At 39.5% G+C, this 55717-nt stretch carries 41 protein-coding genes and 2 pseudogenes; 10 read left to right on the forward strand and 33 right to left on the reverse strand.

Annotation, left to right across the window (positions count from 1 at the left end; genetic code table 11):
* The 7 genes from IQ246_RS08645 to IQ246_RS08675 form a co-directional block, all read right to left on the reverse strand.
* The coding region (locus tag IQ246_RS08645; RefSeq protein WP_194002023.1) for a hypothetical protein at positions 1–494 on the reverse strand (494 nt) is incomplete at its 3' end.
* Between the two features lie 138 nt (positions 495–632).
* On the reverse strand, positions 633–1670 hold the full coding sequence (locus tag IQ246_RS08650) for a methyltransferase (protein WP_194002026.1): 1038 nt from the start codon (positions 1668–1670) through the stop codon (positions 633–635).
* Between the two features lie 188 nt (positions 1671–1858).
* Positions 1859–3250, reverse strand: a complete 1392-nt coding sequence (locus IQ246_RS08655; protein WP_194002027.1) for an NAD(P)/FAD-dependent oxidoreductase — start codon at positions 3248–3250, stop codon at positions 1859–1861.
* 131 nt (positions 3251–3381) lie between these two features.
* On the reverse strand, positions 3382–5019 hold the full coding sequence (locus IQ246_RS08660) for a tryptophan halogenase family protein (protein WP_194002028.1): 1638 nt from the start codon (positions 5017–5019) through the stop codon (positions 3382–3384).
* A gap of 199 nt (positions 5020–5218) precedes the next feature.
* Complete coding sequence (locus IQ246_RS08665) at positions 5219–6286, reverse strand: aminotransferase class I/II-fold pyridoxal phosphate-dependent enzyme (RefSeq protein ID WP_194002030.1); 1068 nt, start codon at positions 6284–6286, stop codon at positions 5219–5221.
* A gap of 1 nt (position 6287) precedes the next feature.
* Positions 6288–7412, reverse strand: a complete 1125-nt coding sequence (locus tag IQ246_RS08670; RefSeq protein WP_194002032.1) for a cupin domain-containing protein — start codon at positions 7410–7412, stop codon at positions 6288–6290.
* Between the two features lie 914 nt (positions 7413–8326).
* Entirely contained in the window at positions 8327–10282 is a 1956-nt protein-coding gene (locus IQ246_RS08675; RefSeq protein WP_194002034.1) for an ATP-binding protein, read from the reverse strand.
* 212 nt (positions 10283–10494) lie between these two features.
* Between IQ246_RS08675 and IQ246_RS08680 the strand changes: the two are divergent.
* A pseudogene (locus IQ246_RS08680) lies at positions 10495–10749 on the forward strand (IS4 family transposase); the annotation flags it as partial.
* Positions 10750–10775: 26 nt separating this feature from the next.
* On the opposite strand, the gene IQ246_RS08685 reads toward IQ246_RS08680, so the two are convergent.
* The 5 genes from IQ246_RS08685 to IQ246_RS08705 are packed head-to-tail and all read right to left on the reverse strand — an operon-like array spanning position 10776 to position 13790.
* Positions 10776–11201, reverse strand: a complete 426-nt coding sequence (locus IQ246_RS08685; RefSeq protein WP_194002036.1) for a hypothetical protein — start codon at positions 11199–11201, stop codon at positions 10776–10778.
* Positions 11141–11458 carry a hypothetical protein gene (locus IQ246_RS08690; protein ID WP_194002038.1) on the reverse strand — a complete coding sequence of 106 codons (318 nt, stop codon included), beginning with the start codon at positions 11456–11458 and terminating at the stop codon, positions 11141–11143. The genes IQ246_RS08685 and IQ246_RS08690 overlap by 61 nt, the downstream gene beginning before the upstream one ends.
* 2 nt (positions 11459–11460) lie before the next feature.
* A complete protein-coding gene (locus tag IQ246_RS08695; RefSeq protein WP_194002040.1) occupies positions 11461–12255 on the reverse strand; it encodes a hypothetical protein in 795 nt (264 codons plus the stop codon).
* A gap of 9 nt (positions 12256–12264) precedes the next feature.
* The gene (locus IQ246_RS08700) at positions 12265–12642 is read right to left on the reverse strand and encodes a hypothetical protein (protein WP_194002042.1); all 378 of its coding nucleotides are present in this window, start codon (positions 12640–12642) and stop codon (positions 12265–12267) included.
* The gene (locus tag IQ246_RS08705; RefSeq protein ID WP_194002044.1) at positions 12639–13790 is read right to left on the reverse strand and encodes a ParM/StbA family protein; all 1152 of its coding nucleotides are present in this window, start codon (positions 13788–13790) and stop codon (positions 12639–12641) included. The genes IQ246_RS08700 and IQ246_RS08705 overlap by 4 nt, the downstream gene beginning before the upstream one ends.
* A gap of 317 nt (positions 13791–14107) precedes the next feature.
* Here IQ246_RS08705 and mobF point away from each other — a divergent pair, with 317 nt between their 5' ends.
* On the forward strand, positions 14108–18670 hold the full coding sequence (gene mobF / locus IQ246_RS08710; RefSeq protein WP_194002046.1) for a MobF family relaxase: 4563 nt from the start codon (positions 14108–14110) through the stop codon (positions 18668–18670).
* A 106-nt stretch (positions 18671–18776) separates the two neighbouring features.
* On the opposite strand, the gene IQ246_RS08715 is transcribed toward mobF, so the two are convergent.
* On the reverse strand, positions 18777–19607 hold the full coding sequence (locus IQ246_RS08715; protein WP_194002048.1) for a TraX family protein: 831 nt from the start codon (positions 19605–19607) through the stop codon (positions 18777–18779).
* Between the two features lie 29 nt (positions 19608–19636).
* Here IQ246_RS08715 and IQ246_RS08720 point away from each other — a divergent pair, with 29 nt between their 5' ends.
* Complete coding sequence (locus tag IQ246_RS08720) at positions 19637–20005, forward strand: hypothetical protein (RefSeq protein ID WP_194002050.1); 369 nt, start codon at positions 19637–19639, stop codon at positions 20003–20005.
* A gap of 1 nt (position 20006) precedes the next feature.
* On the opposite strand, the gene IQ246_RS08725 is transcribed toward IQ246_RS08720, so the two are convergent.
* The 13 genes from IQ246_RS08725 to IQ246_RS08785 all read right to left on the reverse strand — a co-directional run bounded on the left by IQ246_RS08725 (position 20007) and on the right by IQ246_RS08785 (position 33932).
* Positions 20007–20735 carry a hypothetical protein gene (locus IQ246_RS08725; protein ID WP_194002052.1) on the reverse strand — a complete coding sequence of 243 codons (729 nt, stop codon included), beginning with the start codon at positions 20733–20735 and terminating at the stop codon, positions 20007–20009.
* A gap of 76 nt (positions 20736–20811) precedes the next feature.
* Complete coding sequence (locus IQ246_RS08730; RefSeq protein ID WP_194002054.1) at positions 20812–21972, reverse strand: hypothetical protein; 1161 nt, start codon at positions 21970–21972, stop codon at positions 20812–20814.
* Complete coding sequence (locus tag IQ246_RS08735; protein ID WP_194002056.1) at positions 21965–22309, reverse strand: hypothetical protein; 345 nt, start codon at positions 22307–22309, stop codon at positions 21965–21967. Before IQ246_RS08735 ends, IQ246_RS08730 begins: the two co-directional genes overlap by 8 nt.
* 11 nt (positions 22310–22320) lie before the next feature.
* Positions 22321–24066: a type IV secretory system conjugative DNA transfer family protein gene (locus IQ246_RS08740; protein ID WP_194002058.1), complete on the reverse strand. Its 1746-nt coding sequence runs from the start codon at positions 24064–24066 to the stop codon at positions 22321–22323.
* 29 nt (positions 24067–24095) lie between these two features.
* The gene (locus tag IQ246_RS08745; RefSeq protein ID WP_194002060.1) at positions 24096–25241 is read right to left on the reverse strand and encodes a hypothetical protein; all 1146 of its coding nucleotides are present in this window, start codon (positions 25239–25241) and stop codon (positions 24096–24098) included.
* 38 nt (positions 25242–25279) lie between these two features.
* Entirely contained in the window at positions 25280–26077 is a 798-nt protein-coding gene (locus IQ246_RS08750; protein WP_194002062.1) for a hypothetical protein, read from the reverse strand.
* A 137-nt stretch (positions 26078–26214) separates the two neighbouring features.
* Positions 26215–27615 carry a hypothetical protein gene (locus IQ246_RS08755; RefSeq protein WP_194002064.1) on the reverse strand — a complete coding sequence of 467 codons (1401 nt, stop codon included), beginning with the start codon at positions 27613–27615 and terminating at the stop codon, positions 26215–26217.
* Between the two features lie 4 nt (positions 27616–27619).
* Positions 27620–28348: a hypothetical protein gene (locus IQ246_RS08760; protein ID WP_194002066.1), complete on the reverse strand. Its 729-nt coding sequence runs from the start codon at positions 28346–28348 to the stop codon at positions 27620–27622.
* Positions 28349–28352: 4 nt separating this feature from the next.
* On the reverse strand, positions 28353–29438 hold the full coding sequence (locus tag IQ246_RS08765; RefSeq protein WP_194002068.1) for a hypothetical protein: 1086 nt from the start codon (positions 29436–29438) through the stop codon (positions 28353–28355).
* Positions 29439–29446: 8 nt separating this feature from the next.
* Complete coding sequence (locus IQ246_RS08770; protein WP_194002070.1) at positions 29447–30202, reverse strand: hypothetical protein; 756 nt, start codon at positions 30200–30202, stop codon at positions 29447–29449.
* A gap of 6 nt (positions 30203–30208) precedes the next feature.
* Positions 30209–30418, reverse strand: coding sequence for a hypothetical protein (locus tag IQ246_RS08775; RefSeq protein WP_194002072.1), 210 nt, complete (start codon positions 30416–30418; stop codon positions 30209–30211).
* Entirely contained in the window at positions 30415–33480 is a 3066-nt protein-coding gene (locus IQ246_RS08780) for a hypothetical protein (RefSeq protein WP_194002074.1), read from the reverse strand. The genes IQ246_RS08775 and IQ246_RS08780 overlap by 4 nt, the downstream gene beginning before the upstream one ends.
* A gap of 47 nt (positions 33481–33527) precedes the next feature.
* Positions 33528–33932 (reverse strand): hypothetical protein, encoded by a 405-nt coding sequence (locus IQ246_RS08785; RefSeq protein ID WP_194002076.1) that lies wholly within the window; start codon positions 33930–33932, stop codon positions 33528–33530.
* Positions 33933–34606: 674 nt separating this feature from the next.
* Here IQ246_RS08785 and IQ246_RS08790 point away from each other — a divergent pair.
* The 3 genes from IQ246_RS08790 (at position 34607) to IQ246_RS08800 (ending at position 36063) form a co-directional block, all read left to right on the forward strand.
* Positions 34607–34819 carry a hypothetical protein gene (locus tag IQ246_RS08790; protein WP_194002078.1) on the forward strand — a complete coding sequence of 71 codons (213 nt, stop codon included), beginning with the start codon at positions 34607–34609 and terminating at the stop codon, positions 34817–34819.
* A gap of 294 nt (positions 34820–35113) precedes the next feature.
* On the forward strand, positions 35114–35254 hold the full coding sequence (locus IQ246_RS08795) for a hypothetical protein (RefSeq protein WP_194002080.1): 141 nt from the start codon (positions 35114–35116) through the stop codon (positions 35252–35254).
* A 161-nt stretch (positions 35255–35415) separates the two neighbouring features.
* Positions 35416–36063, forward strand: a complete 648-nt coding sequence (locus IQ246_RS08800) for a site-specific integrase (RefSeq protein ID WP_194002082.1) — start codon at positions 35416–35418, stop codon at positions 36061–36063.
* Positions 36064–36143: 80 nt separating this feature from the next.
* Here the strand turns inward: IQ246_RS08800 and IQ246_RS08805 are convergent, their stop codons facing one another.
* Positions 36144–39623 (reverse strand): plasmid replication protein, CyRepA1 family, encoded by a 3480-nt coding sequence (locus tag IQ246_RS08805; protein WP_194002084.1) that lies wholly within the window; start codon positions 39621–39623, stop codon positions 36144–36146.
* Positions 39623–39772: a hypothetical protein gene (locus tag IQ246_RS08810; protein WP_194002086.1), complete on the reverse strand. Its 150-nt coding sequence runs from the start codon at positions 39770–39772 to the stop codon at positions 39623–39625. The genes IQ246_RS08805 and IQ246_RS08810 overlap by 1 nt, the downstream gene beginning before the upstream one ends.
* Before the next feature lie 1264 nt (positions 39773–41036).
* On the opposite strand from IQ246_RS08810, the gene IQ246_RS08815 reads away from it, so the two are divergent.
* The 3 genes from IQ246_RS08815 to IQ246_RS08825 all read left to right on the forward strand — a co-directional run bounded on the left by IQ246_RS08815 (position 41037) and on the right by IQ246_RS08825 (position 45279).
* On the forward strand, positions 41037–42470 hold the full coding sequence (locus IQ246_RS08815; protein ID WP_194002089.1) for an NB-ARC domain-containing protein: 1434 nt from the start codon (positions 41037–41039) through the stop codon (positions 42468–42470).
* Between the two features lie 86 nt (positions 42471–42556).
* Positions 42557–44206, forward strand: a complete 1650-nt coding sequence (locus tag IQ246_RS08820) for a serine/threonine-protein kinase (RefSeq protein WP_244141966.1) — start codon at positions 42557–42559, stop codon at positions 44204–44206.
* Between the two features lie 59 nt (positions 44207–44265).
* The gene (locus IQ246_RS08825) at positions 44266–45279 is read left to right on the forward strand and encodes a M48 family metallopeptidase (protein WP_194002091.1); all 1014 of its coding nucleotides are present in this window, start codon (positions 44266–44268) and stop codon (positions 45277–45279) included.
* 293 nt (positions 45280–45572) lie between these two features.
* Here IQ246_RS08825 and IQ246_RS08830 read toward each other — a convergent pair whose 3' ends face one another.
* From IQ246_RS08830 to IQ246_RS08850, 5 genes are all read right to left on the reverse strand, one after another.
* Entirely contained in the window at positions 45573–48104 is a 2532-nt protein-coding gene (locus IQ246_RS08830) for a CHAT domain-containing protein (protein WP_194002093.1), read from the reverse strand.
* Positions 48059–49801 carry a ShlB/FhaC/HecB family hemolysin secretion/activation protein gene (locus IQ246_RS08835; RefSeq protein WP_194002095.1) on the reverse strand — a complete coding sequence of 581 codons (1743 nt, stop codon included), beginning with the start codon at positions 49799–49801 and terminating at the stop codon, positions 48059–48061. The genes IQ246_RS08830 and IQ246_RS08835 overlap by 46 nt, the downstream gene beginning before the upstream one ends.
* Before the next feature lie 102 nt (positions 49802–49903).
* A complete protein-coding gene (locus IQ246_RS08840; RefSeq protein WP_194002097.1) occupies positions 49904–52378 on the reverse strand; it encodes a filamentous hemagglutinin N-terminal domain-containing protein in 2475 nt (824 codons plus the stop codon).
* A gap of 716 nt (positions 52379–53094) precedes the next feature.
* Positions 53095–53241 (reverse strand): hypothetical protein, encoded by a 147-nt coding sequence (locus IQ246_RS08845; protein ID WP_194002099.1) that lies wholly within the window; start codon positions 53239–53241, stop codon positions 53095–53097.
* Between the two features lie 16 nt (positions 53242–53257).
* Entirely contained in the window at positions 53258–53845 is a 588-nt protein-coding gene (locus IQ246_RS08850) for an Hpt domain-containing protein (protein WP_194002101.1), read from the reverse strand.
* Positions 53846–54426: 581 nt separating this feature from the next.
* Between IQ246_RS08850 and IQ246_RS08855 the strand changes: the two are divergent.
* Positions 54427–55717 (forward strand): annotated as a pseudogene (locus IQ246_RS08855) (linolenate 9R-lipoxygenase); the annotation flags it as partial.

Here is a 55717-nt window from a genome sequence, read left to right on the forward strand (position 1 = left end):
GCAAGAATTTGATTGATGGTATAAAACTCAAGTTCATAGTCTCTTTCTGCCATTCTGATTAACCGCAGAATTTCCCGTAATCGTTTACCTCCTAGTTGCGATCGCAGGTCTTCATCTACTCCATTATTAATCTCATAAATTGCTTCAATAAACCAAGGAATTTTCTGAAATCCATGAGATTCTATAACTTTTGTATCAGCATTATTACGAACTGTGGGAATTATAAATTGATGTACACCTTTTTGATGTCCCATCTCCAGATATTCAGTAATTTTTGATGCAGTTGGTACAGGAGTTGATGTGTTGTAGAAAAATCCTTCTAAGACGAGAGTGGGGGAATTGTCAAGGTTGGGGGTCTCAACTCCAAAACGTCGAACCCAATGCATAATATGGTTTAGCTGGATGATTGGCTCTTGAATACTATAGAGTTCAAGGAAAAGTTTCTGGAAGATATTTCTTGCTTCAGGGGTTTCAACAAGTGGGCCAAAGTTCATTGTGTAATACCGCGTTTCAATTTTAGATGGGGAATTGTAGAGACGCAACTGCTACCTTTAAAAAGGCAGAAAATAATCCAAAAATGGATTATTAATTACATCTCTATAAGGCATTTTAAACTTCCTAAAGCCAAAACTTTAAACAGGCAGTCCTTCAATGACGCTAAATCCAGAAGAAGTTGGAATAATATTTGTTAGTTGGAAGCCACTTGCATTGAACAGTTGTTGATATTCTAGTGCGGTACGCTCACAGCCACCTGCTACTACTAACATTACCAGATCATTAATCTTAGCAACAGAGGGTTTGTTGCCATCTGGTAAAACACGCTCGATTAGTAGCAGTTTGCCATTTTTAGCGATCGCCTGATGGCAATTTTTGAGGATTGTACGGGAGCGTTCATCATCCCAGTCGTGAATTACGCTCTTGAGAAGATAGGCATCTCCTCCTTTTGGCACTTCTGACTCAAAGAAATTACCAGTGACAACTTCGCAGCGTTCTGCAACACCTTCTGCCTCTAGAAGGCGTTGTGCTCCCTCAATTGCGAACGGCAACTCAAACAAGATCCCTGTCATGTGTGGATTGGCTTTCAAAATTGACGCAATTAGTAAGCCGTGCCCTCCACCCACATCCACGATGCGATTGATACCAGAGAAGTCGTAGGCATGGACAACGGCAGTATGGACTTGGGTTGTCAATTGAGTCATAGCTTGGTTGAAAGTCTCGCCGGCTTCAGGGTTTTGAGAAAGGTACTCAAAATGTCCCATTTTATACATATTGTCAAAGGCTGTTTTGCCTGTCATGACGCTGTAATGAAGGTCAGCACAGGCGCGATAAGGCTCTTCACCAAACAATATTGCCGCTGTGCGTAATGAACTTGGAGCATCTGACCGGAGGAGTTCTCCCATAGCCGTTAAGGTGAATTGGTTGTCGGCAATTTCATTGAATATTCCTACACTGACGAGGACGCGCATCAGCCGATAAAGAGAACGGGGGTGTGCTCCAGTAGACTGCGCTAGTTCATCACAGTTTTTCGCGCCGTCTTTAAGCAAGTCAGCAATGCCAAGCTTGGCTGCAACATAAATCGATTGCGAAGCAAAATATCCAGTTATTAACTGACGTAGTACGACAGGAGTTGATTCTTGTTCAGAAATTGTTTGATTTTGGATTTGTAACATCTATTTTTATCCGTATTTAAGGTTAGTTGAATTTTGTTCAGCTAAGTAGTTGGAAAAAATTAATTACACAAAAATTTGGACTGAAATCCTTTGTTAGCAAAGGATTCGTAAATAAATAATATGTAATTAATTCTGTCCAGATACTGATATTTCCTCAAAGGAAATTTGGGGCTATGATGTGAAAGGCTTTATCTGGCAAATTCAAGTAAATTGGCAGATATTTTTGGTAACTCAACATCCCTAGAACGCATCAATTTATGAATAATGCTTTCTATCTCTGGGTTGTCAATTCTTGGTTCAATTTCCTTAATTTTGAGTAATTCATCGACAATTTGCCTTTGTTGCTTTTCGATTTCTAAAGCTTCCACATAAGGAATGGGGGTAAAGGCAATCAATGAATATAATGGGATATATCTTGTAGGATATAAGCGGTTAATTTTTCTTTCTAATTTCTTCCGCAGTTGAAATTCATGACTTCCTACTAAATCCCGAATTTCAACGAAATGTTGTTCGGATAACATTCCCATCACATCTGCATTTGGTCGGCGTTGCTGTTCGTATTCACGAAAAGTTGCTATCCAATTTCCCCTATATTTCCCTACACATTGGTCGAAGATAGCGCAATCTTCAAAACCTGAATTTGCACCTTGTCCGTATGAAGGCCACATAGCATGAGCAGCATCACCAATTAATGCAATTTTATCTTGAAATGTCCAATGGGAGCAGCAAACAGTCACCATTGGAATAACAGGATTGGTAAAATAATCTTGCACAAGTTCTGGCATTTCTTGCATGGCATCAGGAAACATAGTTGCAAACAAATGTTGCAAATCTTGTTTATTTTTAATGGAGTCAAAGGAAGATTCACCCTCGAAAGGTAGGTGCAGAGTACAGGTAATACTCCCATCAACATTAGGAAAGGATATCAGCATATATTGACCTCTAGGCCAAATATGTAATACGTTTTTTTCGAGTGTCCATGCTCCTTGAGCAGATGCAGGAATCAGCAATTCCTTATTAGCGTGTGCTGCATAATGCTGTGAGTAGTCGAAGCGAGACCTTTGTTGCAATCTTTGGCGTACTGCTGAATATGCACCATCTGCTCCGATGATCCGATTAGCCTGGCGATGCAATATATTCCCCGTTACAGAATTTTTGAAGGTGATTGTTGTTGATGACAAATCAAGCCCTATACATTCTTCATTAAAGTGAAAATTGATTGGAAAATTCTTTTGGGCATAATCTAATAATACCCGATTAAGTTCATTACGTGAAACTGAATATAAAGCTTCTTGATTATTGCCGTAAGGCTGATATTCCAGTTGTTGATTTTCTTGATGAATCAACCTGCCATATACTGGCACAGATATATTACGAACAATATGACCGACACCAGCGCCATCAAGAGCTTTTAACCCTCTATCACACAATGTTATATTAATAGATCTGCCACGTTTTGGAGTGACCTTTCGTAGGTCACAGTTTCGCTCAAAAACTTCAACTGTATAACCCCTTTTGGCTAGATAAATTGCTAATAAAGAACCAATTAATCCAGCACCAACAATGGTAATATCCTTCATGTTGCTAGTCCTGATTTTTTAATTTTTCCGGAACTCAGAGGTGGTAAGATAATCCATAAATTTTAATAATTTGAACTTACCTCTTCTAGTGCCAAAACTCAGTAAGGAAAATAAGATAAGTTATTTTTCATTTACGCGCTTTTAGCTTGCGCGTAAGTGTTAAATTTCTGTTCAGCAAGATATTCCGACTGCTCTTGAGACTTGATAACATACGTTAAGTAATCATACTGGGATGGCAACGTAACACTCAAGTATTCGGCTCTCTCTTTAATTGCATTGAATACAGACAAGGCATTTTGGTCATTGATTAAATCCAGAATTGGTAGATTGCTGTTAGGCATATAATTTAAACCTAGCAACATCACAGAATAAGAGTAAGACTCGAAACCATGATAATTCTGATTGATGTTTTTGTTGTTTGGCAGTCTACTCTTCCATAGTCTCAACTTTTCATGCAGTTCTTCTGGGACTACAATATCTTGCTTGCTAGCTTTCCAAAATGGTGTATCACATCGATCACTAGCACAGTAATGAAGTGTCAAAAATTCCCGCACACCATCTATGCAATTAGCAACAGCTTTGTTATAGCTGCGGATCAAATCTTCGTTGAAAGATTTGTCTGGGAAGTGGCTGACTAATTCCTCAATTCCATGTTGAATAAAGAAGATACCGGTAGATTCTAGAGGTTCAACAAAACCACTAGAAAGTCCAATTGCTACGCAGTTTTTCACCCATGAATTTCGGTTACGTCCAATCCTCATTTTGATGTGAGTGGCTTTGCGATCGTCAGAAGCTGCTCCTAGGTGCTGGCGAAATTCCTGCTCTGCTTCCTCTGGAGAAATAAAGGCGCTGGAGTAAACATACCCCGTGCCGACTCTGCCGTAAAGAGGTATATTCCAAACCCAGCCAGAGCTCAGTGCAGTTGCCGTTGTGTAAGGGTTGATGCCATCTTTCTTGATATCGGTGGGTATTTGCATAGCGATCGCACTATCACAGAGCAACGACTCTGAAAAAGAAATGAATGGCTCACCCAGAGCTTTGTTAATCAATAGTCCACGAAAACCAGTACAGTCTACAAACAAGTCTCCACTGATAGTGGAATGTTTTTCGGTATGGATGCAATCTATGCTTCCTTTTTCTGTTATATCTACTTTTACTACATCATCAACAATCTGCTTTACACCTCTCTGCATTGCATAATCTTTCAAGAATCTGGCAAGCAGGTTAGCATCAAAGTGATAGGCGTATGGATACTGAACCTTTAAGTTAGCCAGGATATTTTTTTCACCGTTATTATCTTCGGAAAAAATATCTTTGACTTTATCATCAAAGACTTTCCCGTTCACATATTTTGGTGATTTTTTGTTGTCACATAGCATTGGGATTAAAAAGCAAGAATAATCGAATGCCTCCCGGTCTTTTTTCATTTTTAACCACCATTCGGAGACATCAAACCCATCTACACTGTCATATCTCTGGAAAGGATGATAAAAATGTCGTCCCGCTGCATTCCAATTCACAAACTTGATTGCCATTTTATATGTGGCATTACATTTTTGCATCCATTCCCGCTCTTGCAAACCAAGGAAATCGAAGAATACTTTGATAGTGCTAAATGTCGCTTCGCCGACTCCAATTGTTGTGACGTTAGATGACTCAATTAGCGTAATCTGAACATTTTTACTGAGAGCTTTGCCGAGATACGCTGCTGTCATCCAGCCTGCTGTACCACCACCAACGATAACGATATTCTGTACATTATGTGACATGGTAAAAATTCCTCCAAAAGGTTTTTATGGTTGATTTTAAAGTTCGATAAATATTGCAGACATACAATAAAAGTTGCTTGCATCTACACTTATTTCTTGATTTTTTTGTTTGATTACTTCTCTTACTACCTACAAGTCTCGTGGTGCTTTTTACGGAATCGCTCTTGACTTTTGTAGATAATATGTAAATTTTAATTATTTAATAAACGATTTTTTTTAATATGCCAAGAATTCTTTCATTCTCTTCGCGCACAGAAATTGAAATTCTGAGAGAGTTTTTGATCTGAAAAGAGGTATCAGAGACGAGTGCATTTGCTTTGACAAGACTTTCATATACTATGCTTGAGTTAAAAAACTCAACCAGAATGAAATTTGTTTGGCTGGGATAAACTCGCTTGACAATAGATATCTGCTCAAGTTCTAAATATAGGCGTTCACGTTCTGACTTAATTCTCTTGACATTGCTTTGAACCAGATCAAGATTATCAAGTACATCAGCGACAGCCTTTTGTGCAGGTAAAGTAAAAGAAAAAGGATCGAGCAGCAATCTCAAAGTATATAAAATTGAGGGTTCTCCGATTACAACACCAATTCTTAAACCTGCAAGTCCCCAAGCTTTAGAGAATGTACGCAACACTACAAGATTGGGATATTCTGTGATGAGTTTAATACTTGAGTCTTGTTCAGAAAAGTCTATGTATGCTTCATCAACAATCACCAGTCCAGAGGATTGTTTTAGTACATCAATCAGCTGCTCTTGACTGAGAATGGAACTAACAGGATTATTAGGATTACAAATAAACGTTAATTTTGCTTTTGCAGCAGCTATAGCATCCGTATTCAGAGCATTCAAGTAATCACCAATCAAGGGAACATCAACAACTTCAATATCATATCCTAGTGCATAATTTCTATATGCTGGAAACGTTGGATTCTGAATGCATATCTGGTCTATTAGAGGTTCACAAAAAGCTCTAGTTAGCAAATCAATGGCAACGATAGAGCCAGGAGTAAACAAGATATTCTCGGCAGAAAAAGATACTTTTCCATGCTGTATTTTGAGTTCCTCTATCAAATATTTTGCATATTTTGCCTGAACTTCAATCGGATTGGGACATGGATAAATTCCATATTCACTAGCATAAGGATTGGTATTGATGCGTTCTGTTGTCGCCTTTCGATACCGTGCTATTGGTTCAGGTAGGGTGAGTTTTTTCAGGCTGCGCCTCGCCAGAGGATGCAGCGTTGTACTTGCAGAAATTTTCATTTTAGTAACTCTCTACGAGTTCGGCGATTCTTGCACACATCACATTCAGCATGTCCCACCCTTCTTGTTGAATCTGTATCAGCCTGTCGTAGCTTCTCTGCTCAAGGTTCGTAAGTAATTCCAGCCCCATTACCTGATGTTCATCGTCTGCTTCATCATGAACAGCAAAGTATTTTGTCTGTTCAAAGGATGACATGTTAAGATTAGCAACCTTACTGAAAACACTCGATCCTACTTCCAGTACAAGGTGTACCAGTACAGTTTTTTCTGTGCTGTCTAGGGTTAGCATTTTCCAGGCAAACCAGTTAGAAGTTGCCTCTAATATAGGATCCCATATAACCTTTAGCGCATCTCCTCTCTCGGCTGCCAGATTGTTGTTATGTCCGTATTCTTCATCTAAATGTTTGTTGAACAAAAGAGCAAACTCCCGTTCTTCTGTGAAAGCAGATCTAGCAAAAAGGATTTTTTGGAAAAAATTTGACCATACCTGAACACAATCAAAAAATCTATTTCTCAGGCGTTCATCTGCAAGCCGTCCACTTGTAACCAACGCAAACATTGGATTTTGCTTATGGTCTTCACTAAACTGCTTGTTCCTTTGCAATAGTTTTGTGAAACCGGGATTGTACTCTTTTTTATGTAGTCTTCCATCAGCGAATTCTACCTGTGCTTCATTAGGATTTTCGTATAATCCTCTACCTTCAAATTGAACAGAAAGCGCCCAAAAACCCTCATTTCCAGCACCTACAAAACCGTGTAGAGATCCGTTAGGGATGATCACAACATCACCGTCAGAAAATTCAGCATCAATCTCTCCCTGTATGCGTCCATGTCCATCACACATGATAATCATTGTTTTAATTGGATGGACATGACATGCAAGTTTTTCTAAAGGTTTAAGATGCACCCAAGCAAGAGAAACTCTACCTTCATTTGGCAGGAAGTCTAATAAATCTGAGTGTTTTCTAAAATCTTTGAGTATGCCAAGATTCTGCTCTATATTATCAATCAATACATGAGTGAGACTAGGTATTTCATCTCGACGAATGATTTTTATCTTTTCCCTTTGCTCTATTGGATAATTATTTTTTGTCATGCTTTTACTTGTTTCCATGCTATTAGCCATTTACTTATATTCTAGTAGAGCCAAGTACAAGGCTTTCATCTTTCCTTCGTGACATTCAATAGTCTTATCAGCTGATTTTTAGATATTTATGCAAATTTTAGAAAAATCATTGTCTTGTTTGCACTTTCATGTTCCATGTTGACAGTTCGCTAGTAGGTATTGAGCCGAAACACGTGTAAAAACCTGCAAAATTGGATAGAAACCGTTGCTATATATGCAAACGCACGTAAAACCTGAAACCAATGCTGCGTGAGGATATTGATCAAAAAGTCGCTTTAATCATGAAACGCTCAAACCCCTGCTGTTAAAGGATTATTGTACTTTAGATGCGTTCGCCCTGATAAAGCTACTAATTATTCACTCATTGAAAATCATCTCTATACATCTTTTTAAGACTTTCAATTAAAGTCTGTCCCACAAAATCTCCGTACAAAAGATCTTTTGATGTTAGCAAAACTTCGTCTTTGGTAAAACAAATAAATCCTTCTAACTCAAGCGATTTAAGAGTTGCAGAGCAACTTTTTCCACCCGTATTTGCACTCCTGACATAGGTTTGCCAACAGTTTTGGTACTAAAACTTGTGGAGCTTGTTACTTGCTTGAGCACCATCATATCTGCGAAGCCTTGATGATATTAGAGATGATATTAAATGCTTGGTCGCTGTTTGTTAACTAGATAGTAACTTACTATTCACTAATAATTTTAAAAATAATTAGCAAATATCATTCGATTCTCCGATATAACAAAGATACAACTACTTATAGAGCTTTATGCATTTATCTCATCAAAGATAGTTGACAAAAAATTAATTATATGTAAATTTATTAAAAATACTTCGCAGATCTTCATTCCTTCCGCTTTAATGGGGCTACTATGCCATAAATTTCAGGCGGTAAATGGAGGTATATGTTACGTTAGCTACTTTTTCCCGATGTTGGTGGCATAATCCATTCACAATCAAAAGTTTTATTTAATAATTGCCTTAAACTAATTACCTTAATAGTTGCATTGTGAATTTCACCCGTTCTACTTTGGATATTAACAACTTCATAACCAATATCTTTTAATTCATCTGTTAAAGATACATAGCCAAAATAGTCATAAACATCCTCAATTTGTTCTTCATTCTCTGGGATAAACATATCCCAACAAACTATAAAATTCGTTACAATAAAAGGATGGTTATATTGATCAATAGGAGAAAAATTATATTTATATTCTAAGCCTCTTTGAACTATGTCTTTTAAGCTATTTTCTTCTAAAGGAACTGCTATACTGTCAAGCCCAACACCAGAAAAAGTTAGTGGACGTACCCATAAGTTTGCATAAGGTGAATCAACAGTCACTAAATGAGAAAACATTGTATATAATGCCCCTACCCAATGTTCTTCACCAATTTCTGGTTGTATAATCCATTTATCTTTTAGTTGTTCTATATTTTTGACCTTAAATCTATTCCTATTTTGAACACCTTTTTTTAATACTCCTAATTTTTTGGTATATGCTTCCAACTTTTCTTCTTGATTTTCTTTATTTAATCTTTCAATCAGTTCACGAAAAACAGGAAGTTGTCTTTTAGCTTCATCAAAAAATTTTTTAATATTATCCAGAAATATCGAATCTTTTAAAATTTGTCTGGAAGCATCCGTAATAGCATTTCTATTTGTAACAACATCAAAACTACCATTAATAATTAGAATATAGTGTGATTGAGCTTTAGCTTCATCTAGTAAACAGTATTCTTTTAATGAACTATTTTCAAAAATTTCATTATAAGGGCAAATTCTAACACCTTCACATGAGATAAATACCCCTCTTTGATCTGCTAATCTGATGCCTGAGCGTTTTTGACCTTTTCTACTTAATTCTTCATATTTATTTAATGCTCTGCGATGCCCATCTATTGCTAAAACTATACAAAATGTTGTTTCTTCGTGTAAAAAGGTAGAACAATAACGGGCTGAAAAATTACCATTATTAAGTGATGATATTTGAGAAGGAGTTTTGATTTTAATTTCTTCAGTTTGATCTGGTTTATCTAAATAAGGATATCCTGCTTTTATTTTTTGTAAACTATATACACTCTTTTTTTTAGACCATAGGAATAAGTTACATTGATCGTTATATCCTAGAGTTTGAGTAAAAGAAATTGACCTCCTCTCAGGAAATCCTGTATTAGCAGGTCTAAGTATTCTCATGTCACCATGTCTTGTATTAAAGCGTATATAATGCTTTAAATATGACCATATTTGTGAGCCATAGTCGTCAGAAGAATAATATGCTGAAAAATTATCAACCTCTAATTCTTCAACAATAATCATCGTACCTTGAGCATTAAATTTGGATTTAAAGAAATCTTTATTTAATTGGTCAATTACATTTCTGGTTTGATTTTTTGGTCTTTTAAAAAGTTCATTTATAATTTCCCAAGGTTGATCGTGATATTGAGAAGAAATATTAAATTTTTCATTAAGATTATTTTTAGGATTATCTATGGATTTATATCTCCACCAGAGTTCACCTTGGCATCTAGTAATAACAGTTATTTTTTTAGAAGCAAAACAAAGTTTGGAGCCTTGACATTTATAACCGATATATTCTCCTTGAACTTTTGTTGATTTTCCAATAGAAAAAAAGGCAACATAAGGAGTAATTCCGTTAATTTCTTGGCTTTCATCTAAACCAATACCATCATCAAAATATATAAACCCTTTTTCCTGCAAAAGTGGATATATTTCAATATTATTAGCCCTGGCATCATAAGAATTAGATATTAATTCCCGAATAACTTCACATGGATCTTTACGATTAACAGAGAGTTCAGAAAGAATATGACTATAAGAAATAACAGGATATTTTGGGTTGTCCATATTTAGTTTTTACGAATAAGCTAGCCTAAGTTCTAATTTTGATTTATAAGTAAGAGGAATTTAGTTTTTCATAATTTTTACTCAAATATTGATTATCTAATACAAAATTCTGAAAAACAAGTCTTCACTAAAATGCCATTAGCGATGAGCGGCCGAGTCACAATGTTGGGAATCTCTCGATGGACAGGCGTTGGTGGTAGTTATCGGACGATGCGGTGACTAATGCTGCTAATCTAGCATTCTTTATGGTTAATTTATCTCATCATCTTCTCGCTGATTTCCGCATCCTTAATCCTGACTCCGGCATTATTGACCTTAAGGCTCATTATCGTGGCTTTCGATATGTCCATGAAGTCTTAAAAATGCTTCCAGAAATTCCTGAGCCTATTTTATTAAACCAGATTTTTGCCAAGCTTACTGCTTTAGGACGTATTCATAACGTTTCTAAAGGTGTTGAACCCTCGTGAATTGGCAAAGGTATTGACTAATATAGTCATTTTTTTGATTGAGGCAATAAAAATCGAGGAATTGCCGTAACCTGTTCTTTAACATAAAGTGCAAAGACTCTCAAATTATGGCAGATACCATTGGGTTCACGACAAGCAACCGCATCTGGCATACCCATAAAAAAAATTGCACAGTAAAAGATTACTAAGGAAGTCCAAAGTAAATAAAAAAAAGTGTTTCTGTTGGATGCACGGTGCAAGTTACCAAAAGTCCAATTTAACCATTTCTGCCATTGCTCCCGGCGAACTTCATCAGAACGCTTTGCAAGAGCGATCGCTTTGACACGCTCTTGCAATAATCGCCTATCTTCTGTGACAATAACAGCTATACGTTGATGAATGCATTCATCAATTAGCCAGGCAAACTCTTCAGGTTGGGGCTGCTGCTCAATACTAGAGCCAGCGGCCCCCACAAGTTTCCCGATCTAATCAAAGCGTTACTAGAAACAAGCCTAATTTCTGCTTCCAGTTCACCAGACTCAACGTACTGACGTAGCCGTTGAGATGTCATGCGCCAGAATAATGCCTTAATTTCCTGCAACTGCTCAATTGCTAATTGAGGCAGCATTGCTCTTATTTGTTCTATTTGGATCAAAGACGCTTGGTTGAGTAAACTATTAATTTCTTCAACCAAAATTTTGTTTTCATCTAGATCGTCAGTTTTAGACATACTTAATTCCCCGGTAAAATTTTTTGCTTGGGGTCGCCAACAGGTGTTAAAGTTAGCGATCGCTCGTTCACCACTATGTCAGCAGCTGCTCTAATTTCTACTTCCATTTGCCCAGAATCGACATACTCGCGTAATTTTAATGCCGTGCTTCGCCAAAATTTCGCCTTGATTTCTCGCAGTTGAGCTAGGCTCATTTTTGGCAATACCTGCCTAATTTGTTCAGCCTGAACGCTCGAAAGCTGTGCGATCGCCAAATCCATCATTTGCTCAACTTCTGCTAGCAAAACATCTCCTTGTTCATCACTATCTGCTGTATCAACTCCAAACTCTGCTGCTATTTCCTCGTAAGACTTGCCTTGCTGCTTTAGAGTACATGCTGCGATAAAGCGATCGCACTCTTGTTGAGTGTATTCATCTTGGGTAGGAAGACCACAAGCACTAATAATTTTGAGGGTTTCAGGGAGTGAAATTTTAGCTGTCTCACTAGCCATTGATTGCAGATCAATAATGTTCAACAACTTCGTATCAGATTTCTTTGTTTTACCAGTCTTTCTAGATTTAGCTTGTGCTTGGGAGTCGGCAAGTGATTCGTCTAATACGGACAAATTACTTCTATAGCTGAAATGTTGGGCTAGTTCTTCGGAGGATTTTCCTTGCTCAATTAAAGATCGGCACTCATGAAAAATATGGCATTCGTCATCTGTATATTCAGACTTTTCCGATAAGTAGCAAGATGAAAGAGTTCTTTGAATTTCTTCAGCAGAAAGAGTTGCAAAAATGTCTTGGCTTGAAATCATGAGATTTTCTTATTTTATAGATACTATGTCGCCAAAGGGATGAAAAGCTGGTTGCTCAGGAGGCAAGGTTGATACTGGCGGTTTTGAAGGTGTTTTGTCCTCTTGAGAATCAACAGATGTCGATTCTATACCTACGATTTTACGTAAATACTGCTCTTGTAACTTCCACAGATATGTACCCTGGTTCAGGGATGCAAGTAATTGCTCTATTTTCTCGTTGTAATGAGATAGCGAAAGAGTCAGCCAAAAAGCCTTAAGAGCAAGCAATATCATTTGAGGTTTACTGAAGGGACGGGCCTGGTCATTGTTGAGGAATTCTAAAAGGCGTTCTTCTTCGCTGCCCTTTTTAACCTTCAATCTAATTACAAAAGTTTTGTACTCTGTCATCGCGACACCCCAAAACTAGAAAGAGCATAGACTTGATTCCGCAAGTAATTCGACAACGCATAAACGTCTGTCAGCCGCGCACAAAGTGACTTTGATTTTGTAGGAATGTTGAAAGTAACGCGGACATCTTCTTCTAACTCTGCACCCCAAGAGATATTGGAGTTCGGGAAATTCTGAGAATAGAAAGTTTTAAGTTCATCCCGATAATAGTCAACACACCCACCACCAATAATGTTTTCGTCGCAGTCAGAGGTAATATGTCTGCCGAAAAGTGTGACAACTTGTCTCCAATATTCAGATCTGCAAGCTCGAACAGCCTCAGCTATTAAATCAGCCTCTTCAGACTTGCGAGATGCATTTTTAGATAAAGCTAGATGCTTGAAATTCTTACTTTTGATATCTTTACCGACTGAATGAATAGTTTCAAGCAGTAGCCTTTCTCGTTCTCTGGAATTATACCCAGATATGCGGTTTTGCACCATATCGATCAGGTTCATAAATCCCAATCGTTCAGTATGCCCACTCATTACGCCTTTATCAAACTTCACAATTGATATATCTCTATATCCCCACATTAAAGATACTATCTTTTTCTGATTGAAATTAGACCCAAGCTGCTCACCTCTAATCATTACATGCCCTCCACCTTCAGGAGTGCAGATGAATACTTTCAAATTAACTCTCAAAGGCTTATCACAAAAGGAGAAATTTAATAGAGCTTTTGTGACATCACGCTCAAACCTCTTTCTAGCTTCCCACTCAGCAAAAGGCAGGGGCATCGCTAATACTAAATCAAAAGTGTCTGTTAGAGCTTCCTTTATGGCCATTACTCCAACAGCCGCTAAAACTTTAGCGATCGCCCATTCAGATTTTGGCTCTTTTGGAGCTACACGAGCATTAAAAACATGGTGCGCTAGAAAACCCACAGCATATAAAACCCCTTCGTACTCAACCCAAGATTCATTTTCTGGATCTGGACTGGTAATTCGCCTTGACTTATAAAAATCAGCGGACTCGGAAGAAACTTCTACTACCTCTGGCGACATGATCAATAGTTCTGGTTTGAATGCTGTGACTCGCCAAATTATTTTTGTATCTGACACACCTGGGTCAACAGTCAACATTGGAGGTGAAAAATTCTCATCCATGTTTCTATTATTTTTTGGAGAGAGTAATTATCGTTTAATACGCAAATAGTTTGCTTATGGTATTAGGATACTACATATTTAGTTAACTAATACTATACAAATAGTTTGCTAGTAATGAGAAAATTCAACTTTTTGTATTTAGCCAGAAAATCTTACTGACAAAAGTTCCATAATGGTTCACTAATAGTTTTAAGATAAGTTGCAAGTGATGCATGAATGGTTAAGTGTAATTTGGCGATTTTACCTCGCACAATACGCTTAAATTTTCTGAAATTTTTCTGGTATATTGGAAAAAGAATTTTAATTTTTAATCTGATGTGCTGACAGCAAAAAATGTTTCAGCGAAAACAGCAGTCGAATATTTTTTTCGAGGCGCATCGCAAAAAGGAGCAGCGAGGTGGTCAGGTGAAGCTGCCCAAAAATTAGGTTTGTCCGGCGCGATTAATAATGAAAAGATATTTACCAACATTGCACACGGATTTTCACCAGACGGCAGCAGATTTCTCAATGGGAGAAAATTAAACAACGATAAACGCAGGTCAGCACTGGACTGTACTTTTTCTGCACCAAAGACTATAAGCTTAATGGCGTTGGTTGGTGGAGATTACCGATTAATAGAGGCACACATCAAGGCCGTAAAACAAAGCCTTAATGTAGCAGAGCCAATCTATGCACGAGCAAGAATTAGGAGCGATGGCAAGCAAAAGCCAATCGACACGGGTAATTTGCTAGTCGCAGAGTTTGACCACATTGAAAGCCGGGAACTAGATCCCCAATTACACACCCATTGCCTATTGATGAATATGACAGAGGCTAATGGCAAATGGTACAGCCTTTCAAATAGTCAAGTTTTCAAAAACAAGGCCTTTCTAGGGATGACATACCAGAGTTTCTTAGCAGCAGAGGTAAAAAAACTGGGGTATGAGGTAGAAGCCAAGGAACACGGACAGTTTGATATCAAAGGTTTCAGCGAACAAGAGATAAAAGCGTTTTCCAAACGAAGGCAGAAAATATTAGCACAAGTAGGAGAATCCGCAAGTAGGGCAGAGAGAGACAGGGCTTGGAACACAACGCGTAAACATAAGAAAGATGTCACCCAATCCGAATTAAAAGCTGATTGGCGACAGCAAGCGGCAGCATTAGAAATAATATTCGAGTTACCTGCATACCCAGAATATGAACCAGTTGAAGAGATTGCCAATAACAAAAGTTTGGAATCAGCTTTAGATCAGGCGATCGCTCATTGGTCTGAAAGGAACGTTTCTTTCAAGCATGAAGATTTAGGAAAATTCATCTTGCAAGAGAGACTAGCATCTAACGTTACGGAGATTGACTCGTTAATTAAGCAGCACAAAGATTTGATTGATCTGCCTGGAATGCCTGGGCATTACACGACCTGGAGGGCTGTAGAAACAGAAGTAGCGATCATTGATTTAATGCAGTCGGGACAGGATAAGTTGAATGCGATCGCGAATCCTCAAGTCATTGAAAATCGGCTAGAGCAAATAACCTTGAATGACGGTCAACGCCAAGCAGTGCAGTTGGCAGCAACAACATCTGATCAGTTTGTAGCGTGGCAGGGGGTTGCAGGAGCAGGAAAAACATTTGCAGTCAATCAGCTTAAGGCGATCGCAACTGATGCGGGGTATACAGTCAAGGGTTTTGCACCAAATTCAATAGCGACAAAGGTTTTGGGGCAAGACACGGGAATAAAGACTAGAAATGTCGCATCTCTACTATGCAGTAAATTGCCGCCAGAACCAGAGTTAAACCAGTTATGGATCATAGATGAAGCTGGTTTGCTGTCTGCCTCGGACGCTCATGCATTATTAGAAAGGGCAGTTCAGGAGCAAGCCAGGGTAGTTTTTATTGGCGATACTAAGCAATTTTCATCTGTAGGAGCGGGGAATCCATTTAAGTTGCTACAACAGGAGGGTATCAAAACAGCCCATTTGACAGAATCAAGACGGCAGCAGAACCCAGATTTGAAGCTGGCAGTAGACCTGATTGCAGACAATCGTATTCAATCTGGCTTTAGACACCTGCAAGCAATGGGAAGTATTGTACATGTGTCCCCAGAGGAGAAATTAGAGATAATTGCTAACGAGTACATGGCGGTAAGCCCCGAAGCCCGAAGTCAAACTCTTGTGCTGGCTGGGACAAATAAAGAAAGGTTGGCACTGACCCAAGCAATTCGCTCGAAACTTCATTTAGAAGGGAGTCTAGGGCAAGACACTATCATTACCCAATTAATCAGGAAGGATTTGACGAAGGTGCAGATGGAGAATCTGCACAACTTTGAAATGGGTGAAGTGGTGATGCCGACGCGGGACTACAAACGGCGCGGCCTTGCCAAGGGACAACTGTATACTGTAGTCGGCAAGCAAGACAAAACACTTATACTGCAAGGGGATGAGGGGAACAAGTTTGAGGTTGATACGAAATTTGAGAAAGCAGTTTACAAATCCCAAAAGATTGCGATCGCGGTCGGTGATCTTCTGCGGTGGAGAAAGAATGACAATGACCTGGGGCGCAGCAATGGTGAAGATTTTGTCATTACTGGAATTGATGGTGACACCGCAACTATCAAGTATTTGGAATCAGACGGCCGCGTTGAAACCCTAAATTTAAGAGAAGAGCAAAGCTTAGACTATGCTATTGTCAGCACGATATATAGTTCTCAGGGAAAGACGGCTGGACGGGTATTAGTAGCAGATGACGGCTGGGCAATGACAAAAGAGAGTTTTTATGTTGCGGCTAGTCGCGCAAAGCAGGAACTCAAAATTTATACACATGACCCCGTAGATATGTTGAAGCGGGTCGAAGATTCCAAAACCAAGCAAAATGCTTTGGAAGTACTACGGGAGCAGGTAAAGGAAAAGCAAGCTGCTGAACGTGCAACTAGTGTTGTTGAACAACCAGTGCGAAAAACACAGGCTACTGTGTGTACAACATCAAATGCAATTGCTCCTCCAATTCTATTGAAAGATTTACCAGCAGTCACCTTGCCAGTGGTACCTGCCCCAGTGCTAAAAACTCCTTCTTCAATATCACAGCCAGTTATAAAGCCAGTATTAAAGAAGGAAACATCAATAGAAGTACCTGTAGCCAAGCCAGTTTTAAAGAAGTTAACACCACAGCAAAACCAAACCAAGGAGAAAACCCATGACATCACCCGACAACAACCCAACCGAAATACAACTATTAACCGAGAAGATAGAAGAATTGACAATAAGTCACGAGAAACTGAGCGCAAAAATCGAGCAGTTAGAAACGAGTCAAGCCGAGAACTTGAGCGAGTCCAAAGCCAGTCACTCGAACTTCTTGCAGCAATTAGCCGATACGTTGAACAAGAAGAAATCGAGCAACTTGGAGCCAACATTGAAAGAATTAACCGAAGCTTTACAGATGGTTGGCTTCGAGGTCAAAGAACAGCGAACCTCTCAGCAAGTACTCTCCGACAAAATTCAGCAACTATTGACCGCACAGAAAGTTATGGACATCTTGAGCAACGAGACAGTGAACAACTCCTAAACGCAATCGCTGATTTTTTAGAAACAAGGGCGATCGAATCTACTAACATTGTCAAAGATTTGCAAACCCTAACTGAAAAATTGGGCCATTACCAAGATAAGGACTCGGTTAGGGCGATCGTCCTTGACGTTGCCGCAGGCATCACTGACTTCATTGACCAGTCAGCAGTTGAAGCTGCCTTAGTTAAAGGATTGCCACGAGTAACAGAACAACTCTCTCAATATCAACAACAGTTAGCTAGTGCAAAAACTACATTTAACCAGCTTGAGCAACTGTTGATCAATAAACCAGTACAAAACCAAGCACTAGAAGCCATTGCAGAATATGTTGAGTTACAGTCCGTTGAAACATTTGGGATTGAACTATCCAAGTTTGTAACACAACTCAAGCAGCTACCACAGCCAAAAATCACCTCGAATGATATAGGCGTAGTAGCAAGTCATTCACTACAAGACACTCAACAAAATGCTGACAATCTTCTAAGAGCAATTTCCGAGTATCTTGAACAAGATGCCATTGCAAGCTCCCCTACTGTATCAGTATTAGATAAGTTAATGACACAGTTAAGGCAGAGTCAATCTCATGCTAATAGATTCATTAACCAGTTTGATGTAGCGGTTTCTGCCTCATTACGTCAACTAAACACTTTATTGTTAAAGCAGCAACAGCAGATAGAGAAGCAGTTTGTAGAAGCATTTTCCCAGCACATTGAACAGTCAACTATTCAATCTGAGTCAATTATCCAAGCCTTTGAAATAATCAAGGAAAGCTTGAGTATACCCTCTGATAACACCAGGGTAATTCAGCAAATAGATACGGTCATCTCTTATTACATAGAATTGATAAACAAAGTGAATCAGCTTAGTGATCAAGAATTTCTATTGCTGAAGCAAAATGTAGTAGATTATTTTCAAAAACAACCACTTTATCCACCATTTGCTGACAAACAACTTCTTCAAAATGAGATTGAGCAGATCAATACTCGAATACAAAACCTATGGCAAGAACAAGTAAAGTATGTAAATACCGCCAATCAATTAGAAAAAAAATTATTTTATAAATGGGATCAAAAATACACAAAGACAGTGGCGAAAATAGAACAAACAGCAGGATTTATTGACTCCCTTACTGCTCATAAACAGCAAAAAGAAATTGAACTCAAACAGTGGAATAATCAAGCTCAAATTTACTGCATTTGGGAACAAGAGCCACGTACTGCCCAAATGAGGATTTTTAATCAAGTATTTCAGCTACCTCTAATACAAGAAAGGCTAAGGGATATTCAACAGAAACAAGTTATTAAAGTACAGAGTCAAAAACAACGCCCATCAGTACCGAGGCTTTGAGGGTAGGCAGATTCATGAATTCAAGCAAAGCGGGCGTTTCACCGGAAGAGGCAAAACTTGCCGCGCAGCGGCGAAGTGCGTCTGAGGTGAAACACCCGCAACTCATTCAAAAATAAGCAATGCCTACAGCTTTAAGCAAAATGAGATGGAGAGGGTAGAATGCATAAAATAGTTTTACTTTTCGTCCTTGTTTACCATTCCATAACAAGATCACCAATGGGGCTAATAAAGCTAATAGTTGGTAGGGTTTAAACCCAGGAATAATTAAAACTAGCAAATTTATTGTCAACCATTTTAACCACCATTTAAAACTAGCAGAATTAAACTCAGATAAGATAGTTACAATAATTACTCCGTAGGCTCCGTAGTTAGCATTTACTGACTGAGCTATCAGCGCAAATGTAAACCATATCAAATACTTGTTAGTGAAAAAAGCGGGAGGGTGTAATGCAGCTTGGGCTGACTTTGGAGAGAATTTAACCCCTTGCTTTCCTTTAACGAAGTCAGAAGTCAGAGGCAAGAACAACTTTGGTCTTCCCTCTGACTTCTCGTGAGCGATAGGGAGCAAGGGTCTGAGTTCCCGATCAAATTCGTCCTTCTTACTCCTTTCTTCTTCCTGCTGACTTCCTGGTTCAATTAATTTACCTAGCCTGATAGCCAATAAACTCAGTAGCAACGTAACTAAAATATTTAAACTGTAATTATTAAACAGTAGATAATATATAGGTTGACTTAAAAATCCCCAAACTGTCAGTTTGAGAAAATAAGAGTTAAAATCTTTTGTATACTTCTCTCCCTGACCAAGTAGCCAAGCAAAAAGAGGAAAGCTAAACCTACCTACATACCTAAACATTAATTGGTTGGGAAAGAAGACTACCCCAATATGATCACAGACCATTAACAAAGCAGCTAAAAGCTTAATTTGAAAAGATGTCACGCTCTGGAATATTTTTAAATAAGTGAAAAATGAGCAAAACTTCAAATCAGCACGTAGTTTATTGTCCTATAGAAGATGAGCATGGATGTACTGTTTATGTTCTGGAGTGGTCAGGTAACAGAAACCGTTTTTCTAACCAAGAAATTGCACAGATAGCTGAGAAGAAACACAGACAAAGGCGCGCCCAGAGCTATGGAAATAGTCAAGAAGAAGTGTATATTAAGATTGGTAAACATAGTGTATGGACAACAATCAGAAATGTCCTTTGGTGGATAGGAGCCTATACAATAGCTGTCATTAAATTTCTATTTAAATGGGGCTGGAAAATGTTTTTTTTCTTTTTTGTACTATTTATTTGGCAAATATTGTTCGGGGTATTTTTAACGCGACGTTGGTAAACTAGTTAGATTGATTTTTCAAGATCAGAGATTTCTGTTTTACCTGCTGCTGATTTTGACTCAGTTCTTTTTTAACTTTTTCTGGAAGTTGCATGATAGTCTTTTGGTCTTGCTCTGTAGCAAGAGCAGTAAAATCTCCATCTTTGAATACAGCACCACGACCATAAGCATGAATGGTAAATGATTCGTTATTTCTTTCATAAGAATAAGTCTGTCCTCGAAAAGCTGAAATATTCTCTGATACTTGATAGCCGTACTGAGTAATTAAAGAAGTTCCTGCTTGGATAATTGATGATTTTGAGCTTATGCCTTGTTCAGTTTCTAAGTTCTTACTAGCTTGAAGACTCTGAGTTTGATCTCGAATCAGTCCCAAATCATCACGCAATACTTGACCGTCTTTAATATCCAGAATAGGTTTATCGTCAATCAAGATCCGAACTGAGCCTTTAGTCGTTGAGGGGTTGTCCAAACTTCCTTTCAGTTCATTTACTTGATCAAGTGTCAATAAGTTAACAGTTGGCTTTAGATCGCCCTGTTTATCATAAACTTTTTGCCCTTTAATCTGGATTTCAATGTTTGCAGAAGTAGGCTTATTCAGTAAAGAATCAAGTAATTTACCAGTTAAAACTAGCATCTGTTGATGCTTTTGCAGGATTAAATTTATTAATCTATCAACAATAGCGCTAGTACTCTCATGAATACTATGAGCTTGAGATTCAAAATTAGACATAATTTTAACTCTGCGATCAGATTTTATTTGGCAAGTGCTTAGGGAACGAAATTTTATTCCCTAAGCATCATTCTGGTTAAACTCTTAATGCTTTAGTTGCAGTTGCAACCTGTTTTTCGCTTTGTTTTAAGGATCGTGCTTCCACAGGAACTTGAGCAATCTTATTAAGCTGGTCAGAGGTAACAGGAGAAACGATTTGTCCGTTCTGGACTAACTTCTGCCCATCTTTACTATAGATCCCAGAATGTTGAGCAGACGCGGCAATAATTAAGCTATTACCTTTAAAAACTTTGACTCCTTCACCATTATCTCTACCGAAACGTTCAGCTAAATAGCGAGTACCAGCATTGAGAGTATTTCCTGCTACGTCCGCTAATCTCCTTTCTAAATTATCTTGGATCTTATTTTTTGTATCCCCTAAAAACTGGACAACATTTTGAGGAACTTGCTGCGCTAGTCCTCTTAATTCTTGTAATGCCTCTTTGCTACTTTGCTGCAATCTTCCTAGCCATCTGTCTACTTTGGAATTGAGAGGTTTCTTTTGGCTCATAGCTTCAACCTTCTGCTCTAGCTGATTAATCCTAGTAGTTTGATCGACCAATAGTTGGAAGATAGCATTTTCAAACCTATCTGGGTTTTGCTTGTGTTCAGCAATTAAAGATTTGATATCATTCCAAGGAGTAGTAGATTCACTTTTTACTGAATTTTGGGAAATAGTTTCTTTTGAAGTATCTTGAACTTGATCCAAATTCGACTTTGCTACTGGATTTAAAGTTTCTTCAGTCTTGGCAGTGTTGTCCAACACTTGTGAGCTTTGCTCCGATATAGAAGGCGTATAATCCAAAGATGTAACAGGTTTTTGTTCTGTTTGGTCTTGAGAAACGAATTCTTTTGAAGTATTTTGAACTTGTTCCAAATTTGGCTTTACTACTGAATTTAAAGAATACTGAGTATCTAATTTGGTTCCTCGTAATGCATGGTATACCTTCATACCATCAGACACAATTCTAACTCCATTCTTTAAAGAAGAGGAGCTTTCCAAAGCTTGCTGGAACTTTCTTCCAAGACTATCTCCCAAGCGATCAACTTGAGGAGTTTTATCTCCTACTTGATCGTAAATCTTGTTGCTGCCGAAATAAATCTGGAGCGTAGAATCTTTCTTACTATTAAAGGTTGATTTAATATTTTCAACCCACGAACGTAAAATAGGTTGTGTTTGACTTTTATCTTCAATCATCTAAAGCCTCCTCCATGCTAAGGCTTTCAGCAATTAGAGTGGTCATTTCTTGTTTATTTGGAATAGGGGGTAACTCAATTTCCCCTACCCGATCTAACAAAACTTGACCTCCTGCCTGAATAAATACCCACTGATCATCGACTAGAATTTGGATTACATCTTCTGATTCCATGTTGTCATAATTAACACGAATCCACTTACCATCTTTCCAGTGATAGACCGAATCAGGAGCATTTTCTCCATAATATATTTCGATTTCTTTGGGCTGATAACCTTCGGGTAAAGGAGGATGATTTTTGAAGTCTTCTGCGTTAATAGTTGCGCTTGGATAGTTCATTATTTGTCCTTTTAAAACTTCGCTGCTATTTGTTCTTCAAGTGGATCTGTTGGCAGAGGCAACATTTGCTCTGCCAATTGTTCTCGTTTTTCTAGCTCGTCGTCAGTGGGTGGGACAGATGCATTGTTTTTAATTTTTTGCTGCTTAATCTGTGCCCAAACTTTTCCAGCATTCTTTACAGATTGTATATCTCGTTTGGGAATTTTAATCCGAGTCCGGTAGGGAATCCTAGCAGATTTGCTATTTTTATAGCCAGGATTTAATAATATTATTTCCCCTTGCAACATCTGCATCAATTCTTGAATTTCTACTAAAGGGCGAGTCTGTTGATGATCTGCTCTTGATGTACTTCCTCCTCCTTTACCACTACTTCGTGATCTTTGTTGATAAAAAACCTCTTCCCTTCCAAACTGCTCGCAATAGTATTGCGCTGTGCGGTTTTCGTTTAGTTGAGCAATAAACTGGGTTTTACAAGCTCCCAGAATTGCTTCCACATCTTGCTTACCGTAGGTTTTCTCTAGCAAACCAATTGACTGCACTGCTAAACAGAAAACAGCACCTGCGGAGCGGCCTAAGTTGAGTAGGTTGGGTAGGCTAGGAAGATAGATAGTGGAAACTTCATCTAAAAAGAAACAGATAGGATTTGTTCTTTTAGTAAAGATATTGCGGTAAGCAATCAAATGAATGACTGATGCCATCAAAGGAGCAATGGCGGCTTCCTTTTGCGGATCCATGCGGAAAATTAGTAGAGTCCGACCCTTCAAATCTAGAGGAATTGAGGTTTTATTCCCAAAAACCCCTAGGATTTCCGGCGACATGAAGCGCGAAAACATAATTGATGCAGTTGAGGCAATACTGGCTGCTGTTTCGGGAGATCCAGCGCTAGCCAAAAAATTATCAAAAGCGGTCTTTTGATACTGGGGCAACTTGGCTTGGGCAATACGCTTGGACAATTCAGGTAAAGCTAGAATTTTATGACATAGGGCAATATCAGCGTATTCATCGCTGCCCTTAGCTAGCATCAAAATAGCTTGGATTAATTGATTGCCAGCTAGAGAAAAGAAGCCGCCGCTACTACTGCCTTCACCACTAAGCTTCAGATTTTGCTGGAGTACATTACCTAATTGATAGGCACGTTGCCCGTCACGCGAATCAGTGAGAAAATCAAGAATATTACAACTATCGCTCTCTTGCGAACCGGGAGCAAGCACATAAACTTGATAGCCTCTTTCTTTTGCATAACCAGCTAGTTTGGAAGTCGGGGCAAGGTCTGTAGCCGATTCTTCATAACCTTTGTAGTCAAAAGCAACAATTGTATGCCCTTGGTCAGTAGTACAACGCATCATCGGGTCAGTAACCGAGAAAGATTTTCCTGAACCTGGAGCGCCGACCACAAAAATCATTTCTTGGGCATTGGGGATATAAAGTGTGGCTGGATCTTCAGGTAGAACTAGGGTGGTCTTGCCATGTTCATGAATAATTTCAGCATTTCTAGGTGTGCCGATATAGAAAGCTACTTCATTGTGCTTACGGGCTTCCATAAGCTCACATGCTAATTTTCTTGCTGCCCGTCGTTCTGTTGCCCCAGCAAACCTTGCTTTAGCTAGGACTCCTTTGCGAGTATTACGGTTTCGGTTTCTAAGAATTAGGAAGATAAAATAGGCTAGTCCAGTACAGATCATCAGCAGAAATGCTGGATCGTACACAAATCCAGGTAAGTCAGAGGTAGCGGGAATCTCAATTTTATTTTCTGACATTTTTTAAAAAGTATAAAATTGATGATTCACTATTTAGCAGCAACACCCACAATAACTAAGCCATTCTCATTTACTGGTATCCAAGGTACTGGGCCAATAAAATACGGTGTACAGGTCTTAGGCATGAAAGGAGGTCGAACGCAGATTCGGAAATTCAAACCAAAGTCTGCTGTACCTTTAGATTCATCGACTCCGGTCAAAATTACTTTGAAAGCATTACCATACACCAGTAGTCCTGTGGGTTCTTTGCCATTGTTGACAGCAGCAAGAAAACCATAGCCACCTTTTACCTGCTGGGATGAGCCAGAAGCCCAGCGCTTACCATATAATGCTCCCTGCGATCCAGCAAAGTCGCCCATTTCCAGGTATGAGCATTCTTTACCAGCAGGACAGGCTACTGGAACGAAGCGATCGCCTCTTACTACACTGCCAGAAACAAAATAGTTATTCCCAACATTAGGATCTCCTCTTTCTGATGTGCCAAGTACAACTGAAGCAATTCCCACAACACCAAGACCAGAATTAATAGGTTGGGGCATTTTATCGAAAGGTACTTGGTTTAAGCCAGGGACTTGGTTTACATAGCTCTGTTGCCAAGATTTGAATTTTCCTAAACGAGTTGAGTCTAGTCCAGGAACAGAGTTAATTGAATACTTGCTAAGATCGAGCTTACCCAAAGGAGTATTAGCTCCTTGAGGATTTGAACGCAAAAGCTGTGAAATCTTACCATCACTTAGGGAACTGCCTCTAGATAATAAAGGTGCTAACACTGGGACTTTAGTAACACTGAGATTCCCCAAACTGGGGATTGCTTTGACTAATGATGCTGGTGTTTGCCATTGCATTAATCCAATATCTTTTAGCGTCAAATTCTTTGGCAACGACGCGATTTTATCAATAGATTTGAGAGTGAAATTGGACATCTTAAATGCATCATCTGCATCACCTAACATCACAACAGAGTCTACCTTTTGCCCTGCTGACCATTGCCGCGATGGGTCATAACCGAAGATTGAAATATATTTTTGGGGGATTTTCAAATATCCTGGCTGCTGGACTGGTGGTAAGGTGTTCCAGGTGATTTTTGACCAGTCTGGTGCTTGTGTTTCATATTTACCTTGGGTGTAAGTGATTGTTGGAATTTGCGCGAGTGCAGGAGGAATATTGATAAACATTATTTTTAAGCAAAATATTTGAATGTATCGCTTAAGACTTATTGACGACCCCATTGAATCAGTTGATCAAAAACTTTAACATCAATCCTAGAGCGAGATATAGCTTCTGTTCTACTCTTACCCTGACGCAGCAATTTGATAGCATCCTGGGTTTTTCTCCAAGTAGTAGAACCTCGTTTTACTTGACCATTACGTCCAGCGATCGCTAATCCGTATACAAGAGCATTAGCATCATTTCTTTGAAGTATCATCCCCGGAGTCAACTTGGAATTATTGTTATAAACAACTGCTAATGGTTTAGGCGTAGAAACTGTTGATGATTCCTGGGGTGTAGTTTGTGGTTGTGGACTTCTTGGAGGATTAGCGATTAGCAGTGGTTCAGGTTTATCTGAATCTGGCTTAATAGCCAAACTTGTATAGGATGGTTCACCAGTAGCAGGTTTAATTTTAAATTGATATTGCTTTAGATTAGTCAGTACTGTAATTTGAGTACTTCCATTCCTACTAGAAGTGAGAGCAGGAAATTTAATCGGATTAATTTGACGCAAAAATATGACAGTGGCTTTACCTCCCGCACAATCAGGTTCATCGCTACCTTTAGGGCATAAATTACCGTTTGATGTAAAAGCAAAACGAGTAGGATCGCCGATCCAAACTTGCTTGATAACTTCTCCGGTAGACATGAAATTAATCGTCAGTCCGTAACCTTTCCATACCTTCAATTCAATTAAATTAGCATCTACATCTTGTGAGTAAACAGTCCTAGTTATTCCTGCTAAAACTTGACCAGAGTTAATCAATAATAAAGTTGCGGACAGCGCTAATATTTTCTTCATAATGCAATCGTTTGAAAGAGGGAACTCTTAACAGGGAAGATAAGTTATTGTTGTAGCTTTTTAATAAGTGCAATAATCATTCGACTCTCCTCTCGAAGTCAAAAAATAATCGGTTCTATATCTGTTTCCTTATTCCCTCATAACGAAAACGTTTGATTAACGAATACCTGTACTGTCTTACCAGCATCAATTACAAATACTTTTTCTTGACTATTTAATTGCCCAGAGCGCCTTTCATTAGATGCTTTAATACGTTCCAGAACATTATTAAATGCACCTTCACCAAAAGCAGCGGCTATATTTTTATCATCATTAGTGGTTGTACTGCTATAAAATCCATTGGAGTTGATGTTGGTCTGACTTCTTGGACGATTCTGTACCTCAGCAGCTTTAGCAACTCCGGCGATTACAGCCGACATCAAATCACCTCCTAAATTGCTACCTTTACGAGATTCTGCCTTTAAAAAACTGCCGTTCTTAGACATTATTAAAACAGCGTTTTCTGGGAGTTTCTTCTCTTGCGTGTCACCATTGGAATTGATGAGAACTGAAACCCCGCGCAATTGGGCTAATCCCGACCCATTGGAATTAATCATTTGAGCCACCAGATATGATCCTGTAGGTAGTACCTCGCTACCATCTGAAGCCTTCAATGGTTTCGATATTTTAATCAAGTAATTTTGATCGGTATCGTCATTAGTTCCCCAAAATATAGGTGTTTCTAGCTTGCCTTCTGTAGTACTACCAACTAGTACACGCTTTGCATTGTAATCAACTGCTTGTGCGGTAGTTTTACCTTCAACTTCTGTACTTTCTCCTGTCCCACCTTCTATCCCATCGGTGTTTAGTACTTCATCGTCAGAGTTAGCTGGACTGCTGAAACTACCAACGTTTGCAACAGTCAACCATTGCTCCATCGGGTCAATATCACTTTGAGCTTTTTGAGGTAGGTTTTTGGAACTAACTGGAGGTCGAGGAGTAACTGGTCGTGATACAGCAACTGGACGTGAAGTTTGAGGTGGATAATTAGGTCGCTCTTCATAAACCCGCCGAGGAGTGGACGCTACCGGAGGAGTCTGTACTGTAGCTGGACGAGTTACAGGTTGAGGCGAAGCTGCCTTTACCTGTGGTTCCTGTGATTGGTCTTGTTTGCTGTTTTTAAAATCTTTAATATCTTTGTTCTGCTCATTGAGCATTAATTTAGCCTTAAGAGTATCAGCCTCAGTAATAGAATTTTCGGCACTAGTTGTAGCTGTTGGCTCTGGAGTTGTTGTTGCAGAACTACCAGAACTAGAAAAGCCTCCAGTCATTGCTTTCAAAAAAACTCCCAATAACGACATCAACATGAAAGATATTCCTAAAACAATCACTCCTTTAGAAATAGGGTGAGTGGCGAAAGAGTGACGAGTACGAACCTGATAAGCATCATCTGGCGCAACTGTGCCAATTGCGTCTACCTCAACTTGGGAATCATCTTCTTCTACTAGGGGAATATCCTCTTCCCAATCACGTTTAACCTTGGGTGACTCAGTTTGCATATTCTTATTCCTTGAGAGGTTCGATTAATGTAATTACTAACCCAGCAGTACGAATACCATTTACCAAGCGCTCGGCTGGCGTTGGTTCGATAACAAACTTGGGTGGTAGTACAGCTTGCAAATGAATTCGGTTGTTATATGATTCAATATCTAACAGTTCGTTGCCTTCTCCAAAAAGTTTTAGTGCAGCAATTACATCTACTGTCCATTCACGGGGACTTCCAACTCTTCGAGGAGGAAAAAGAGTAGATATTTGTAGGACAACCTCTTTAACCCCTCTTTGGCGGTATTCATTATTTAAGCTAGCAAGGCTTTGTAAGTAAGCTTTCCCAAAACCATCAGACAGCGCAAAACTGGCTATATAGTTAATACGTGGCACTTGAATATCCCGTAGCATCGGTACGCGCACCAGTTTGTTTTCTTCTGCGGTGGTAAACTCTTTGGGCAGTTTTTCAGATTGCCACCGCAACAGAGGTAAAATCTCTTGAATAAAATTGTGAATAGTGGCATCTGTGCGTTGCTCCCAATCTACAGACTCAGCCAAGATAGACTTGCCATTTACCATCTGTACTAACGCAGGTGTAGGCTTGCGGGATAAGGAGAATAAGCTTGCTCCTTGAAAAAACAAGACAAATAGTATTAAAACTGTTAGCACCAAATTGATAAATACGAATACAGGTACGACATTGGGAGTTCGCTTTTCTAGTTTTTTAAAGATAGATGTAGGAGCCATAAGTTCACCGCCTGCTAGCAAGTTGAGCGCCAGTCCGTGCCATAGCTGAGACTAGAGAAATCCCACCTCCAGCCGCTAAAAGGACTGCAAATACTACGCCTAAAATTGAAATAATTAGAGGATAGATCAATGGGTCAGTTGGCCCAGCATTCAGAATTGCTATCGCTGTATAGCCAACCAAAATCTTGTAGCAGATATCAACGAAACTGAGTCCAAAGAAAGAGACTAACCAAGTAACCCAAGGAGTTGCAGGGACTGGCATCAAAGAGATACCTAAAAACAATGGCCCGACCAAACCTGTGATTAATTGAGCAATTTCTAAAAGCACGACAAAAGCTGCACCTAGAGACATTGTAAAACTTAAAATTAATTGAGAAGAAACTGGCTGCAAAGACGAACCAAGACCACCAAACAATCGTCCAAACCACTCGGAATTACCGTAATCATTAGGGTTGTCCATTGCAAAAACAATTTGTTCTTGCAATTTTTGATATAGAGGAGGGGCCCAATTTGTATTATTGTAAGGCTCTAGTATTTTTTGAATTTTCTCATCAGCACTAAATAAGCAATTATTACGTGCATCTTTTTCTGGAAGTTTAGCGCATTCTGAGATTGTGTTTGCTGCTGTAGATTGAGCGAAAACTTTTACGCCTACTTCCGTTACTGGATTGCTATTAGCAGTACTTGCTGAAAGCTTAGAGAGAATATAATCTGAAACTTCAATCATCAAATTGTGAGCGCCTAATGTCAGCGTTCCCAACATTGGCCCTTGGCTTGGCCCGTACACTTGAGGATTTACTAGCAATAACACCAAAAAAAATGGGAAAATTAGTTCGTTAAATCCTCGCGCCACTCCATCGCTATCACCGTCACCAAGAAACCGCCGCAGGAATTGAGCAGTCCATACTCCAATAAATAAAACAGCAAAAACTGCTCCAACAAAAGCAATATTGGCGTATAAAGGACTTTGGAACGCATCGAGCCACGTCTGCTTTAAGCTAGCACGGACAGAATCACTAACGGCTCGGTTATTATTAATAACTGTGCTGGGATCAACTGCTAGGATTTGGGTAACGGTCAATAGCAACATGTCTTAACTTAATTATTTTGAGGGGAGACTAGCGCCGAAAATTGAGCAGTTGTGTCCATTATTCCTATTTGTCCGACTTGAGCGTTTACTTGCTTACTCCAAGCTTCCTCGGCTAATGTTTTTGATATATTCCCAGTTGCTTGAGCAACTTGGGTATTAGTAATTTGTCCATCAACCGTAGAATCATAAATCGATTGGAGAATTTTTGTATTAGCCGCGCTCTGAACAGCAGCGTCTTTGAGAATATCTTGAGTGATATTCTTTTTTTGAGCGGCTTGCGATGCTTCAGCTGAAGCTACCGCAGCCTGAGTAGTCATCTCTTTTGTGTTAACAATTTGTTGTTGACCCTCTTGACTTAGTATTATTTCTGCTCTGGATTTGGCAGTTTCATAATCTGATTGGACTTGTAATACCTTGTTCAATAGAACAGATTGCATACCAAACCCACCTTTTTGATTTTCGGTTTGAGTTGTCGCTTTATTAATTGCTGCTTGTATCTCTTTAGGGATAGGAATCCCTAGTTTCCCCGCAGCAACAATATTTCCCTTTAAGAGGTCTGAGAGATTATTTTTGGCTTCTGCTATTTGTTGATAAAATTGCTGTCCGGAACGGATGTATTCTAAATAGGGTTCAATATCAATAGAAAGCCCCGCATCGGGTGACAATACATTACTCAAAGCAACAGCAGGGATAGATATGATCACTAATGTTACTAATCCTCCAGCGATTAGAATTCTTTGAGGTTTGCGTTTGAATAAATTCATAAAAATTTACTTCTTTTGAGGTGGTTCAACTAAATCAGAGAATTGCTTCATCTGTCTTTCCATCCGTTCGGCCTCTATCTCCCATTGATAAACTGGCCTTTTCGCAGTTTCTTTTTTCTGGCTTATTAATGTAACAATTAGAACAGTTAGGCAGACTCCCACAAATGTTGCTAGCATAGGTCGATTGCGAATTATTTGCAGAATTTTGGTAATCATCTAGAACTCTTCTTCCTAGCGCTTAAGTTGTTTGCCCTGCCATCTATGCTATTAACGCGAAATTGATTCGCCAAAGCATTAATTGCTTTGAATTTATCACCTTTGGCCTGAGCATAGGCAGTTTGTCGTTGCGCGACTTCATCAGTATTATTCATCAACAAAGCGTGATGAGCAAAGCTAGGGTAATGATTGCCAAATAAACAAGAGTCGGCGGTACGGATTAGCCACTGACGAGCAAATTCCGAGTTGGCAGGCTGGAAAGACCTGCTAGTATTGTTCTTAAGGATTTCTTCCGGAATACCTTCCTCTACTAAGGCAGCGATCGCACCAAATTCTATTTGTCCAACTAAATAAGTTGTAATATTGTCTAGAATTTGACTTGACACACTAGAACGTTTAATACTTTTTAAATCCTGTCCTAGTAATGCAAACCAAATTCCAGCTTTGCGCCCTTTGGCGCAAACTGCACCAGCGATTTCTGCGAAGGATTCATAGTTGAATAAATATGAGCCTTCGTCTATAGGCAAGAAGACTTTTTTTACTGTTAAGGCTCGTGTAATTGCACTAGAATAAGCGGAAAGTGCCAATGGTGCAGCATCTTGATCATCATCTATGTTGCCCAATGCATAAACAACTAGCCGGGAGTCCGTTCTGAAAGTAGAGGGAGAAGCGATCGCTCTGCCTATCTTCCCGACTAAGCAAGATTCTAATTGCAATCGAATAGCACCAATAGCTTGCTCAATGTCGGAAGTCACAGCAGGCATATAATCAACATGGATAAACTTAATCAAATCATGCAACGTTGGCATTTTCTGCCAGTCGCTAGAACCAAAACCGCTATCATGGGCAGCATTATAGCGTTGGGTAATGCTTGCATCTTTAAAGTACTCGTGCAAACCTAAGTTAAAGATTTGTTTATATAGCCTACGCGTCTTACCTTCAGCCTCCTTATCCAGACTCAAAACCATCAACCCAGACAGCACCGTATCACGGTACAGGTTGAATTTAGCTTCATATTCTTCTGGATCTTGAAATACTCTAAAGTCTGGAGTTTGCAGCAGATTGCTGCATTCTCTTGCTGTGTTGAAATATGCACCACCTAGAAACTCGGTAATTGCATCAAAGGAGCCTGAACCATCCCCCCGCGTAGAATCAATAATGAAGGTATGAAAATCTCTGAGATGGAAATGAAATATCACATCTGAGAACATTTCTGTCTTTCCTGCTCCCGTCTTACCCAGGACAATTGTGTGCTGGGGGCGATCAAAGGGTGCGAAATACAAAGGCGTATTACCATGTCTGGAGATGAATTCAACCCCATGAGTATCTGGAGTCTGGTCATGCACCAATGGCATTAAAGCCGGGGCAACTTCAGTAGTGTCAAGTATTTGACGCCTATATGGGGAAGTTAGCAATGTTCTCCAGGTAAAAGGCAGTGCCTCTAGCCAAATTTGGTCTGTATATCCTGTTTCACGAGTCACAACTGCACCTTCAAACAAGGAAGTGAAGTTTTGCATGGCTCTGTTTAAAGCTTCTGGTGTTGGGCGATAGACCAAGGCCACCCACCCAAAACGAATTGCATGTTTCCCCTCCAACAATTGCTCGTGATCTTCTAAAGATTTGCGTGTATTAAACATCGCTCCGGGATCTAGACGCTGGCGGTTTTGAGCAATCGTTGCGTTCATATTAGCTTGCTTCACCAAGTCTTGAGTGTCTTTTTGGACAATTGCTTGATTTGCTTGCGTAAACTGCACCACGATTTCTGTATTGGTTACGCTTTGCTCATTCAACACTGCCGACCCATCTAATAGTTGCGCTAGATATGCCCCTACACCAATGTATTCTTTTAAGGGTTTCTTTTCCCAGACAGCAGCTCCTACATAAGAATTAATACCGGGGATTTGCACCCATTGTTTATCAAGTATGGGGCAGCCAGAAGCAAATAATTCTGTAGTAATGTGTACGCTAGAGTTTATTTGCCAGTCCAGTCCGTCTTGGTTGAGAATCAATAGTTGGGGAATTGGGGGAGCATTGCCTTTGTTAAATTTTTTCCAGTCACATAACCATATTTCCTCTTCAGTCATTGGCTCTACTTGCCACTTCAAACTATTTTCCAATAGCTGAAGAGATTGCATATAGCCATAGTTAAAAGCATTATTCAACGATGCCTCTAGCTGCTGTCTATACTGTTGTTCTCCTTTGTTAACGTAAGCCTTCCAAAACTGCTCTGCTTGTCCCAATATTCTTTCTATCCAGTCTTGGCTTTTGCTTGTTCCGCCATCGAGGGTATAAGTTAAGTAAATTCGCAAGAATTTCGGGTTATGTTTGCCAAGCTGAGTTAAGCGCTGAACACGAGAAATTGCCCACTTGAGCAGAAATTCGTTTTCTGGAACACCAGCACTACGCTTTATTAACTCTTTTAGTTCGGCTACACGTTCCTGGTCTTCTGAAAAAGTACCAACATTGATTGTTAGTTCTTCTCCTTGGGGAATTTGTTTGAGGCCAGACTCGATTAATTCAGCAATTTTTTGAGCTTCGTCTTTAGACAGGGTACTATTAATTCCTTTCCATTTAAATGCCCAAACAACACGCAAGGTTCTGTTTTTTTGGAGTAAATAAGCGCCGACATGCTTGCCTTTAAGTTCAAAACGAACCGGGCATACCAAGTCAAGTTCGTCTTCTATAGCATCTACAACCCGCTTTTTTTTCGTTCCTACGCGGCGATGTCCAACTTTTTGTTTCAAAGGTTTTTGATTAGTATTTTCTAAGTCTATGTCGAACTTAGGATGTCCTCTGACCATAGTACGCGCCTTGTGGAATTTACCCCCATATTTCCAAGGTGAATCTCCTATCAAAATCCAGTGGGTCATGATCAGTGTTAAGCAAAATGCTCCCATCTGCCACGGATCTATGGGGATGAAAGGATTAAGCAATGAATAAAACACTGCACAACCTGTCAATATACCCAACCAATCACGAGCAAACCGTCCAGGTATTAAGAATATATCTGGCCTTTTGCCCAGTGTTTTTTTGAATTTGATTCGAGTTGGAGTTTCCTGCATACTTCAAACTTCCGAGCTATCTTGCCTTTTCTTCTTCACCTCTGAATCTAATTACCAACTACATATCCGGCCAGAAAATTAATTACCAGCAAAACCAAGACTGTGCCGAAGAAAGTTGCCATTGGTGCGCCGTAATCTTCCCGGGCGGCAATTTTGTTGATTGTTATTGCTGCAATTCCTACTAGAATTGCCACGATTAATGCTTGCATCATGATAAAGCCAGTATTGATTATTTGGGCTCCACCTGGAAATGCCGCTACTATAGTGTTTTTTGGGCCGCATAGCCAGCCGGTACAGCCGCCACCAGGAGCAGTAGGGGCGGCTGCTTGGACTTGGCTACCGTTGAGGATTAAGAAAAAACTCAGGGTAAACAATAGACCAAGCCGTAGCTCTTTCCCCCAAGTAAACCAAGTTAACTTCTTTTTCTTAAAGCCAAAAACATTTGAAAGCATGTCAATTCCCTCAACTAACGATAACCAATCAAGATTTTGTCTGTTTTAGGCTTAGAAAAATTCAAACATAAATTGGGTTCAATGCTTTATATAGCAGTGGATATATTAAACACTAAAACAGAAACTATTACTCTTCTGTTCCCTATTCCCTGTTAAGAGTTAAGAGTTCCCTCTTTTAATAGATAAACATTCAATATTTATCTACTATATTTCAAGTATTAGTGACAGCATAATACTATCACACTCGCTAAATATTAACAGGTAATTCAACAAACTTTATGTGAGTTATTCTTGGCGTTTACTGATTAAATAAATCAAGTAATCTGGCAGTATTGCAATCATGTATTCACTGATTGCGCTTGAGATATATTGGCTGTTCTCTAATCAGTATTTTAATCGTAGTCGATAAGCTAGTCCCCCAGTATTCGGCTATTTTTTCTAATCTTTCTCGCTCAAAGCTGTCTAGGTAAACAGGCAATGAACTCCTTTTTTTCTTCGGAATATTCATCTCTCAAAACTCAACTGTTTTTGTCATTTTATTACTGATTAGTTGCAAAATTTATTTTGTATTCAAAGCACAAATAACTACTTTATGATATTATTATAATATTCAAGTAATCATTTAATCGGTGAATGCAATTATCAAAATGCAAGGACAGAAAAAGGAGATTAACGTGGTACGTTCCAATTTAAACAAACCTAATTTAGTCAATGTTACAGTTCGCGTAGAAGAAGGATGTTTGAGCGATCTCAAGCTTTATTCAAGGGTGGTCGGTAAAAACCAGTCAGAAATTCTGCGAGAATTAGTTACCTCTGCCCTTAATGCCATTCCTGAACATCAAAGACAAGCTATGGAAATTATTGCTAATTGCAAAGCTTCTAGCTAAACCACAGCTATATATAGCTGTACAATAACCCTCCAAATAACGCGAGGGTTTTATTGTTTAGCGATCACTTTTTATCACCATTGATCACAAGAAAGGCTGCCAAACACCCAACAAGTAATTCACCAACTCAAAATTACTGCTCGTGTTAGTAGGCTCGATAATGGCGCGAAAAAAGGTACAACCTCACGTTCAGTTCTTTGTTGGGTGTGTTCACGAAGTGCGATGGCGCAAAGCGCCCAACCTAGGCGATCCGCCCCGAAATACCCCCGGCTTACGAGTGATCCATAAAAATAAATGCCCAGCCGTGTGTTGAAATTATTCGTGGGTGTTGAGGATCGCTTGTTTGACGGCTGGGCATTTATTTCTTGGCAGTATGCTAAGGCTGGCTTCACCGCATCGCGATTACTCTGTCTAATCTTCTTTGCCACTGTTTGATATCAAAGCTGATATCAAATATAAGATTGCTAGCAGCCAATTTTACTAAGTGATCGCTATAGTGCGATGCCCCCACACAAAGAGAGACTTTTGGGGTTCGTCCTCAGTGAGGGAGCTGATTGCTGCTAGGATAATTAACTATCACGGGCAGTGCAGCTAGGGTGAAAATCGACCGTCACGGAAAGGCAAAGGTTTTGTCGCCGGAAGAAATCCAGCGTCTATTCACTTCGGGGTTGACCACAGTCCGGGACAGAACCCTAATAGCCGTGATGCTGTACACGAGTTGCCGCGTCAATGAAGCAGTTACCCTTAAAATTAGAGATGTTTATAACAGCAGGGGGCGGATCAGAGCAGAACTGATCATCCGCAAAGGGAACAGTAAAGGGAAACTAGCTACCCGCAGCATTCCGATTTTGGAAGAACTAAGGCGCTTTCTAGCTACTTACAGACCTACACCGTCAAATGAAGGATTTTTGTTTCCCGGTCGATGGGGGCGTAGTCACTTGCACTCAGAATATGCAAGCCTGATCTTTCGAGAAGCCTGCGAACGTGTGGACATCGAAGGAGCAAGCACGCACAGTTGCCGGAGAACAGCCCTGACATTAATGAGCAATGCGGGGATTCCGTTAAGAATCATTCAAGAAATCAGCGGACATCGCAATTTGGAGCAACTGCAAAATTATCTGGAGGTGGAACCCGACCAAGTACGGGGCGCGATCGCGGCGTTGTCGATGCTGTCACTGCCATCAATACAAAGCAGCAATTTTGACTTGGATAGTGCGAATAACACAGAGTTATTCACAGAGTGATAGATCAGTAAATATGAATTAGTTGATCTAGATAGAATAACGGGCAAATAAAGACTATAAGGATTTTCTCAAAAAGCCATTTACAATTCCATCGGCAACACTTCTTCATTCAGTAAGGCGTAAAATTCCGGTACTGCCGCCTCCACTCGTCGTAACTCAAGCGGGGCTAGAGCCTCCAACTCCAGCACAGTCTCCCAACGCAAATCCTCAACCCATCGCTTAAGGATGCCCTTAATCGCGTCCACCCCCTGCTTGATACCAGAGCGAAGTATTTCCACGCAATGGAGTAAGGTAGTGCGATCTGTTGGAGGCGGTTCAAATTCGGTAGTATCCTCCCCCTCTCTATGGGGTTTACCTATACAATCATGGGGGGGTGTGGATACGGGCGATAAATCAGGTTCAACACCAGATGGGGACTGCATTGTAGCCTGATATTTTCGCTCAGACGATGCAGTTTGATCCCGTTTGCTTTGGCGGTGAGCAATTACCTGTGACGCAAATTCTAATTCCTCCACAGCAAGCGAATAAATTTTCACCTGTTCACCGCGCTTACCCTGCTTGCGGGAGGTCAACTTTAGCCCCAACTGCTCAAGCATTGTGGCCAGCAACCATATCGGTTCACACTCACTTGGGACAGTAAAACCAAGAATTGCTTTAATGTGAGCAGCACAATCCTTGGCAATCGCCCTCATATTTAGTAAGTTACTATCACTGGCAGTAATTTCATCGCCAGTAATTAAGCCCTTAAGAATGTGATGCAAACCCAAGTTGAACCGTGCTAACCACTTTGCAGAATAATTACCCCAGTCAATGCATAAGGGTAAATTGTCTCGCTCGGTGCGGTCTTTATGGGTAACAATTGTTGGTGGTGCGGGGTATTGCTGCCCAGTTTTGGTGTCAACAATGGATTCATCGGGTTCTAATAAAATTGCTTCGAGTGATGCGATCGCTCGAATTAATCGACCGCCGTTATCTTTCTCAACCAGTTCTGATGTAACTTTTATGCCGTAGGAATCACAGATGCGGAATTTTTCACATTCAAAAATTTCCTGGGGTGTCAGATAATCTTTGCTTTGACGGGCGCGGTATTCACTTGCTGTAATATTATTGGCCTTGGCAATAGATGAATAGTGGGCAGTGTCCAAAGCTGCGGCAGCTTCTTGAAGTTGCTTAGTAGCTGTGGCATCATCATCACTGCCGACAGATATAAATGTATTGCCCATTTCCGTAAGCAGCGATCGCAGGTCATCACGCAGATTATTGAGAGATTGATTGCGATTAGCCTGTATTTGACAGTAAGCTTCTAATGCCCAGTCTTTTTCAGTGCCACGTTTACCAGTCTCTCTATCAATTCGTAGTAGAAAAGCAGTCATCTGGTTGGTTTGGAGGAGGCGTTCTTTGATTTTACGGGCGTTGGTTTCGGCATAACCGAAGGGAGGCTTGGGGGCCACCCAAATATGAAACGGAACTTTGGGACGATAGCGGTACAGCTGTTGGGCGCATTCAGTTGCGGTTTGGGAAACCCCATGAAATACCCCAAATACTAAATCAAAGTGGTATTCACTAATATCTACCCCAGTCCCTAAACTTGGGGAGACAAATAGAGCATCAAGGTTTTTGACGGCGTTGGTGATATCTTTGATGAAAGCCACGTTCTCCTCACTGCCAGAATTGTCGGAGTGAATTGACCAGATTCGCCATTTTTGGGATGTATGTGATTGTTCAGAGTTAGATTCTTCGCACTTGATAGCAAAAGACTTGTCGAGTTTCTTGATAAAACGCTTGGAATCACTGGCAACCAGAATTTTCTGACCGGCCATTAGTGCTGCCGAGATTTGGGCTACCAGTGCCGAAGAATTGTTGCCTTCGTACCAGTAAATAGTGCGTGAGCCATTTCGCCACTCGTTTTTGACAATGTACGGAACTTCCTCTTTTGGTCGCATTGCCCGAAAGAAATCCACCGTCACGTCGTCCATGTGTGCGTCAGCGATTACTACCAGTGGCGCATTGTATACTATATATTCCAGTACTTCCAAGATGGCGGCGCGATGTTTTTTGCAAGTTTTGCTATGGAGTAAATGCACTAAATATTGGCAGGCCTCGTCTATAAATATGCAGCCGTAAGTTAAAGCTTGGGTATTGAGCTTGTGTAAGCTGTCAATGGTGATGCTGAGAGCTGTGGCTTTGGCTAAACCCACGTAACCCAGTTCTGAATACATCGCAGTCCGCAAGCGATCGCTCAAATTCTTTAGCAGGTTGACGCGATGCCCGTTGTTAAGAAATCTGGCATTTGGGTTTTGGTCACGCCACCAGCGCATTAACTCTGTTTTGCCAGTGCCCATGTCACTCCATAAAATCACAAGTCCTGATTTAGGAAAGCGGAAAGACTTGTTGGGGGAAGGGGGAAAGGGTAAGGGGGAAGGGCAGTCAGAATCTCTTAATTCTTCCTTGACCCTTTTCCCTTGACCCTTTTCCCAACCCGTAGGGCTAACACTTGGTGTAAACGATTCTTCAGTTTTGATTTCATAAAGCTCTGGTACGGATGAACATTCTTCAAGCTCTTTAATGCACAAGGCTTGAGACAGATATTTAATATTGACTGTCACATCTGGCTTGTACTTGCTCAGTCCCCATTTTCTAGCCCGATACGAGCGCTGGTAATCTTTAAGGCTTTTGGCATCATCAACGATCGCGCTCAGTAGCGCGTTAGCATCTTTGCCCCTGGCTACCACAAAATCATCAATCCCTTTCTCCGGCCCCGGCAGTAATGCCACTTCACAAGTACACCCAGATGCCTCAATTGCTCTACCAGTGCGTAACGTTGCTTGAAAAATTGACCACCGGGTATTGCTTCTGGTTTCGTAATCAAATAATATAATGAACTTGCGCCCCGCCTGGGCCATTGGTAATAAATCTGGGTGCAGCCTCTCGTCAAAATCTTGTTTGCCGATGCGACCATTCCAAATTCCAGGCAATGCTAGAGCTACAAACCCCCGACTAAGCAAACAGGCCGCTTTCTTCTCACCTTCGCAAAGTATTATCGGGATTTCCGGGTGAGCGATGACCCACTCCCAAAATATTAGCGGATTGAGTCGATCCAGCAGGCGCAGCGCTAAAAGTGAATGATATCGCTTGATGTTGTATCTCCGTGCAACCAAATCCCAGACAGGGTTATCGACATCGAAGTAGGTGACACGGTTGGCGGTTTTGGGGGGCGACTCGTACTTAACAGGCTTACCTTTTTGCCAATCAATGCGTGGGAAGTTTGGCTTAATGCGCCCCCACTCCATTGGTTGCCAATTTTTGAACGGGTCGAGGGATTGAATCCACGTTCCCCCCAACAGCAAATGCTGATAGAGCTTCAAGTATGCATCTGTGACTCGACCTGCATTTTTTCGAGGGATTTTGTCGGAAATAAACAGCAAATCATAAACTGATTCTCCTTCTATGTGGAAGAAGTTGCGTTCTATAAGCGCCGGATGAATGGCGCTACCAACCGCCAACTCGTGATACTCAGTCGCGCTGAGGTTGTTTGGGTATTCAATTGTTGCCGCACTCATTAGCTTTTGCTCCCGCCCGTCAGGGAGCGCTCTTGAAAGTTGGTAATTGCCAATTTTTCAAAAGTTGCTCCCAATGGAAATCTTCTACTCTTTTCCTTCTTCTCTCCCAAAAGGATGTGGGTGCTGAAGCTTTCGCCATTTTTCGCCATATATACCTCTAAAACTCTGTTTTCAAGCTTCAGAGGGGGTTTACCAAGAAGGGAAAGGGGATTTTCTTCACTCCTTTTCCCTTGACCCTTCTTCATTGCGCTGCTAATTTTTAACTACGAAATTCAGGTTTTTTATTAATCAAACTTAATATCTCAAAAATACATGAATTTTTACAGCCAAAACACACCGCAAGGAATGGACTTTCCATGCGGCAGATCCTATAATGGATCTGGCAGCGCGGCAGCGCGGTAAAAACTCTCGGACAAATTTAGTAATCGTATCGGTCGCCAAAACTTCAACGGTCACTTACTTTTGTTCCTTTGAGATCAACCCCGCTCTAAAGTAATTTATTTTTCACCTTTGGGCAAAGCGTCTACTCCTTAGTGGCTCTTTGTCCTTTAAATTTTTGGTGCTATTGTGTATTTACCTCCTCTTTCGCTTCATTTAGCCAGTAGCCTGATCTTACAGAAGTTTTGATCTCTTGTCTCTAACTAGAATTTGATTATAGGTGGGGAATTGTTTCTGTTTTGTAGAAGTTGATATCAGGTGTAATAATTCAATCGGGGTAAAGCGATGGCTAGTACTGCTCAAGGGTAATTATTGATGATTTTGGTTAATTTATTTCAATCCTGATTGAAACCATAATCATCACACGACATCTAGAAGATGCAGTATTGCTACCTATTGAAAATAACATTTAAAGCATATAGCCTGTAAAAGCTTTTTGAAAGAGCAATATTGTAAATAATTGTTGATAAAGTATAGGTTTGACTAAAAGTTTTTAAAAAATCTAATCGTAAACAATTATTAAGCAAGTAGAGGTTGAGGATTGCAAAAATCAAATAATTATGTAAAGTTGCGTTGTATCTGTAATGAGTACTTGATAAGAGGCAGTCTTGCTGGGGGAGGGGGGCAGGGGGAACTAAAGGTACAAACCTCACCCGCAAGTGGCGTGAAAGCTCCCTTGCTCCTTTTAAGAGTTGGTTGAAACCTCACCCGCAAGTGGCGTGATTTTTCCCCCTGCTAAGAGCTCCCCTGCTCCCCTGCTTTTTCATATTACAAATCTGAGGTGTAATATGTCGTGCCAAGCATAATGCAGCACAACTTAGACGGGGTATGCTTTGAAGTAGATGCTCGCTCTGCGTTTTTGTGGATGCCTGGAGGGATTTTCTTGTAGAGTAAGTTAGGATAATAACTTTTTGTACTTCATAGAATAATTATAAGGGTAGGGTCATTAGAAAATAGTGTAAAAACTTACCAAGCATGAACTTATATAAAAACTTAGACATAGATAAAGTATTGGAGATTTTGGATGAACAAGTGCTTCAAAATACCGGAAGGCATTTACTGGAATCTGAAAGGCTTTTAATTAAAGGGTCTTGGTACGGACGAGACTATAAGGAGATGGCAAGCGATTCTGGATACAACTCGGACTATCTGCATAGAGAATTGGCTCCACAGTTATGGGCAATGCTTTCAGAAGTTATTGGTGATGGAGTACCAGTTAAAAAAATATCTTTGAAAGCTGCTTTGCTTAAGCTAGTGAGAAAGGATTATCTTGGGCTTGAAGTATCCAAGCTGAACAATGATTGTTTGGTGGGCAATACGAGAATTTATGGAGAATTACCTAAAATAGAATCTTTTTATGGTAGAGAAAAGGATATTAGCGAATTAAAAAATCAAATCAATCATTTGAAGCGGCGCTGTATATCTATAACTGGAGTTGGAGGAATTGGAAAAACTTTATTAGCAGCCAAATTAGTAGAGGAAACGCTTTTAGACAATTTAAATATGTATGAGACTATAGCTTGGATAAAAATTAATTCATCTATGGACAATCTATTTAGTAAGTTAGCTAACGCTTTTAATTTGGAAGTAAATAATGAATCTATCGAAGACAAAACTTTAATATTATCAAAATATTTTCAATTGCATCGGTCTTTATTGGTAATAGATGGATTTGAACAACTAGGGCAAATAGATAATTTCAAGAAGAGATTAGAATATGAAAAATTGTTTATTCAACTAGCAGGAGAACAGCATCAAAGCTGTACGATTATAACAAGCCAATTACCTTTAGAAGAAGTTATTTATGCAACCAAAAATCTTTCCATTGGTTCTTTCCGCCTAGAAGGCTTAGAGGAGCGTGCAGCCATGCGAATGTTAAATGAAAAAGGTTTATGGGGAAACCAATGTAAAGAGTTAATTAAAATGCATCGTGGAAATCCGTCAGAGCTAGAAGAAGTTGCTGACAGAATTCATCGACTTTTTGAAGGGAGTGTCAAAAAATTTTTTGACTATAGGACTACTGTTATTGGACAATTACTTCAATCTATGCTAAATCAGCAATTTGGACAGCCTGGACTTTTAAGTGATGTTCAAAGACAAATAATGATTTATTTAGCGGAGTCAACTTTAGAAAGTTCACCTCCAATTCAATTTTCTAAGATTATTGATGCTTTAAAAAAACGATTAGGTTTAGAAGTATCAATTGCTGAAGCGATTAGAGCAATAGAAATTTTAGAGCAACGTTCTTTAGTTGAAACTTATAGAAAATCAACCAATCAAGAAGTTAGTTATAATTTACAGCCAGTTATCAGGAAGTACATTTTAGTAGATCCATTTAAGCTGGTTCATAGAAAAACAAGTGAGTTACAAACAGGTGAGTCACAGACAAGTAATTTTATCCAGGAGTAAATGTGGTTTATTGCATAAATCACCTTTGCACCCAGCGCCATAATCCTAATGACGCCGAAAAATGTTTAGCTTGCGGGAATTCTTTGTTGATAAACGGGCGCATTCGTTTGCTGCGCCCGTTGCGCTCTTTGGAAGAAAGCTTGTATGCTTACACAAATGTTTTTGAGGTTGAAGATGCTGGTACAGAGTTGCATCTAAAGCCTCAAATAAGAGTGATGAAAGTATTAAAGTGGAGCGAACCTAAATTAGTTGAGCTAGTTCAGCGAGAAGCTCGAATTTTACAACTGATTCAACACCCTGGAATTCCTCAGTCTACTAGGAATGATTACTTTACTTTTAAACTGAAAGACACCCTTATCGAGTTGCATTGCTTAGTGATGGAAAAGGTTGAAGGGGAGAATTTACGAGAATGGTTAAAAACTTATGGACGAATTCCTCAAAATGTTGCACTTGATTGGTTTTCACAGTTAATCAATATTCTTGATATCGTACATCGATCTGGCTTTTTTCACAGAGATATTAAGCCAGAAAATATCATTCATCAGCCTGATGGGAAATTGGTACTTGTTGATTTTGGTGCAGCGAGAGAGATCACTAGCACTTACTTAGCAAAAATTAGTACCAGCGGAGGCAGCAGTACAGGACTAGGTAGTGGGCATGAAATAACATCTGTTATTACACCTTTTTTTACTCCAATAGAGCAAATTAATGGTATGGCAGTACCACAATCCGATTTTTATGCACTGGGATGTACTTTTGTGAATTTACTCACGGGTATTTCACTGATGGAGTTACCAACGGATGAACAAACAGGAAGACTAAAGTGGAGAAAACATGCACCACAAATTAATCAACCTTTTGCTAATCTTCTTGATGATTTGATGACTGTCTCTCCTGGTAAACGTCCGCAATCTACACAAGTAATTTTGGAGCGTTTGGAGCGTCTACCATTTCAGTCAAAAATTAACCGAATAATTAAATCTAAACTCTTTGGATTAACTGTATTTGGCTTATTTTTATTAGTATTTGCTGGAGTTTGTAAAGGATATAATTTAGCTTTATCTAATTACTATTTTAATGAGGCTTCTCGTTACTTGAATGAACCTAAAAAATCTAGAAAATATTATGAGTTAGCTATAAAGCATAATCGAAAAGATGTAGCTGCATATAGCAATTTGGCACTAGCTTGTCAGCAACTTTCTGATATCACATGCGTAACTGAGAACTATGAGAAAACTTTTAAACTCAAACCCAATACTTGGGAAGCGCGATATGGTCTAGCAAATTTTTATGATGACCAAGGGAAATATGATTTAGCAGAGCAGCAGTACAAGCTAGCGATTCAGTACAGTAATAACCAAGCGATGAATGCTGTTAGCAATTTAGCGCGAATAAAGAATAGACAAAAAAAATACTCTGAGGCAGCAGCACTGGCACTTCAAGGTTTAAGTAGTACCAAAAATCCTGAATGGCAAGCTGGGCTGTACAAAAATTTAGGCTGGGCAAGATTCAAGCAGCAGCGTTACGCGGAAGCCGAAGATTACTTGCAAAAATCAGTAAAGCTGAACTTGAAAAGAATAGATGCCTACTGTTTACTAGCACAGACGTACGAAGCATTAGGTAACTTGAGCAAAGCCAAAATATATTGGGAAGTATGTCTGCTATCAAGATCCGGACTCCCAGAGGTACAAGAATGGAGAGAGCAAGTATTACGGCGGTTGCTTCAGAAAAATTGATCTAAACACGCCATTTCCGGTATGCTATCAACTAAATTGCAAGTAGCTTGATAAATATAATGCTGATTGTACCAAAGTCAACAGCCCAAGGAGAAAGAAAAGTCTTTCAACTCCAAATTGCAGCAATTGTATCAATACTAATTTTTTCAAACTTTAGTAGTGCATGGGGTCAGAGGCCGCCAGTAGCAAGAGGCAATTTGCTAGTCCCTAAATGTGAGGTTGTAGCTCGTATTATTAGCGGTGATATTCGCTTGGCAGCAGGGAGCGAAGTTTGCAGCAAAGAAGATCAACTGCAACCAGCTAATGGAGCTACAGTAGAGGTTTTTTGTTATGCAAACGGAAATATTTTACAACTTTCCGGTGGTGCTATTAATGAACAATGCTCACAGACCTCTAATAACCAAGCTCAGTTTTGTATTCGTGAAAATAGATTCAATTGCTTCGATACCAAGGGGCCAGAGGAGTATGAAAATACACCAATACTAATTACTCCTTATAGTCCTTTAATCTTAAATACCCGTCCTACACTATCTTGGACTCCTGTTCGGAATGCTATCGGCTATATAGTACAAATTAAAGGTACAGGAGTCGAGTGGTCAAAGGAAGTTAATTCAACTTCACTGCCTTACCCCAAAGATGAACCAGCTATGCAATCTGGAATTATCTACGAAGTAAATGTACTTGCTAAAATGACGGAACAAGAATTTATTGGCAAATCCTCTATCCTGATGATAATGCACGCGGACAAAGCGCAGCAGGCAAAAGCTATCATTGAGCGCATTCAAAGTCTGAATTTATCTCCAGATAATTTAGCTGTAGACCTGGAGAATCTATATAAAGCAAACGACTTGTTAACTGAAGCAATTGAGGTTTTGAAAGAGCGAATTCAAGCAAGAACTCAAAATCCTACTATTTATCGAGCACTAGGAGATCGCTATCTAGATGTAGGCTTGCCTCAATTGGCAAGCCCTAAATATAGGATAGCAATGCAATATGCGAAGCTTAGAGGGGATTTAAATGAATTAGCTAAAGCGCAAGCAGGACTAGAATTGTCGCTGTCAGTGGGACGATAACCATAAGTGAGAGGTTAAGGTGATGAACATTTTGTCAATAAGCAGTAGTACTTAAAATTATGCTGAAAATGGGGCTAATCAACAGAGTTTTTGGGCGTGCGATCGCCTCATATTTAAAAGCATCATTCGTTTTTGCATTCAAAACAAACATTGAGTTTTATTTAATACTCAATATTCCAGCAAATTTTCAGCAAAGTTACTAATTGACAAAAAGTATTTTGTCTTAACCTCTCACAAATGGACGATAACTGATCCATAAATGGAAGCAACTTATGCTTCCACCGATAGTCGCTTCAAAGCCAGTCACCAACCAGAACAAATCCGGCCCAAAAGTAAGGATGCTCATATTTAGGATTAGACATCAGCTTTAATTGTGCAAAGCGCAGTGCTTCGGCTTTAGGTAGACCATTTCTCAAGCCTCTGTATAATTCTTCCATCAGTAAAGTGGTAGATTCTGCTTCTACTAACCATAGGCTAGCAACTGTACTACGCGCACCTGCCTGTGCTGCTATCCCAGCAATTCCTAATGCCGAGCGCCGATCTCCTTTCGCTGTTTGGCAAGCACTTAGGACAAGTAGATCAATTCCAGAACGTTCAGTTTTTAATAAAAATTTTAGTTCTTTAACAGTAACAGGAACGTCCCAAGCCAAGACAAAAGTTTTTTCTGGGTCAGAGCTAAATTGACCGTGAGTACTAAGATGAACAACTACAAGTTGATTCTCTTGCATCTTTCGTTGAAAATCGTCAGTGGTAAATTGGGCATTGAGTAGTAGTTCTGACCCGGCAGCAGTTTTTGTTTTAATGCTTGTGACTTCCTTTTTAACTTCAGGGAGAGCTTTGAAACTTTGAGGAACTAACGAATTATTGAAACTAGGCCCTATCTCAGAAACACCTGCAATTAATGCTCTAATATTTTTTGGATTTAAAGCTCGGCTTGGCCAAAAATTGGAACTTGAAGCTATTGAAATGTTGTAATGCTTTACTAGATAATTTTCCCCATCGTACAGCATAGAAACAGGTAGATTTTGAAAGTAAGTATCTAGCACCAATACTAAATTCCCCGAATCAGGTAAATGCTTTTTGATAGGCGCAAATACTAGATTATAAATAGTTTGAGGGTAAATAATTAGATTAGATTGTTTAATTCCAGTAAGCTCCTTATTTTGAGCGCCAGAAATTAAACTATCAATACTATTGTTAAGTAGTTGGAAATCTATAGTATGTCGATAAAGAGAACCTTGCGAAGTCCGAACAATTGCTTCGGCTCGGTTTTTTAATTTAATTAAATATATTATCGGTGGTAAGTTAGCTACTTTGGGACTATCAATTAAAGAAACTGATGTTAGTCTGCCGCATTGTAAAAAAGTTTCTAATTCAGCGATTTTGAGCTTTTCTTGAGTTTTGATTACCTCTTCTAAGTTGGGGTTATTTTGAGATAGATTTAACTCCATATACTCTTGATAAACAGGTTCAACTTTCTCTTTAAACTCCCATTGAATTTCTGGATTAATTGTTAAAATACTACCTCGAACTTTGTCAAGAGTACTGATAGTTGCTTTATATGCTTGCGTTGCCTTATCAAAATCATTAGTGCGCTGATATAAGCGCCCTAATTGCCATTGCCACTTGTAAGCAATGTCCCAAGCTTGTACTGATTGGGCTAGCCCCATCGCTTGTTTTAAATATTTTCTAGACTCGAGTTCTTGTCCTAAAGAGCTATAAATGTTGCCAACAGTTCCTGAAGCATAAGATTCTGCTCGTTCATTATCTAGCTGCTGAGCCAATGAGCGGGACTGTTGAGCAAAGAACAATGCTGCTTTCAATGGATTTTCGCCATTAGAGAAAACAGATTGCTTTAACTCACTGTTTTTGCTAATTTGTGTTAAATTTTCTGCAAAATTAAGCTGAGCGTAAATAGATTCAATTAGTGGAAGTTTCTCAAACTGATTCGGTGTTGTCAATAATTGTTTTACCAATATTTTAAGAAGTTGCCTTCTAGTTTCAATATCTATATTTGTTAGCTCGGGCCATTTCTCAATTTCTAGTAACAGACTTAATTGATATAATTGTGGCAATACCGGGATATCTCTCAGGTTTTGATATTGCTCGAAAGCTGAATTAATGTTAGATCTAGCTATTATGAAAACTTTTTGTTTGCCTTCAGGGTCGTCCATTATCTGATATCGACTCTTAGCTTGATTATAAAGAGTGCGTTGCGTATTCGCCTGACTTAATAATAATTGATTATTAAAACTTGATTCTAAACTCAGTTTTCTAGCCATTATAGAAGACTTTGACAAGACAACTGAAGAGGCTTCTAAATCCCCAAGCATTCGTAACACATCACCTAAATTGCGAAGTCCGATTACTCGCACTTTTAGCATCGGTTGCTTTTGTAAAGCAAGGCTCAGCCGCTCTTGGGATTCTTTTAAAGAGTATTGTCTTTCTTGAAATGAATTAGTACAAAGCCAATTTTTCATTTCCAAAGCTTCAATGAGAACCTGGCAAGCTTGAGGGTACATACCACTAGCCTGAAATGCCAAGCTTTGATTAATCAAGCTACCGCTCATTCCATTAGAGTCGTTTAATCGTTTGTAAGCTTTGTAAGCTGCTTGCCAAGTTTGTTGGGCTGCTTCAGTTTGTCCTTGATGGAGTTGCTTGTATCCTTGTTGAGTAAGGCTTTGTGCATAAGAATGTTCCGAGGGAGTAGACTGAGATTTTGCTTCCCCCTGACACAAAATTATCAGCAAGCTCAAAGATAGTCCTAAGCCTAAGTATTTCAAATTCGATAAGTAATAGATAAATAAACGCCGTTTTCTTGCCATGTTCGAGAGTTCGTATTTGTATCAACTGAAATTAAAGGAAGTCCCCAGTCGAGCCGAGCATTAAAGCGATCGCTTGACTGGTACTGCAAGCCTAATCCCACAGAAGCTAAAGTGCCTGTAAAATCTGGGTTTAATTCATCAGATTTACCATTGTTCCAAGCAGTCCCTAATCCAATAAATGGTATTACGTGTATTTCTCCCTCTTCTCCTGTCCAAGCTCTTATACGTAATTCCGCAGAAATAAGAGCTGCATTGTCAGCTACAAAGGTATCTTCACGGTAGCCACGTATAGTAGTTGCACCGCCTAAGCTAAATTGCTCTAATGCGGCAAGGCGTCTGTCAGCCAATTGTATTTCTGCCCTTGCCAGTAAAACTACATTGCTAGATAGCTGCCGCAACCACGCAGCTTGACCTTGCCAGGATAAAAATTGACCATCAGGAGCAGAATTATTGATAGTTGCATCAAACGCATCAATGCCCCAACTAAACTCAGAGCGTAATAAGAAAGCTCCTTTAAGGTAACGTTGCGTCCAATCCTGGAAAAATCTCATAGCAGAAATTCGTGTACGCCCTGTTGAATCTGCTCCTTTAGTCAACGGGTATGGAGTGCCATCAATTGATGAATCACTTTCGAGCCGGGAAAACGTCAATCCCAAAGCAAATTCTTGGTAGGATTTGTTGTCAGCTTTTCTGATTAATGGTTGACGATAAGTAAACTGGTAAGCACGAGCATTAGAAATAAGATCTAAACTACTAAATGGGCGTTCAATAATATTGGTCGAAGCATTTACGTAGTCAAACTGTAAAGTCCCATTTTGTGGATTGATGGGGATAGAATAGCTGGTTGCAATAGTGCTACTTCCATCAGTATTTCGATATCCGACACTCAAGCTATCACCCAGTCCTAATAGGTTGGCATGATTTAATTGAATTCCACGTTGAAAGCTACCAACAGCAGGTGAACGATGGTTATCTAAAAAAGCTTCCGCCTTGAATGGCTCTCGCTGCTTTACTAAAATGTTTAGGACAGTTTTACTGATTTGAGAGCTTTTATTTAATTCTGCCGAAATCGTCTCAATTAAAGGATCTTGCTGCAACAGTAACAAAGCTTCAGTTACACGATTGCTATTAACAACTTCATTTTGGCTTGGTAAGCGTGAAAGAACGTAGTTTTGCAGGTGTGAGCCACCTGTAATGTTAATTTTCTCCAGTTTTCCTTCGACTACCTGAATAGTGATTACTGCTCCATTCGCATTAATTGCTTGATTTTCATTAATTGGGATGAAAGCACCAGAAGTAACGTACCCTTGTTCTAAATATAAGTCTGTGACTGCACTCCGAGCAGCGTACAACTCAGTTAGAGTGATTTCTTTTCCTGTAAAAGGTGCAACTACTGCCTCTAGTTGTTGTGTGGTTAAAACTGTATTACCTTTGAAAACAAATCGGTCAACTTTAAAAGTTACTTGATTTGAATCAGGGATTTCATTAGGAGATTTAATAGAAGCAGGCTCTAGTGTTTGTTTTCCACTCGAAGGTAAAGGTGGTAGAACTTCTTGAGGTTCTCGTATTATTGGAATTGGTGTAGGAATTTGATCTGGATTGACTGTTTGCGCTAACACAGGCTTAACTGTTAAGCTCAAAATAATTAGAAAAACAATTGCTCCATAAGCATTATTTAAATATTTGAATTTTGGCATAACCCCAAAGGTTTATGATGGTACAAGCTGAAGCAATTTTCTCAAAATCTAAAGATTTTTTCAGTGAAAACAGTCTAAACTGATGTTTTTGTTTGATATCTTTTATTGCTGCTCATCTGGTTTTTGAGATTCTTCAGGGCGGTGGCAAAGAGCTTCTGTTCCAGATGTATATCCAACTTCATCAGTGGGTCTTTTTGTAAAACTTATCGTCCCGTCACCATTATTTATTACTTCTTGCACCTCAACAAGTTGGGATGATAAATCATTCTCAGTTGATTCTATAACCTCCTGAGATTGGGAAGTTGAAGCAGGGGTGGACTCATCAATCCAACCAGAAAAACTGCTGAGGTCTTCAATTGGGCTAGTTGGAATAACTCCTGTTCTTGCATCCACAAACTCTGTTGCTTCTCCTAACCGTGCAGTGCAATTTTGAGCAAGTTCGGGTGATTGAATTGCCGATAGAGCTATTATTTCTTTGGTGTAACCAATTTTTGGTGCATTAATCAAAACTCTACCATTAACTCCTCTGTCAGAGGTTGCTGTCACTTCACTTCCAGGAGCAATAAAGACTCCTCTAGCATTGATTTCCACATTGCCGCCCTGTCCTTCCTCTGCATTGGCTGCAATCTTGCTGTTTTCTAATATGGCTAATACACCACCGTCAAATTTTATGTTACCGCCGTTACCATTGCCACTTGCAGTAGCAGTAATAATACTGGAATCTTTTAGTTGCAAATTATTCTGTGCATATAGCGAAAGGTTGCCGCCTTCGCCGGAAGCAGTGGATGCTGCAATAGAACTTTTTTCGTCTAACAGGATGGAGTTTCCTGCATTAATTGTAAGCGTCCCAGCATTGCTTTTACCCTCATTTTCGACGCTAACTTTTCCACCATCTGTCACATTCAAATCTTGAGTATTGATTATTACTTTTCCTGGAGAGCCACTCGGTATGGGGGGAGCACCAAATATTCTTTGAGCGTCTGTATTAGCTCTAGTAGCAGATGAGCCGATTGAGCCGCTTACTTTTACATTGTTAGCATTGATAGTGAGGACTCCAGCAGAACCAATACCTAATGTGGAAGTATTAGCAAATGCCCGCTTCCCTACTAACATTCTTGATGTATTGATTGTTAAATTTCCAGCGTTCCCCTCACTAAAAGTTTGAGAGGCTAAGTAGCTAGGAATAAAAGGTCTCCCTGAATTAATTAATTCAATAGAATTAGTTAACTCTATTGAATTAGAAGCAGTTAAAAACACATTTCCTCCAGCCCCATTCCCTAATGTTTGAGAGGATATTAATCCTCCATTTTTAGCCTCTAAATTGATTGTCGAGACTCTGATGTCTCCGGCTTTTGCAAAAGTATTTGAGGTAGTAGTACTAACAATGCTACTAGTGAAAAGAGGATTTAAAGATGAAAAGCCAATCAATTTTATAGAATTAAAAGCATTTACAGTTATATCCCCTCCATTACCACTACTGTAATTTCTAGAGCTTATAGCTGCTCCTCCTTCACTCACTAAGTCTTTACCATAAACGTCTATATTTCCTCCATTTGCAGAACCTAATGACTCGGTTCTCAAGAAACTAGTAAATCTTCCATCTGGAGATATGCCGCTTAAATTAAATGACTCATCAGATTTAACTGTAATCCTACCCGAAGGTGAATTTTGATTTTGAATTAGAATTGCTGCTCCCTCATTTAAGGATACGTTCCTCCCCTGTATATTAATAGAGCCGCCAGCATTTCCACTGGTATCGATTAACGCTTGCTTAGAGAAATAAATATCATTAAAAGAAGGCACTTCTTCATAACCCAAAGTCCAGCCTTGATCAGTTTGATTAAGACTAACAGTACCAGAGCTAACACTGCCTATAGAAATTGTTCCTCCCTCTGCTACCAACGTTCCACCTTCTATGTTGACACCACCGCCTACCAAAGCTAGATTTTTACCTGTCTGTACTAATAGACCAGTTGAGTTACTGTTCCTAATGATTGGTGTATTTCTTGAGCTTGGAGCAGTTAAACCATCACCTCTGCCCTGCACATTAATCGGATTTGGATTCCTAAACTTCAAGCCGATTGGAAAATTGATTGCCAATAGTGGTGGTGCTTGAGGGTTTATAGCATTGAACTCCAAGTTTTCACCAAACTCAATGGCATCAGCAGTACTTGCTAAAAACGAGCCACCAATATCAATCCCTGCATTTTGTCCAAAGTTAATTCCGCTGGGATTGAGTAAAATTAAGTTAGCCGTGCCATTAGCTTTAATTAACCCATCAATAATAGAAGCTGAGCCTCCGGTAACTCTAGTGATAATGTTTTCAACGTTTAAAGCATTGTTGAACTGAGTCGTACTTCCAGTAACAACAGAAAATGCATCTAAGCTGTGAAATAAGTTTTGACCTATTGGAGTTCCACCTTCAATAGTTGTAATGCTTCCTTCGACTTTGACGCTGGTGTTAGTTGGTAAAGTCATGTCTGGCTTAATTTGAGCTTGAGATGGTAAAATAGCTGAAAGAGAAATAAGCCCTGATGCTACAGCTTTACTGAGAATAGTCTGGTATTTGCTTTTCATCAAGACCTCGTGCGAAGTTTTTAAATCTTTGAGATTTAGGCTAATTTGGTTAGCTTCAATTATCACTGTGAGCTATACATACTCAAAGTTTCGTGCCAGTTTTATGGCAGTATGATTTCGGGAAAAGTCTCCCATCTCTGTATTTGGGTATCTGTTACGTTTATAGATTCATTTTTTGTGGATTGCTTATTGTTGCTGATAGTGAGTAGCGCTCCTTATAATCACAAAACACTGATAGTATACAGCAATAAGCAGCATATTCAATACTTTTGTAAGTAAAAAAAATACCATTTTTTTTAATGAATATTAGCTTGACAATAAGCATTTTAGTTTCTAAGAACTAAGGCGATTTGGAAAACCCATCAGATGTATTGAAAGTTGAGCTTAGTAGGCTAAACAGTCTGATATTACTAGCTTTGATGGATTTAAATTTAAGTTCAAAATAGCTCTTTCCCGCACCAAATACTACCTAGTAAACAACGGATCAAAATACTTTCAAGTCCATTTTTTTATTATCGATATCAGAGCTATATGTAGCAGCTATACCTCATAGATTGTATTTTCTCTATAAAAATCATAATAAATTAATCTTAGTAAAAACTTTTAATATCGATTGAAAAAGTTACGCAGATTTATATAAGGTTAAATTCTGATCGTTAAAATATTTGAAGGTATCGTCACGCGCTTTTAAGCAAATTAGTAATAGAGTGCATCTTTCATAAGAGATCCAAAACTTTGCCTGTGACACCTCCAGTAATCGTGCCACTGATTATAAAGATGAGGAAAGTTTTCCAACCTTGAATAGGATTACCACTCAACTCCAAAGTACCTTCATTAAGCCAAACCAGTAGGGCGAAAATCACGATTCCAAGTACTGTCTTACTGAAGTAAATAATACAGTCCATCTGCTTGGTTTAACTCCCAAGCCAGTCCGCTGGGGTCTGTTTTGCGACACCAGAGGGTAAATTCCACATAGTCTCTAGATTTTTGGCGCAGGGTAGCTACATCTACTTTTAACCTTTTGGCTAAACCTTGTTCATCATAGCTTCGAGCTTTTGCTCTTGTTGGCTGATGATGATACTGGCGAGATGGTTGAGATTGTCGTTTAGATGCAGATGCATTGTTTTTAAGGTATGTGTCCATCCTGTTGTATGCATCTTCCAATTTTTCTACGCGAACGCTCAAGGTTTGGTTTTGTTGCTGCAAATCTGTAGCATCACTGTGTTGAAGTTGTAATTCTAATTGTGAGATGCGCTGTATTAGCTCATTAATTTTTATATTAGTTTCAACTTCAGCTTTAGTATGAACTGTGTTATCGATGTCCGATATCAACTGCTGTAAGCCATTAAGAACATCCTTTGTGCGTCCATTGCGATGCAACCTAGCAAGTTCCCGTACTACTGTCACCAAGACAGTGGGGACGCGGATCATAAGGCTTGGGGGTTGTTGGGACTGCTGATTAGGCATGGCGATATCGAAGCTGATATCAATATTTTAGGCGGGGATTGTAGCGGACTGCAATGCTAATAGACTAGTCAGGAGTGCAAAACTCCAAACCTTTATGTCACGTTAAATTTTGCACATATCTTGTCTTTACCCCACCTTCGTCTCAACAACGCTAAAGTTTATATACAGCAAGGGTTTTCAGACTATTTTGCAGGTTTTTACGTTATTTTATTCAAAATTATTTCCGAACTTGCATAAATCTTGTACTACACCCCGATAAGTCTACAAATATTTCATCAGGGTTTAACTTTAGCAAATTTATGTTGCCAGATGGGTAGAAAATAAAACAATACTTGGCTTGTGAAAAAATATTAATTATTAAATCACTCAATCTTTCACCAATATTAATCAAACGAGATCGGGACAGGAATACCATTTAACCATCTGAATAGATTTGAGGCTTAGTTTGCCTCTAGTGGCGGGATTAAGCGGGGGTTGTACCGCCAATTCAGATTTGAAGGAGCCACTTTTGATGATTAGTAGTTGAGTTGAATTGAATTTACATCGCATTGGATAAGGTCAACCTATTGGAGGATTAGATCATGGATTTGAATACTTACTTGAAGTTGTTAAATTTATTGGATTCAGAATCTCAAAAAATCATGCTTGAGTTGCAAGCCATGTTCTCTGCAGCAGGTCTTGCAGTAAGAGGCCGTGGAACGCATACCGACGGAATTATAGTCAAAGGGAACTTAACGGTATTGCATAGCAGTGATGTCCCCTCTCATTCGCTATTCACACCAGGTAAAAAATATGATGTTATTTTTCGTCATGCAAATATTGTGGGTGGTGCAAAAGATGACGCTCTTATAAACGGTCGTGGCTCAGCTATTAGAATTGGAAATATAGGTGATGACCTAAGTAAGCCCCGACTACTGGATCTTGTACTCAATACTGGTGAAGTTTTCGGACTCCCAACAGCCCGATTGTATCATCAATTTTTTGGTTCAGATTTTCATCAAAAAAGTGACATGCTTGCCAGTGGCAGTTTAAGAAGGTATGCAGTGGAGGCAGCCTTACGCAATCCAGATTCGTTTACTGAATTGTACTACCACACACAGCTTTGTTATGAATGGGTGGATTCCAAAAAGAAATCCCGTTATGCCCGCTTTCGCCTTTTAAATCCTAATCAAAGCACGGAAGGCGGTTTATTAGATGACAATGTTGAAATAGGTCCTAGACTGGTATTACCCAGAAAACGGGGCGATACTCGCGAAAAAAATTATCTGAGAAATGAGTTTCGCCAACGATTAGCTGACGGAAACATTGTGGAGTACGTCTTGCAAGCCCAATTCAGATCGATTGAGGATGTGGCCGTAGATTGCAGTAATCCATGGGATCCAAACACCTACCCTTGGCTCGATATAGCAGCCATAGTGCTTAATCAAGATGAATCTGAAAATGATTATTATCAAGAAATTGCCTACAATCCAGGCAATACTCATTATGATTTAAAACTTCCCGATTCATATAGTGTAGATGATTTTGCATCACTGGGAGTGTCTGGTGCCTTAGTTCATTATTTTGGCTCCATTGTTCGTGCTGAACGCACTCAGTATTTGTATGGAAGTAAGGATGATTTGCCTGGAAAACCAGATTATTTCCCTCTCCCAGTGACTGAAATTCCTTCTAAAAGATTCCTTTTTCTATTAGAGAAATATAATTTTCTTACAGATAATTCATACCCTTCAGACGGTGAGCACGACAAGATTGAAGCACTTGTTTCAGCCATGCCTACTACAGCTTTGGATTTGGCAGTTGGCAGTACTGATCCCACCGATATTCCTGACAGCTACTTTTTAGAACGTCGGCTCAATGGGTACAATCCAGGTG

Origin of the sequence: aff. Roholtiella sp. LEGE 12411, assembly GCF_015206995.1 — a bacterium.
In the GTDB taxonomy this organism is placed as follows: domain Bacteria; phylum Cyanobacteriota; class Cyanobacteriia; order Cyanobacteriales; family Nostocaceae; genus Komarekiella.

Excerpts from the sequence above, each read along its gene's own strand:
- IQ246_RS08805 (WP_194002084.1), bottom strand. The coding sequence starts at position 39,623 with ATGAGTGCGGCAACAATTGAATACCCAAACAACCTCAGCGCGACTGAG.
- IQ246_RS08730 (WP_194002054.1), bottom strand. The coding sequence starts at position 21,972 with ATGATTGAAGATAAAAGTCAAACACAACCTATTTTACGTTCGTGGGTT.
- IQ246_RS08670 (WP_194002032.1), bottom strand. The coding sequence starts at position 7,412 with ATGGCTAATAGCATGGAAACAAGTAAAAGCATGACAAAAAATAATTAT.
- IQ246_RS08765 (WP_194002068.1), bottom strand. The coding sequence starts at position 29,438 with ATGTTGCTATTGACCGTTACCCAAATCCTAGCAGTTGATCCCAGCACA.
- IQ246_RS08835 (WP_194002095.1), bottom strand. The coding sequence starts at position 49,801 with ATGCCAAAATTCAAATATTTAAATAATGCTTATGGAGCAATTGTTTTT.
- IQ246_RS08665 (WP_194002030.1), bottom strand. The coding sequence starts at position 6,286 with ATGAAAATTTCTGCAAGTACAACGCTGCATCCTCTGGCGAGGCGCAGC.
- IQ246_RS08735 (WP_194002056.1), bottom strand. The coding sequence starts at position 22,309 with ATGAACTATCCAAGCGCAACTATTAACGCAGAAGACTTCAAAAATCAT.
- IQ246_RS08830 (WP_194002093.1), bottom strand. The coding sequence starts at position 48,104 with ATGGCAAGAAAACGGCGTTTATTTATCTATTACTTATCGAATTTGAAA.
- IQ246_RS08780 (WP_194002074.1), bottom strand. The coding sequence starts at position 33,480 with ATGCAGGAAACTCCAACTCGAATCAAATTCAAAAAAACACTGGGCAAA.
- IQ246_RS08745 (WP_194002060.1), bottom strand. The coding sequence starts at position 25,241 with ATGTTTATCAATATTCCTCCTGCACTCGCGCAAATTCCAACAATCACT.
- IQ246_RS08810 (WP_194002086.1), bottom strand. The coding sequence starts at position 39,772 with ATGGCGAAAAATGGCGAAAGCTTCAGCACCCACATCCTTTTGGGAGAG.
- IQ246_RS08720 (WP_194002050.1), top strand. The coding sequence starts at position 19,637 with ATGAGCAAAACTTCAAATCAGCACGTAGTTTATTGTCCTATAGAAGAT.
- IQ246_RS08650 (WP_194002026.1), bottom strand. The coding sequence starts at position 1,670 with ATGTTACAAATCCAAAATCAAACAATTTCTGAACAAGAATCAACTCCT.
- IQ246_RS08705 (WP_194002044.1), bottom strand. The coding sequence starts at position 13,790 with ATGGATGAGAATTTTTCACCTCCAATGTTGACTGTTGACCCAGGTGTG.
- IQ246_RS08850 (WP_194002101.1), bottom strand. The coding sequence starts at position 53,845 with ATGCCTAATCAGCAGTCCCAACAACCCCCAAGCCTTATGATCCGCGTC.
- IQ246_RS08675 (WP_194002034.1), bottom strand. The coding sequence starts at position 10,282 with ATGGACAACCCAAAATATCCTGTTATTTCTTATAGTCATATTCTTTCT.
- IQ246_RS08660 (WP_194002028.1), bottom strand. The coding sequence starts at position 5,019 with ATGTCACATAATGTACAGAATATCGTTATCGTTGGTGGTGGTACAGCA.
- IQ246_RS08740 (WP_194002058.1), bottom strand. The coding sequence starts at position 24,066 with ATGTCAGAAAATAAAATTGAGATTCCCGCTACCTCTGACTTACCTGGA.
- IQ246_RS08840 (WP_194002097.1), bottom strand. The coding sequence starts at position 52,378 with ATGAAAAGCAAATACCAGACTATTCTCAGTAAAGCTGTAGCATCAGGG.
- IQ246_RS08775 (WP_194002072.1), bottom strand. The coding sequence starts at position 30,418 with ATGATTACCAAAATTCTGCAAATAATTCGCAATCGACCTATGCTAGCA.
- IQ246_RS08750 (WP_194002062.1), bottom strand. The coding sequence starts at position 26,077 with ATGAAGAAAATATTAGCGCTGTCCGCAACTTTATTATTGATTAACTCT.
- IQ246_RS08825 (WP_194002091.1), top strand. The coding sequence starts at position 44,266 with ATGCTGATTGTACCAAAGTCAACAGCCCAAGGAGAAAGAAAAGTCTTT.
- IQ246_RS08760 (WP_194002066.1), bottom strand. The coding sequence starts at position 28,348 with ATGGCTCCTACATCTATCTTTAAAAAACTAGAAAAGCGAACTCCCAAT.
- IQ246_RS08690 (WP_194002038.1), bottom strand. The coding sequence starts at position 11,458 with ATGTCTAAAACTGACGATCTAGATGAAAACAAAATTTTGGTTGAAGAA.
- IQ246_RS08770 (WP_194002070.1), bottom strand. The coding sequence starts at position 30,202 with ATGAATTTATTCAAACGCAAACCTCAAAGAATTCTAATCGCTGGAGGA.
- IQ246_RS08755 (WP_194002064.1), bottom strand. The coding sequence starts at position 27,615 with ATGCAAACTGAGTCACCCAAGGTTAAACGTGATTGGGAAGAGGATATT.
- IQ246_RS08695 (WP_194002040.1), bottom strand. The coding sequence starts at position 12,255 with ATGATTTCAAGCCAAGACATTTTTGCAACTCTTTCTGCTGAAGAAATT.
- IQ246_RS08655 (WP_194002027.1), bottom strand. The coding sequence starts at position 3,250 with ATGAAGGATATTACCATTGTTGGTGCTGGATTAATTGGTTCTTTATTA.
- IQ246_RS08795 (WP_194002080.1), top strand. The coding sequence starts at position 35,114 with ATGCCCAGCCGTGTGTTGAAATTATTCGTGGGTGTTGAGGATCGCTTG.
- IQ246_RS08785 (WP_194002076.1), bottom strand. The coding sequence starts at position 33,932 with ATGCTTTCAAATGTTTTTGGCTTTAAGAAAAAGAAGTTAACTTGGTTT.
- IQ246_RS08815 (WP_194002089.1), top strand. The coding sequence starts at position 41,037 with ATGAACTTATATAAAAACTTAGACATAGATAAAGTATTGGAGATTTTG.
- IQ246_RS08725 (WP_194002052.1), bottom strand. The coding sequence starts at position 20,735 with ATGTCTAATTTTGAATCTCAAGCTCATAGTATTCATGAGAGTACTAGC.
- IQ246_RS08700 (WP_194002042.1), bottom strand. The coding sequence starts at position 12,642 with ATGACAGAGTACAAAACTTTTGTAATTAGATTGAAGGTTAAAAAGGGC.